This window comes from Pseudomonas panipatensis, from assembly GCF_900099785.1.
GTDB classification, from domain to species: domain Bacteria; phylum Pseudomonadota; class Gammaproteobacteria; order Pseudomonadales; family Pseudomonadaceae; genus Pseudomonas; species Pseudomonas panipatensis.
The window spans coordinates 1-57,366 of the sequence record NZ_FNDS01000004.1 but is presented as its reverse complement, the minus strand read 5'-3'; the positions used below and the strand labels follow the sequence as shown (position 1 = coordinate 57,366).

The window sequence follows — 57,366 nt, the reverse complement described above, 5'->3', positions numbered from 1 at the left end:
GGTGGCTGCCGTGTGGGGCGTGGAGAGCGACTTCGGCCGCATCACCGGCAAGCGCCCGCTGCTCACTTCGCTGTCCACGCTGTCCTGCTACGGGCGCCGCCAGGACTTCTTCCGTGGCGAGCTGTTCGCCACCCTCAAGCTGCTGCAGGACGGCGACCTGCGCGACACCGGCATCACCGGCTCCTGGGCCGGCGCCTTCGGCCAGACGCAATTCATGCCCAGCACCTATGCCCGCATCGCCGTGGATTTCGATGGCGACGGCCACCGTGATCTGGTCAACAGCGTGCCCGACGCCCTGGCGTCCACCGCTAACTATCTGCGCAAGGCCGGCTGGGTCGCGGGCCAGGCCTGGGGCTATGAAGTGCAGCTGCCGGCCAGCTTCCCGGCCGCGCAGGCCGGACGCGGCAAGCGGCGTTCGCTCAGCGAGTGGCAGGCGTTGGGCGTGCGCCGCATCGACGGCGGCGCGCTGCCGGACGGCGCGCTGAAGGCCGCCGTGCTGCTGCCCACCGGCCCCCAGGGCCCGGCCTTCCTGGTGCTGCGCAACTACGACGCGATCTACTCCTACAACGCCGCCGAGAGCTATGCCCTGGCCATCGCCTTGCTCTCCGACCGCCTGCGCGGCGGCAGCGGCCTGCGCACGCCCTGGCCGACCGACGATCCCGGCCTGAGCCGCGCCGAGCGCAAGCAACTGCAGGAGCTGCTGATCGCCCGCGGGCATGACCTCGGCACGCCCGACGGGCTGATCGGCAACAGCACGCGGCGGGCGATCCAGGCCGAGCAGCAGCGGCTTGGCCTGAGCCCCGTCGATGGCCGCGCCGGACAGAAAATCCTCAAGGCGCTGCGCGGCCAATAAGGCCCGCGCGGCGACCTGTCCGCTCGTTCAGGCGAGGTTCAGCGAGCGGACAGGTTGGGTTCAGTCGCCCGCCATTAACCTGCATCCCGTCAACTACTTACAGACACACACGACGGGAGAAACATCATGCTGACCCTGAAAAAACTCGCCATCGCCAGTGCCATCCTCTGCGCCAGTGTCGGCGTCGCCCAGGCCAACGAAAACTTCATCGGCCTGACCTGGGGCGAAACCAGCGACAACATCCAGAAGTCCGCCGAGCTGAACCGCAACCTGAACAATCCGAAGCTCGACAGCGCGATCAACAACAGCGGCACCTGGGGCGTGCGCGCCGGCCAGCAGAACGAGCGCGGCCGCTACTACGCCACCTACGAATACACCTCGGGCAGCCACGATGGCCTGAAGCTGCGCCAGCAGAATCTGCTCGGCAGCTATGACGCCTTCCTGCCGCTGGGCGACCGCGGCACCAAGCTGTTCGGCGGCGGCAGCGCCGGCCTGGTCAAGCTGGAACAGGACTCCCCCGGCTACAGCCGCGACAGCGATATCGGCTACGCCATTGGCGTGCAGGCCGGTATCCTCCAGGACATCGGCAAGAATGCCTCCCTGGAAGGCGGCTATCGTTACCTGCGGACCAACGCCAGCACGGAAATGAGCCCGCACGGCGGCAGCAAGGTAGGCTCCCTCGACCTGCACAGCAGCTCGCAGATCTACCTGGGCGCCAACTATCGGTTCTGACGGCTCGGCAGCCGGGCCCGGTGCCCGGCTGCTCTATTAAGGAGGAGATGCCATGAAGTTACTGGTGGTGGAGGACGAGGCGCTGTTGCGCCATCACCTGTTCACCCGCCTCGGCGAACAGGGACACGTGGTCGACGCCGTGGGCGATGCCGAAGAGGCCCTGTACCGGGCCAGCGAATACCATCACGACCTGGCGGTGGTGGACCTGGGCTTGCCGGGCATGAGCGGCCTGGACCTGATCCGCGAATTCCGCAGCCAGGGCAAGACCTTCCCGATCCTCATCCTCACCGCGCGCGGCAACTGGCAGGACAAGGTCGAGGGCCTGGCCGCCGGCGCCGACGATTACGTGGTCAAGCCGTTCCAGTTCGAGGAACTGGAGGCACGCCTGAACGCCCTGCTGCGGCGCTCCAGCGGATTCGTCCAGGCGACCATCGAGGCCGGTCCCTTGCTGCTCGACCTGAACCGCAAGCAGGCGGCCATCGGCGACGAGTCGCTGGGGCTGACCGCCTTCGAATACCGCATTCTCGAATACCTCATGCGCCACCATCAGCAGGTGGTGACCAAGGAGCGCCTGATCGAGCAGCTCTACCCGGACGACGAAGAGCGCGACCCGAACGTCATCGAGGTGCTGGTCGGCCGCCTGCGGCGCAAGCTGGAGGCCCATGACGGCTTCCGCCCGATCGACACCGTGCGTGGCCAGGGCTACCTGTTCACCGAGCGCTGCCGATGATCCGCTCGCTGCGGGTACGCCTGATGATCGGCGCGGCGACCCTCGCCGTGCTGTTCATGCTGGCCCTGCTGCCGGCTCTGCAGCGAGCCTTCAGCATCGCCCTGGAAAACGCTATCCAGCAGCGCCTGGGGGCGGACGTGGCGACCCTGGTGTCGTCGGCGAGCATCGACGGCGACCGCCTGAGCATGCCCGAGCACCTGGCGGTGGAAGACTTCAACCTGCCCGAGTCGAAGCTGCTCGGTTTCATCTACGACCGGCACGGCAAGCTGGTCTGGCGTTCCTCCTCGACCCTCGACGAAAGCGTCCATTACCAGCCGCGCTTCGACGGCCACCCCGACCTGCTCACCCGCACCCGCGACGACAACGGCAACGAGTTCTTCGTCTACGACGTGGAAATCTCCCTGCTCGGCGGCAAGCAGGCGGCCTACAGCATCGTCACCATGCAGCCGGTCAGCGAGTTCCGCGAGCTGGTCCACGGCTTCCGCGAACAGCTCTACCTGTGGTTGGGCGGCGCTCTGCTGGTGCTGCTGGGGCTGCTCTGGCTCGGCCTCGGCTGGGGCTTCCGCTCCATGCGCGGACTGCGCGTCGAACTGGACCAGATCGAGGCCGGCGAGCGTGAGCGGCTGAGCGACGAGCATCCGCAGGAAATGCTGCGCCTGACCGATTCGCTGAACCGCTTGCTGGACAGCGAGCGCAGCCAGCGCGAGCGCTACCGCAATTCCCTGGCCGACCTGGCGCACAGCCTGAAGACCCCGCTGGCGGTGTTGCAGGGCGTCAGCGAGAACCTTGCCGGACAAGCGCAGAACCGCGAGCAGGTGCAGGTGCTGCAGAGTCAGATCGAACGCATGAGCCAGCAGATCAGTTACCAGCTGCAGCGCGCCAGCCTGCGCAAGAGCGGCCTGGTGCGCCACCGCGCGCCGCTGGCGCCGCTGCTGGATACCCTCAGCGGCGCGCTGGACAAGGTCTACCGCGACAAGCGGGTGATTCTCGAGCGCGACTTCCCGGCCAAGCTGAGCCTGCCGCTGGAGCAGGGCGCCTTGCTCGAACTGCTCGGCAATCTGCTGGAGAACGCCTACCGCCTGTGCCTGACCCGCGTGCGCGTCAGCGCCCGCCAACAGGGCGGCGGCTACGAACTGGTGGTGGAAGACGACGGCCCCGGCGTGCCGCCGCACCAGCGCCAGCGCATTCTCCAGCGCGGCGAGCGGCTCGATACCCAGCACCCCGGCCAGGGCATTGGCACCGCGGTGGTCAAGGACATCATCGACAGCTACGGCGGCAAGCTGGAGCTGGACGACTCCGCGCTGGGCGGCGCGCGTTTCCGCATCTGCCTGCCGGGCTAGCCGCGCACTGGCGGCGCGACCTGCCGATCAGCCGGTGCGGGCGCACGGCGCCGGTGCTCGCCTTATTCCCCCTGCCGCGCCCGATAGGCTCCCGGGGTCAGTCCGGTCCATTTCTTGAACGCCCGGTGGAACGCCGAAGGCTCGGAGAAGCCGAGCTGTTCGGCGAGGTCCTGGATCGACAGTTCGTCGCGGCCCAGGTGGTAAATGGCCAGGTCGCGGCGCAGCTGGTCCTTGAGTTCCTGGAAGTTCGGCCCTTCCTCGCGCAGGTGGCGGCGCAGGGTCTGCGGACTCATGTGCAACTGCTGGGCGACGCTTTCCAGGTCCGGCCAGCGCCGGCAGTCGCGGCCGAGCAGGCGGCGGATCTGGCTGGTCAGGCTGTCGCCGCCATCCGGGCGGGCCAGCAGGTCGGCGGGGGAGTCCTTGAGGAAGTGCTTGAGGCTGCGTTCGTCCTGCAACAGCGGCATGTTCAGGTAGCGCGCCTGGAAGCTCAGCCCGGTGCTGTCGGCGGCGAATCGCCGGGGACAGGGGAAGAGCAGGTCGTACTCGGCCTGATGGGCCGGTTCCGGGTAGGCGAAGCGCGCCTCCTCCAGGCGGATGCGCTGGCCGATCAGCCAACTGCCGAGGCGGTGCCAGATCACCAGCAGGCTTTCGGTGAGGAAGTGCTCCGGGTCGCGCAGCCGGCTGTGGTCGAGGATCAACCGGGCGCGCTCGCCGTCGCGGCACAGTTCGATGTGCGGTGCGTCGGGGAACAGGTCGTAGAACAGCGAACCGCGGCTCAGGGCCTTTTCCAGGGTGCGGCACTGGATGATGGCGTGGCACATCATGGCGAAGGTGCCGCGCTTGCTGCGCACCTCGCCGAAGCCCATGTATTCGTCGTCGAGAACCTCCCAGATCCGTTGGATCAGGCGGCCGAACTGCTCCGGCGAGACCCGCGCGCGCGGTTCGTCGAGCAGCGCCGGCTGGATGCCGGCGGCGCTTAGCAGGGGCTGCGGGTCCTGCTGCTGGCTCATGGCGCCGCGCAGGGCGGCGCGAACGAAATGGCTGGCGATGGTGCGTTCACGCATGGCTTGTCCTTGTTCTGCTGCGTGTCTTGGCGCAGCCGCTGCAAGGGCGCGCGCGGCACACAATCTACGACACCCGTCCCCTGGCGGATACCCGCCAAGGGGCGGGAAACCCGCCGCGCGCTTGGCGGGTATCCGCCATTTCCGTTGCCATTCGGCGTCTTGGTATTTCTATTAAGTAATTGAATTTAAAGGATAAAATTAATTCGCTCCAGGGTGGCACGGGGCTTGCGATAGGGGCTCAAGGCCTGCCGACGGGCAGGACGAAAAACAAATTCTCCCACTGAAGGGAGATAACGCTTCGGGTATCGCGTCGCCATTTGGAAGGTGACGGCGCTTGCCCAAGAGGACCCTGCCGCCATGACCAAGCAACCCTTCTACAAGAGCCTCTATGTGCAGGTGCTGATCGCTATCGCCGTCGGCATCGCCCTGGGCCACTTCTACCCGCAGACCGCCGTGCTGATGAAGCCCCTGGGCGACGGCTTCGTCAAACTGATCAAGATGGCCATCGCGCCGATCATCTTCTGCACCGTGGTCACCGGCATCGCCGGCATGCAGAGCATGAAGGCCGTGGGCAAGACCGGCGGCATGGCGCTGCTGTACTTCGAGGTGGTCTCGACCCTGGCCCTGATCATCGGCCTGGTGGTGGTCAACGTGGTGCAGCCGGGCGCCGGCATGCATGTCGATCCGGCCAGCCTGGACACCAGCAAGATCGCTGCCTACGCCGCCGCCGGCGAGAAGCAGAGCACCATCGACTTCCTGATGAACATCATCCCCAGCACCGTGGTCGGCGCCTTCGCCAACGGTGACATCCTGCAGGTGCTGTTCTTCTCCGTGCTGTTCGGCTACGCCCTGCACCGCATGGGCAGCTATGGCCAGCCGATCTTCCAGTTCATCGAGCGCTTCACCCAGGTGATGTTCAACATCATCAACGTGATCATGAAGGTCGCGCCCATCGGTGCCTTCGGCGCCATGGCCTTCACCATCGGCGCCTACGGTGTCGGTTCGCTGGTGCAGCTGGGCCAGTTGATGCTGTGCTTCTACATCACCTGCATCCTCTTCGTACTGGTCGTTCTTGGCGCCATCGCCCGTGGCCATGGCTTCAGCATCCTGAAGTTCATCAAGTACATCCGTGAAGAACTGCTGATCGTCCTCGGCACCTCGTCGTCCGAATCGGCGCTGCCGCGCATGATCGCCAAGATGGAGAAGCTCGGCTGCGACAAGAGCGTGGTCGGCCTGGTGATTCCCACCGGCTACTCCTTCAACCTCGACGGCACCTCGATCTACCTGACCATGGCCGCGGTGTTCATCGCCCAGGCCACCGACACGCCGATGGACATCATCCACCAGGTGACCCTGCTGGCGGTGCTGCTGATCGCGTCCAAGGGCGCCGCCGGCGTCACTGGCAGCGGCTTCATCGTGCTCGCCGCGACCCTCTCGGCCGTTGGCCACCTGCCGGTCGCCGGCCTGGCGCTGATCCTCGGCATCGACCGCTTCATGTCCGAAGCCCGCGCGCTGACCAACCTGGTCGGCAATGGCGTGGCCACCGTGGTGGTCGCCAAGTGGTGCAAGCAGCTCGACCAGGATGTCCTGGATCGCGAACTGGCCGCCGGCCCGTCCAACGATGGGCTGGTCGCCGACGCCAAGGCCCACTGAGCGCCTGATCCGTTTTGGCGCGGCGACGTGAAGCGTCGCGCCGCTCTAAGGCCCGCTCGCTTGAGCGGGTTTTTTTTGCCTGGTCGATCGCCGCGCGCCCGCCGATGAATCCCTGGCGTCACGAAAGCGCTGGCGGGCAGCGCCGCCCGCCGTTGCCGTGGGTTGGCGGATAACGCTGGGGTGTTATGCGCCCTACGGCGGGTATCGGGTGGTTTGGCTAGCGCTGTTGCCTTGGCGGTGGGTTGGCGGATGGCGCCGGGAGCGTTATCCGCCTTGCGGCGGGTATCGAGTCGCTTGGCGGAGCAGCGGATGGCGAGGGGCGTGCTGTGCCGGGCTCAGAGGATGATCTTGTCCTTGAGCTTTTCCACCGCCTGTTGCAGCGCCTGGATGACCCGGTCCTTGTCGAAGTTCTGCACGTTGTTGGTGTCCAGGTACATGGAGAAGCCCGGCAGCTCGTGCTCGATGAAGCTGGGACTGGCGCCCAGGTCGCGGCGGAAGTCCACCACCTGGTAGATCTGTACCGGCTTGCTGAAGCCCTTGACGGTGATCTGGCCCTTGTCGCGGCACATGATCACGTCCTTCACCAGCGAGTAGGTCTCGTGGCTGAGGAGAATCTCGCCGGCCTCGGCGGCGTTTTCCAGGCGGCTGGCGAGGTTCACTTCGCGGCCGATGATGGTGTAGTCCATGCGCGTGTCGGCACCGAAGTTGCCCACGGTGCAGTAGCCGGTGTTGATGCCCATGCGTACTTCCAGCGGCTTGGTGATGCCCTGGGCGCGCCACTGCTGGCGCAGCACCTTCATGTGCTTGCGCATGGCCACGGCCATGGACACGGCGGCCACGGCGTCTTTCTTGGCGCCCTGGGTGGTGGGGTCGCCGAAGAACACCATGACGCAGTCGCCGACGAACTTGTCGATGGTGCCGCCGTACTTGAGGGCGATCTTCGACATTTCGTTGAGGTAGTTGTTGAGCATGTCGGTGAGGGCTTCGGCTTCCAGCTCTTCGGACAGCTCGGTGAAGCCCTTGATGTCGGAGAAGAACACCGTGAGCTTCTTGCGCTGGGTTTCCAGGCGCACGCTTTTCTTGCCGCTGAAAATCGATTCCCAGACCTGCGGCGACAGGTACTTGGCCAGGTTGTGCGCCAGCCGCGCGGCCTTTTCCTGCTCGCGGGCGATCTCCCCACGGGCCAGCGCCAGGCGCAGGCCCTGCTTGTGCACGAAGTAGGCGGTGATGCAGATGTACAGGGTCGAGAGCAGGATGCTGGCGACATTGACCAGCAGCGGCGAATTGCCCTTGAAGGTGGGGCCGATCACCGCGCCGCTCAGCACCGCGGCGCTGAGCGCCACCAGCAGGGCCAGGCCGAGAGAGCGCAGGCCGCCGATGAGCAGCGCGGCGAAGGCAAGGATCAGCAGCAGCATCAGCGCGGGCACCGCGGCGAAGCCGAGCAGCGCGGCGGCGGCGCCGGCATGTACGGCGTCGACGAACAGCAACACCAGTTCCGTGCGTTGCGGGTGGTCGGGTTTGAAGCGGCGGCTGAGGTGTTGCGCCAGGTGCGGATAGAGCAGGGCGTACGGGACCATCCACAGCAGCTGGTAGCTGAAGTACTGGCTGGCGCAGCCCGCGGCCAGGGTAGCGGCGACCGTGATATAGGCCAGCACGCGGGAATGGTATTCGCGCAGGTGTGCGGCAAGTCCCTGTCGGGACGGCTGCTCGGAGAAGTTAGGCTTCATGCGCTGGATATTTCCCTGATCGGTTGCGGCGCTTTCGCATAGGCGCCTTCCGCCATTTTGGCTGAAGGGAATCTTAACCAAGCGCTTGCGCGGGAGCCAGCGGCGCATCCGTGGGAGGCATCAGCGGTTGCCCGGCGGCGCCGCGCCTTGGCGCAGCGCTACCGGGCGGGACGGCGGCGTCAGGCCGTGCTGCCGTCGGCTTTCAGGTAGATCGACTGGCGCGGTTTGGCGAAGACCCGGCGCAGCATGGGTTCGAAGAACGCCAGCGGCAGGGTTTCCGCCTGCGGATCGAAGGCCGCGGCATCGTAGCGCGCGCAGAATTCGATGGTGCGGGCGTACTGCGGGTGATCCTTGAATTGCTCGCGCAGGTGCCGGTCCAGGCCCAGGTGGTGGAAGAAGTAGTAGCCCTGGAAGATCGCGTGCTGTTCGATCATCCAGTGGTTTTCCGCGCTGACGAAGGGCTTGAGGATGGCCGCGGCGATATCGGCGTGGTTGTAGGTGCCGAGGGTGTCGCCGATGTCGTGGAGCAGGGCGCAGATCACGTACTCCTCATCGCGGCCGTCGCGGTGGGCGAGGGTGGCGCTCTGCAGCGAGTGGGTCAGGCGGTCCACCGGGAAGCCGCCGAAGTCGCCGTCGAGCAGGCGCAGGTGGTCCAGGATGCGGTCGGGCAGGTGGGCGGCATAGCGGGCGGCGTGCTGGGCGATGATCGACCAGTCCTCGGCGGTGCCGTCGTCCATGTGGGTGAAGCGAGCGCGGGCATTCATCGGTTTGTCCTCTGCTGGTTGTCGGGTGGGACAGGCCGAGTCTAGGGCGCGCGCCGGGCGCTGCCAGTGTCCCGCGCGGCCAGCCGAGTGTCCGCCGGGCCAGGTGAATGAGCGCCCATGCGCACGGCGGATTGCGGCGTCGGTTCAGGGGTTCTGCGGATCGTGCCCCAGCGCCTGGAGGAACAGCGAGAACAGCTCCGGCTGCGAGGAAATGTCCAGCTTGGCGTAGAGGTGCCGGCGATGCACCTTGATGGTTTCCGGCGAGATGGCCAGGCGCTCGGCCATGGCCTTGGAGGAATAGCCGCGCAGGATCAGCCGGGCGATCTCCATCTCCCGCTCGGAAAGCACACTGGCGCCGAAGTGGCTGAGGGCATCGCGCACCTGGGTGGCCACGCCATCCTGGTCGGCCGGCAGCAGGCGCTGGCTGCGCAGTTGCCAGTGCTGCTGCATCAGCGCCAGGACCCAGGGGCAGACCAGGCCGAGCTGCCCGCACTCGGCGACGGTGAAGGGCCGGCGCATGCCCAGGGACAGCGACAGCGCGCCGCGACCGGGCATCTGGAGGATGAACTGCACCTCGTCCTCCAGCACGTTGTCATGGAAGTAGCTGAGGTAGTACTCGCTCTGGCGGAACTGGTCCGGGGCGATTTCCTCCAGGCGATGCAGGCCGCTGGCCAGGCCCTCGCGGCAGGCCTGGTAGAAGGGATCGAGCTGGAACAGGCCGTTGAGGTAGGCGACCATCGAGGCCGGCCCGGCGTGGGGTTCGGCGTCGTACTCCTCCAGTGCCTCCGGCGCCGCCTGCAGCGGGTAGAAGATCGCCAGGGCATTGTCGAACGGCAGCCACTGGCGCAGCAGCAGGATTAACTGCTTCCAGAAACGCGGCGCGCCGATCTGCTCGATGGCGCGAGCGAGGTTGGCGTGCATGGCGACTTCGCGGAACACCTGTTCCATCGCATCCTTCCTTCGGATCATTCAGGCGCCAGTACCGGTTCTTTCACCCCCTGCCGTCAAGGGGCGTAACCCCAAATGGTGATTGGCGTGTCATGCCGCTCTGCCTAGAGTCCGGGCCATTCAAGCGTCCCGTGCGAGGGCGCCGAGTCGAGTCTTCGTTCCTGCCTCAACCTCCAATAACAATCCGAGGAAAACGATATGAGCTCTTCCACCCCGCAAGCGGGCGCGCTCAAGCCCAGCCTGGGCGTGTTCGACGTGGTCGCCATCACGGTGTCGGCGGTCACCCCGGCCAGTTCGGTATTCGTCATCGCCCCCTTCGCCATCCAGCAGGCCGGCAGCGGCGCCTTCCTGGCCTTCGTCATGGCCGCGGTGCTGGCACTGATGTTCGCCTGGTGCTATGCCGAGCTGGGTCGCGCGCACAGTTCCGCTGGCGGCGAGTATGTCTACGCCAAGCGCGTGTTCGGCGGCATGGCCGGCTATGCCACCTTCCTCACCGTGCTGGTTTCCCTGTTGTTCATCCCGCCGGTGCTGGCCACGGGGGCGGCCACCTACCTCAATGGCGCCCTCGGTACTCATTTCGATACGCCGACGGTGGCCCTGGCCATCGTCGCCGCCAGTTATGCCCTGGGCATCCTCAATATCAAGCTGAACGCCTGGATCACCGGCTGCTGCCTGCTCCTGGAGGTCGCCGCGCTGCTGGTCATCGTGGTGCTCGGCTTCGGCCACGCCACGCAGCCGGTCAGCACGCTACTGCACCCGCAATTCCTCGCTGGCGGCGTGCTCGCTGCCGCGCCCTGGGCCCTGGTGATCGGCGCGGTGGGCACCGCGCTGTTCTCCTACAACGGATTCGGTGGCGCCGTGCTGCTTGCCGAAGACATGCACGACGGCGGCCGCAGCGTGCACCGCGCGGTGCTCTGGTCGCTGGTGCTGGTCGTGGTGATCGAACTGGTGCCGCTGACCGCGCTGCTGATCGGCGCGCCCTCGCTGCAGGACATGCTGGCCAGCCCCGACCCCATCGGCTACCTGCTCACCGCCCACGGCAACGCCACCCTGTCGCGGCTGGTCAGCGCCGGTATCTTCCTCTCGGTGTTCAACGCCATCGTCGCCATCGTCATCCAGGTCGGCCGGGTGATCTTCAGCAGCGGTCGCGACGCGCTCTGGACGCCGGCGCTGAACCGCGCCTTCACGCGCATCCACCCGCGCTGGGAATCGCCCTGGCTGGCCACGCTATTCCTCGGCGTGCCCTCGGCGGCGCTGAGTTTCAGCTCGAACCTGGCCGACCTGACCTCCTTCACCGTGCTGCTGCTGGTCATGGTGTACCTGGCGGTGGCCCTCTGCGCGCTGTTCAGTCGCGTGCTGCGGCGTGACCGCGAGCACCCGTACCGCATGCCGCTGTGGCCGCTGCCGGCGATGCTGGCGGTACTCGGCGCCGGCTACCTGCTGCTCAACCAGTTGCTTGGCGCCTCGACCCGGGACGTCATGATCATCCTCGGGATTCTTGCGCTATCGGTGATTCTCTACGGCACCTACGGCAAGCTCAGCCCGGCTTTCCAGAAACTCTGACTACAGGAGTCCGCATGCGCGCTCGTCAACTCGGCATCACCCTTGGCCTGGGTACGCCCGGCGAATTCAACGCCATCACCGATGTACCTGGTGTCCGCGTCGGCCACAGCACCCTGCTCGACGAGGGCGCCGCGCGGCCGCTGCGCAGCGGCGTCACGCTGATCCAGCCGCGCCCTGGCGCCGCGCGGCAGCAGCCGTGCTTCGCCGGTTGCCACGTGCTCAACGGCAATGGTGACGCCACCGGCCTGGAGTGGATTCGCGAGGCCGGCTTGCTGACCACGCCCATCGCCATCACCAACACCCACAGTGTCGGCGTGGTGCGCGATGCGCTGATCGCCGCCGAGCGCGACGAACTGGCCGACCCTGCGGTGTACTGGTGCATGCCAGTGGTGATGGAAACCTACGATGGCCTGCTCAACGACATCTGGGGCCAGCACGTCGGCCCTGCCCAGGTGCGCGAAGCACTGACCAGGGCCGCCTCCGGCCCGGTGGCGGAGGGCCCGGTGGGCGGCGGCACCGGGATGATCTGCCACGAATTCAAGGGTGGTATCGGCACGGCCTCGCGCAAACTGCCAGCGGCGCAGGGCGGCTGGACGGTCGGCGCCCTGGTCCAGGCCAATCATGGTCAGCGCCGTGAGCTGCGTGTCGATGGCTACCCGGTGGGGCGCCTGCTCGGCGACATTCCCTCGCCGTTCGCCGAGCAAGGCACGCCGGGCATGGGCTCGATCGTGGTGATCATCGCCACCGATGCACCCTTGCTGCCGCACCAGTGCCAGCGCCTGGCGCAGCGCGCGTCGATCGGCATCGCCCGCACCGGCGGCGGCACCGATGACTCCAGCGGCGACCTCTTCCTCGCCTTCGCCACCGGTAACCGCGACCTGCCGCCGGCCGATTACGGGCGCAAGGACCTGCCGTTCAGCACGCCGCTGTGGATGCTCAACAATGACCACATTTCCCCCTTGTTCGCCGCGGCGGCCGAGGCGGTCGAGGAGGCCATCGTCAACGTCCTGCTGGCCGGGCGCGCGATGCGCACGGCGGATGGCGTGCTGGTGCCGGCGCTGGATGGCGAGACCTTGCTGAAGGCTTTGCGTGAGGTGGGCTGGCGCGGTTGAGGGTGTGTGCTCAGCCGAAAATCGCCACGCCTGCGGCATGGTGAGAGAGGCGGCTGCGGGATTGGCGGAGAGAGGGGGACGATGTGTGGGCAGGCTCCGCGGCGGCATGAAAAAGCCGGGAGCGCTCCCGGCTTTTTCGTCACCCCGGCGGCGTTCAGTTGCCGCTGTAGATCTGGTCGAACACACCGCCGTCGGCGAAGTGGGTCTTCTGCACCGTGCGCCAGTCGCCGAAGGTCTTCTCCACCGAGAAGAACTCCACCGCCGGGAAGCGATCGGCGTATTTGGCGAGGATCGCCGGGTTGCGCGGGCGCAGGTAATTGTTCGCGGCGATGGTCTGGCCTTCGTCGGACCACAGGTACTTCAGGTAGGCCTCGGCCTGGGCGCGGGTGCCTTTCTTGTCGACCACCTTGTCGACCACCGCCACTGGCGGTTCGGCTTCGGCGGAAACGCTCGGGTAGACCACTTCGAAGCCGCCACGGCCGAACTCGCGGGCGATCATCTCCGCTTCGTTCTCGAAGGTCACCAGCACGTCGCCGATCTGGTTCTGCATGAAGGTGGTGGTCGCCGCGCGGCCGCCGGTGTCGAGGACCGGCACGTGCTTGAACAGCTGGCCGACGAACGCCTTGGCCTTGGCTTCATCGCCGCCGTGCTTGAGCGCGTAGCCCCAGGCGGAGAGGTAGGTGTAGCGGCCGTTGCCCGAGGTCTTGGGGTTGGGCACCACCACCTGTACGCCGTCCTTGAGCAGGTCCGGCCAGTCGTGCAGGCCCTTGGGGTTGCCCTTACGCACGATGAACACGGTGGCCGAGGTGAAGGGCGCGCTGTGGTCCGGCAGGCGGGTGGACCAGTCCTTGGGCAGCAGGCCGCCGTTGTCGGCGAGGGCGTCGATGTCGGTGGCCTGGTTCATGGTGATGACGTCGGCCGGCAAGCCATCGATCACCGCGCGCGCCTGTTTGCTGGAGCCACCGTGGGACATCTGGATGACGATGTTCTCGCCTTTCTCGGCTTGCCAGTGCTTCTGGAAGGCCGGGTTGTACTCCTTGTAGAAGTCCCGCATGACGTCGTAGGAGACATTCAGCAGGGGTTGCGCGGCGTGGGCGGTGCCGCCCAGGGCCAGCCCGGCGGCCAGCAGCGGGGCGCTGAACAGTCGTTTCACAAGCAGTTCCTTTTGGCAGTGTCGTAACGACGGATTATGCCGCTCGGTTATATGCGGCATAAATACCTAAAGGCTATTTGCTTATGCGGCGCCCGCGCCGGGGAGCCTTGCCCTGGCTCCCCGGCGCTGGCTCAGCGTTGCTCGCCGAGCGCGCCCTGGTCTTCCTCGGCGAGGCAGGCGGCAGCGGTGAAGAGCACGTCGGTGGAGGAGTTCAGCGCGGTTTCCGCCGAGTCCTGCAGGATGCTGATGACGAAGCCGACCGCCACCACCTGCATGGCCACCTCGCCGGAGATGCCGAACAGGCCGCAGGCCAGCGGGATCAGCAGCAGCGAACCGCCGGCCACGCCCGAGGCGCCACAGGCGCAGAGCGCCGAGACCACGCAGAGCAGCAGGGCGCTGGGCAGGTCGACGGCGATCCCCAGGGTGTGCGCCGCGGCCAGGGTCAGCACGCTGATGGTGATGGCCGCGCCGGCCATGTTGATGGTGGCGCCGAGCGGGATGGACACCGAGTAGGTGTCCTCGTGCAGGCCCAGGCGTTCGCAGAGTTGCAGGTTGACCGGGATGTTGGCCGCCGAGCTGCGGGTGAAGAAGGCGGTGACGCCGCTTTCGCGCAGGCAGGTGAACACCAGCGGGTAGGGGTTGCGGCGCAGCTTGCAGAAGACGATCAGCGGGTTGACCAGCAGGGCCACGAAGAGCATGCAGCCGAGCAGCACGGCGAGCAGTTGCAGGTAGCCGAGCAGGGTGCCGAAGCCGGACTCGGCCAGGGTGCTGGCGACCAGGCCGAAGATGCCCAGCGGCGCGCAGGCGATCACCACGCGGACGATCAGGGTCACGCCGCCGGCCAGGTCGTCGAGCAGGTCGCGGGTGCTCTGGCGGGCGTGGCGCAGGGCCAGGCCGAGGCCCACGGCCCAGGCCAGGATGCCGATGAAGTTGGCCTCTTGCAGCGCCTGTATCGGGTTGCTGGTGACGCTGAACAGCAGGCTGCGCAGCACCTCGCCGATACCTCCGGGCGGCGCCGCCGCGGCCGCCGGGGCGTTGAGCACCAGGGTCGACGGGAAGGCGAAGCTGGCCGCGACCGCCACCACCGCGGCGGAGAAGGTGCCGAGCAGGTAGAGCAGCAGGATCGGCCGGATATGCGTGCGCTGGCCCTGCTTGTGGTTGGCGATGGAGGCGCAGACCAGCGCCAGCACCAGGACCGGCGCCACGGCCTTGAGCGCGGCGATGAACAGTTTGCCGAGCAGGCCGACGGCGCGTGCGGCGTCCGGGGCGAGCAGGGCGAGGGCGATGCCGGCCAGCATGCCGATGAAAATGCGTAGCACCAGGCTGCTGCGCTGGAGTCGCTGGAGGAGGGTGGGAGTCGGGAGCGTCATGACTGTACCGCGGTTGGAAAAGGGCAACGCATGCCTCAAGGGCGCGAAAGGGCGCGGATTATGCCGTTCTCGACCGGCGGCTGCAGGACGGTCGTCGGAAAATCCGCGCTTCCGGTCGATCGGGTGCGCGGCCAGTATGCGCGCCCGGCGCCGTCAGGCACCTTGATCCATGCCGCCCCGACGGCGATCAGGCGGGCCTTTGCCGCTCGTTTCAGACCGCCGCGCGTAGCGGCAGCGGGCGCAGCAGGCGTTCGCTGGCGATCAGCAGCAGGCAGGCGAGCACGAAGGGCGCGGTCAGCGCCGGCAGCCCGGCCGCGGCGAAGCCCAGTTGCAGCAGCAGGGCCAGGGCGCTGCCGAGGGCCGGCCAGCAGGGCGCCGGCTGGCGCTGCGCCAGGGCCAGCGCGGCGAGGGCGCTGTTCATGCCGAGCAGGCCGCTGTACAGAGGGGCCGGGGGCAGGCCGGCGAGCAGCGCCACCGGCAGCGCCACGACGGCACCGAACAGCGCCCAACAGGCCACCCGTGGCGAACCCAGCAGCAGGCCGAACCAGAGCAGCGCGCCGGCCAGCGGTGCATCGAGGAACATGACTTGGCCGAAGGCGCGCAGGCTGGCGCCGAGCAGATCGGGCTGGGCGCCAGCCAGGGCAGCGGCCGTGGCCGGCGTGGCGGGCGCCAACTGGAGCAGCTCGCCCAGCGGCGGCAGCGCCCAGCCGAGCAGGATGAACGCCAGGGTATAGGGCGGCAGGCCACGGCGCGCGCGCGCCAGCCGCAGCAGCAGGCGTTGCAGCGCGACGCTGGCCAGGCTGGCGGCGAGGATCAGCAGGGCCAGCGCGGGCGACCAGGCGAAGTGGCAGGGCAGCAGCAGGCCGAGCAGGACTGCGTTGTAGCCGTAGAAGCCGGCGTCGATATCCGCCGGCTCGGCGCGCAGCAGACGCGCCAGCAGCGGCCCGGCGCTGGCGCCGAGCAGGGCGCCGGGCAGCAGGGATGGCGCGCCGGCGCCGATCGCGGCCAGGCAGAGCAGGCCGAACGGGGCATTGGATTGCAGGAATATCTGGCTGAAGCCGCGCAGCCAGCAGGACAGCATCAGGGTTGGGCGCATCTGGAGTCTGGGCAGTGGTCAAGGGGCTCCGGGCTTTCTCCGTCTCCGCGTCGGCGGGCGTGTCGTCCTCGCAGGGACGCCATCCTGGGAAAGCCTGTGAGGGCTAAGCCGGTGCATTCTGCCATGCACTCTTTTGGGGCGCTGATAAAAAAGGAGGCCGTCCATGGGATCGCCATGGGGTGGCCTCGAATTCCTATCGCCTGCGTGGGGTCGTGCGCTGGCGATGGCCGACAAAGGCGCAGGCCAATCCCGGACGGACGGGGGCGCGGCCCCGTTTTCCCGCCCCCGTCCATCCGGGAGTGACGCGGTGTGGAGCCTCGCCTGGCTCCGGAACACTGTTGCCGTGCTCTCCCGCCTGCGGGAGGCGGCGGGCTGCGCGGCCCTTCAGGGCGACAAGGCGGGCGCCACGCTCTCGATGCGCAGCATGTTGGTACTTCCCGGTTGGCCGAACGGCAGGCCGGCCGTCACCACCACGGTGTCGCCGCGATGCGCCATGCGCTGGGCCAGGGCGATTTCCAGGGCGGTGGCACAGATTTCCTCGACGTGCGCGAGCTGCGCGTTGACCACTGAGTGCACGCCCCAGGCCAGGCTCAGGCGGCGCGCGGCCCTGAGGCTGGGCGTCAAGCTGAGGATCGGTGCGGTTGGCCGTTCGCGTGCGGCGCGCAGGGTCGAGGCGCCGGACTGGGTGTAGTTGACCAGCACCGCCACCGGCAGGATGCGGCTGATGCGGCGGATCGCGCAGCTGATGGCATCGGACACCGTGGCCTCCGGCTGCGGGCGGTTCAGTTCCAGTTGCGCCGGGTAGTCCGCCTCGTTTTCCACCTGGCGGATGATCTTCGCCATCATTTCCACCGCCTCGCACGGGTACTGCCCGGAGGCGGTCTCGGCACTGAGCATCAGGCAGTCGGCGCCTTCGCTGACCGCGGTGGCCACGTCGGTGACTTCGGCGCGGGTCGGCGCCGGGGCGAAACGCATGGATTCGAGCATCTGCGTGGCCACCACCACGGGGCGGCCGAGCTGGCGGCAGACCTGGATGATGCGCTTCTGGATACCCGGCACCTGCTGCGCCGGCACCTCCACGCCGAGGTCGCCACGGGCGACCATGATGGCGTCGGCCAAGCGCGCGATGGCGTCGATGGACTGCACCGCCAACGGCTTCTCGATCTTGGCCATGAGGAAGGCGCGGTCGCCGATCAGCGCGCGGGCTTCTTCTATATCTTCCGGGCGCTGGACGAAGGACAGCGCCACCCAGTCCACCCCCAGTTCCAGGCCGAATGCCAGGTCGCGGCGGTCCTTGGGCGTCAGCGGGCTGAGCTTGAGCAGCGCCTCGGGCACGTTGACGCCCTTGCGGTCGGACAGCTCGCCGCTGTTCAGCACGCGGGTCTCGATGGCGTCGCCATGGTTGTTCAGTACCTGCAGGCGGATGCGCCCGTCGTCCAGCAGCAAGCCCATGCCCGGTTCCAGCGCCTGGATGATCTCCGGGTGCGGCAGCATCACGCGGCGCTCGTCGCCGGGCGCGTCGTTGAGGTCGAGGGTGAAGCTCTGGCCCTTGCTCAGTTGCACCGCGCCGCCGTCGAAGCGGCCGACGCGCAGCTTGGGGCCCTGCAGGTCCATGAGGATGCCGATGGGCTGGTTCAGTTCGGCTTCCACCTCGCGCACCCAGGCATAGCGTTGCGCGTGATCGGCATGCTCGCCGTGGCTGAAGTTCAGGCGGAACAGGTTGGCGCCGGCGTCGACCAGGGCGCGCACGTCGTCGCGCGAGCCGATCGCCGGGCCGAGGGTGGCGAGGATCTTGACCTTCTTGGCGTTGTTCATTGCTCGTCACTCTGGAGAATCAGGATGGCGCGGAAGTCGTTGACGTTGGTGCGGGTCGGGCCGGTGACCAGCAGATCGCCCAGTTCGGCGAAGAAGCCGTAGCCGTTGTTGTCGTCCAGCTCGTGCAGCGGATTCAGCCCCGCGGCCAGTGCGCGGCGGTAGCTGCACGGGCTCATCAGCGCGCCGGCGTTGTTCTCCATGCCGTCGATGCCGTCGCTGTCGCCGGCCAGTGCCCAGATGCCCGGTTCGCCCTTGAGCGCGGCGGTGAGGCTGAGCAGGAATTCGCCGTTGCGCCCGCCACGGCCCTTGCCGCGCACGCTCACCGTGGTTTCGCCGCCAGAGAGCAGCAGGCAGGGCGCGGCCAGCGGCTGGCCGTGTTTGCGCACCTGGCGGGCGATGCCGGCGTGGACCTTGGCCACCTCGCGCGACTCGCCCTCCAGGTCGCCGAGGATCAGTACGTTCAGGCCGGCGGCGCGGGCCTTGGCGGCGGCCGCGTCGAGCGCCTGCTGCGGTGTGGCGATGAGGGTGAAGTAGCTGCGCGACAGGCAGTCGTCGCCGGGCTTCACGGTCTCCGAGCGCGGGTCTTCCAGCCAGGCGCGGATGTGCGCCGGGGTTTCGATGGCGTAGCGCTTGAGGATCGCCAGGGCCTCGGCGGAAGTGCTCGGGTCGCCCACCGTGGGGCCGGAGGCGATCACCGTGGCCTGGTCGCCGGGCACGTCGGAGATCGCGTAGGTGTAGACGCTGGCCGGCCAACAGGCGCGGGCCAGGCGGCCACCCTTGATCGCCGAGAGGTGCTTGCGCACGCAGTTCATCTCGTCGATGGCGGCGCCGGACTTGAGCAGCGCCTTGTTCAGCACGCGCTTGTCGTCCAGCGAGATTCCCTCGGCGGGCAGCGCGAGCAGGGCCGAGCCGCCGCCGGACAGCAGGAAGATCACCCGGTCGTCCTCGCTGAGGTCGCTGACCAGCGCCAGCACGCGGCGGGCGACGCGCTCGCCGGCGTCGTCCGGCAGCGGGTGCGCGGCTTCCACCACTTCGATGCGCCGGCAGTTGGCGCCGTAGCCGTAGGGCGCGACCACCAGGCCGTCGACCTCGCCGTTCCAGTGCGCTTCGACCACCTCGGCCATGGCTCCGGCGGCCTTGCCGGCGCCGATGACGATGGTGCGTCCGCCATGCACGCGCGGCAGGTGCCGGGCCAGCACCTGGGCCGGATGCGCGGCGGCGATGGCGGTGTCGAACAGGTCGCGCAGCAAGGCGCGTGGGTCGAGGTCCATGACAGGCTCCCGTGAGTCTCGTGGTTGGAAGAACGCTACCGCCATTGCCCGGGGGCGGGCGGCGTCACTCCTTGCGGATGGAGAAGTTGGCCATGTGCTCCAGGCCCTTGATCAGCGCGGAGTGGTCCCAGTCGCTGCCACCCAGGGCCGCGCAGGTGCTGAACACTTGCTGGGCGTTGGCGGTGTTGGGCAGGTTCAGGCCCAATTCGCGGGCGCCGGCCAGGGCCAGGCTGAGGTCCTTCTGGTGCAGGGCGATGCGGAAGCCCGGATCGAAGCTGCCTTTGACCATGCGCTCGCCGTGCACTTCGAGGATGCGCGAGGAGGCGAAGCCGCCCATCAGCGCCTCGCGCACCTTGGCCGGGTCGGCGCCGTTGCGCGCGGCGAACAGCAGGGCCTCGGCCACCGCCTGGATGTTCAGCGCGACGATGATCTGGTTGGCCACCTTGGCGGTCTGGCCGTCGCCGTTGCCGCCGACGCGGGTGATGTTCTTGCCCAACGCCTGGAACAGCGGCAGGGCGCGCTCGAAGGTGTTCGGGCAGCCGCCGACCATGATGCTCAGGGTCGCCGCCTTGGCGCCGACTTCACCACCGGAGACCGGGGCGTCCAGGTACTGCGCGCCGCAGGCCTTGATCTTCTCGGCGAAGGCCTTGGTCGCGCTGGGCGAGATCGAACTCATGTCGATCACCACCTTGTTCGGGCCGACGCCAGCGGCGATGCCGTCCTGGCGGAACAGCACGTCCTCGACCTGCGGGGTGTCCGGCACCATGACGATGATGAACTCGGCCTCCTGGGCGACTTCCTTTGGGTTGGCCAGGGCGATGGCGCCGCCTTCCAGCAGCGCGGCCGGGGCCTGGTCGTGGTGGCTCGAGAGGAACAGTTGGTGCCCGGCTTTTTGCAGGTTCTGCGCCATGGGCAGGCCCATGATGCCGGTGCCGATGAATCCGATCTTGGCCATGCGAGTGTCTCCTGGTTCGGTTTGTCCATTGGCCGCTTGAGGGGGCGGCGAGCGTTCATTCATGTGGGGGGATGGCTTCGGCTCACACGGCGTTGTGGCTCTTCAGCCAGCCCAGCCCAGCCTCGGTGCTGGTGGCGGGCTTGTATTCGCAGCCGATCCAGCCCTGGTAGCCGATGCGGTCGAGGTGGCTGAACAGGAAGCGGTAGTTGATCTCGCCGCTGCCCGGTTCGTGGCGGCCGGGGTTGTCGGCCAACTGGATGTGGTTGATCGCCGCCAGGTTCTTTTCCAGGGTCCGCGCCAGGTCACCTTCCATGATTTGCATGTGGTAGATGTCGTACTGCAGGAACAGGTTGGGACTGCCGACTTTCTCGCGAAGCGCCAGCGCCTGCCGCGTGTTGCTCAGGTAGAAGCCGGGGATGTCGAGGGTGTTGATCATCTCCATGACCAGCCGGATGCCCGCGGCGCCGAGCTTCTCGGCGGCGTATTCCAGGTTGTTCAGCAGGGTGTTCTCGACGCTGGCGTCGTCGTGGCCCTGCGGGCGGATGCCGGCCAGGCAGTTGACCTGGGTGTTGCCGAGGACCTTGGCATAGGCGATGGCCTGGTCGACGCCGGCGCGGAACTCCTCGACCCGGTCCGGGTGGCAGGCGATGCCGCGCTCGCCGTTCGACCAGTCGCCGGCGGGCAGGTTGAACAGCACCTGTTGGAGCCCGTTGGCGTCCAGGCGGGCCTTGAGCGCCGCGGCCTCGACGTCATACGGGAAGAGGTACTCGACCCCACCGAAGCCGGCCTTGGCGGCGGCCTCGAAGCGGTCGAGGAAGTCCACCTCGGTGAACAGCATGGACAGGTTGGCGCAGAAACGGGGCATATCGGGGCCTCCTAAGGCGGGGTCTTTGCATCGATTCGCCGGGCCCGGCGACGCAGGGCCCGGCGTGCGCAGTCAATCCAGCAGCGAGATCGCGGTCGGCGCATCGGCGCGGCTCTGCGCCAGTTCCTCGAACTCGGTGACGGCATTGATCTCGGTGCCCATGGCGATGTTGGTGACCCGTTCGAGGATCACTTCCACCACCACCGGCACGCGGTGCCGCTGCATCAGTTCACGGGCCTGGGCGAAGGCTGCCTGCAGGTCGTTGGCGTCGAATACGCGGATCGCCTTGCAACCGAGGCCCTCGACCACCGCCACGTGGTCCACACCGTAGCCGTCCAGCTCCGGGGTGTTGACGTTGTCGAACGCCAGTTGCACGCAGTAATCGATGTCGAAGCCGCGCTGCGCCTGGCGGATCAGCCCGAGGTAGGCGTTGTTCACCAGGACGTGGATGTAGGGCAGCTTGAACTGCGCGCCGGCGGCCAGCTCCTCGATCATGAACTGGAAGTCGTAGTCGCCGGACAGCGCCACCACCTGGCGCTGCGGATCGGCCTTGACCACGCCGAGCGCGGCCGGGATGGTCCAGCCGAGCGGACCGGCCTGGCCACAGTTGATCCAGTGGCGCGGCTTGTAGACGTGGAGGAACTGCGCGCCGGCGATCTGCGACAGGCCGATGGTGCTGACGTAGCAGGTGTCCTTGCCGAAGAACTCGTTCATCTCCTCGTAGACCCGCTGCGGCTTGACCGGCACGTTGTCGAAGTGGGTCTTGCGCTGCAGCGTGCGCTTGCGCTCGCGGCAGGCTTCGACCCAGACGCTGCGGTCTTTCAGGCGTCCGGCGGCCTGCCACTCGCGCGCCACGTCGAGGAAGGCGTCGAGCGCCGCGCCGGCGTCGGAAACGATGCCCAGGTCCGGGGTGAACACCCGGCCGATCTGGGTCGGCTCGATGTCCACGTGGATGAACCTGCGGCCCTCGGTGTAGACGTCCACCGAGCCGGTGTGGCGGTTGGCCCAGCGGTTGCCGATGCCGAGCACCAGGTCGGCGTTCAGCAGGGTGGCGTTGCCGTAGCGGTGCGAGGTCTGCAGGCCGCACATGCCGGCCATCAGGCGGTGGTCGTCGGGAATCGCGCCCCAGCCCATCAGCGTCGGGATCACTGGCACGCCGGTCAGTTCGGCGAATTGCACCAGCTTGTCCGCGGCGTCGGCGTTGATGATGCCGCCGCCGGCGACGATCAGCGGCCGCTCGGCGGCGTTGAGCATCGTCAGGGCCTTCTCGGCCTGGGTGCGGCTGGCGCTCGGGCGCCGCACCGGCAAGGGTTCGTAGGTGTCGATGTCGAACTCTATCTCGGCCATCTGCACGTCGAACGGCAGGTCGATCAGCACCGGACCGGGCCGGCCGCTGCGCATTTCGTAGAAGGCTTTCTGGAACGCATAGGGCACCTGGCCCGGCTCCAGCACGGTGGTCGCCCACTTGGTCACCGGCTTGACGATGCTGGTGATATCCACGGCCTGGAAATCTTCCTTGTGCAGACGGGCGCGCGGCGCCTGGCCGGTGATGCAGAGAATCGGGATGGAGTCGGCCGAGGCCGAATAGAGGCCGGTGACCATGTCGGTGCCGGCCGGGCCCGAGGTGCCGATGCACAGGCCGATGTTGCCGGCACGGGTGCGGGTGTAACCCTCGGCCATGTGCGAGGCGCCCTCGACGTGGCGCGCCAGCACGTGGTCGATGCCGCCGATCTTCTTCATCGCCGCATACATCGGGTTGATCGCCGCGCCGGGTACGCCGAAGGCGGTATTCACGCCTTCGCGGCGCAAGACCAGCACCGCCGCCTCGATGGCTCGCATTTTCGCCATGACCTTTTCCTCTCGCTGGAGTCGTTGTTTTTCGCGTTGGAGGCAAGGATGCCGGCTGGGCAAAAGGGGCGGAATTGACGAATACTTCAGTTCTGTCGATATCAGGAGTATCGAATGGACCGTTACACCATCGTCCGTAGCTTCGTTCTGGTCGCCGATCACGGCAGCTTCGCCTCGGCCGCGCTCAGCGAGGGCGTCACCCCGGTGGTCATGGGCCGCCGCCTGGACGCACTGGAGCAACACCTCGGGGTGAAGCTGATGCACCGCTCGACCCGCGGCCTGCAACTGACCGACCTCGGCGAGCAGTACCTGGAGCGCGCGCGCGGGCTGCTGAAAGACTTCGACGAAGCCGACGCCAGCGTCGCCCGTGGCGGCACCTCGGTGCGCGGGCACCTGGTGGTCTCGGCCCCGGCGGCGTTCGGCCGGCGGCACATCGCGCCCCATGCGCCGGCGTTCCTGGCGCGCTTCCCCGATCTCAAGCTGTCGTTCAACTTCACCGACAGCCTGGTCGACCTGGTGCGCCAGGGCTACGACATGGGCATCCGCATCGGCGAGGTCACCGACCCCAACTACGTGGCGGTCAAGCTGTTCCCCAACCGTCGGGTGGTCTGCGGTGCGCCCGACTACTTCGAGCGTCACGGCGTGCCGCGTACCCTGGAGGACCTGGCCCGGCACAACTGCCTGGCGTTCAACCTGCAGGGCGGCCAGCAGCGCGGCTGGACCTTCATGCGCGATGGCAGGCAGGTGGCGGTGCGGGTTTCCGGCAACCTCGATTGCAACGACGGCGAACTGCTCTACGACTGGGTCAAGCAGGGCCTGGGCATCGGCTGGCGCTCGACCTGGGAGATCCAGGCCGAACTCAAGGCCGGCGAGCTGGTGACGGTACTCGATGCGTTCGAGATGCCGGTCTACGACATCCAGGCGGTGTATCCGCAGCAGCGTTACCTGCCGGCCAAGGTACGTTTTTTCATCGACTACCTGAAGGAGATCTACAACACCCCGGGCTACTGGGAGACCCGCCATGCCTGAGGCTTCAGTCGATACTTGGCTTGTCTTCCACTGGATTTGTTTTTGTGTACAAAGGAATTGATTTTTGTATTTATTCGTTGCGCCGGGCGATCCGATCCGCTAGTAGATAAGGGCCTTCAGGATTCCGCTGCGCTGTTTCCGGCTGCCGCGGGCAAACCCTTTCCACTTCGAGAGAAACCCTCCCATGAACGAAATCAGCCTCGATACGGCCCTGGACATCACCCGCAAGGCCCTGGCCGCGGGCCGCGATCTGGCGGCGGCACCGCTGACGGTGGCGGTGCTGGATGCCGGCGGCCACCTGGTCGCCCTGCAACGCGAGGACGGCGCCAGCCTGCTGCGCCCCCAGGTGGCCATCGGCAAGGCGTGGGGCGCGGTGGCCCTGGGTAAGTCGTCGCGCGCCCTGGCCGCCGACGCCCAGCAGCGGCCGTCGTTCATTGCCGCGCTGAACGCCCTGGCCGAGGGTAAGGTGGTGCCGGCAGCGGGTGGCGTGCTGATCCGCGACCGGGACAACCGGGTGATAGGGGCCATCGGCATCAGCGGCGATGTCTCGGACGTCGACGAACAATGCGCGATTCGCGGGGTCCAGGCCGCCGGCCTGCAGGCCGACGCCGGTTGATCGACACTGGACGCCGCGCCAACCCCACGCTCGACCTGGACGAACTTTGCCCGCCCCCGGATCCCCCGAGCAGCCGTTCGAGCGCGGCCAGGCGGCGGATGACGCCGGCGGCATTGCGGGGAGCTGGACGCTTTAGAGCGGCAGTGGTCGCAGGCGCGCCTCGCCCTTGGGCATATCCTTGGCGTCCGGGGCGGTGCCGCGCAGCACCAGGCGGATGATGGTTTCGGCGGCGTCGTTGAAATCGGCGTCGCTGAGGCTGCCCTTGCCGGTGACCATGGAGATCTGCCAGTCGAAATCGGCGTAGGTCTGGGTCGCCGCCCAAATGGTGAACAGCAGGTGGTGCGGGTCCACCGGGGCCAACAGGCCGCGGTCGATCCAGCTCTGCAGGCAGGCGATATTGCGCTGGGCCTGGGCGTTCAGCTCGTCGAGGTATTCCTTCGGCAGGTGCGGCGCGCCGTGCATCAGCTCGCTGGCGAACACCTTGGAGGCGTGCGGCAGTTCCTGGGAGATACGGATTTTCGAGCGGATATAGGCTTTCAGCGCCTCGGCCGGTTCGTCGTCTTCGCGGAACGGCGCCGAGGCTTGCAGCAAGGGCTCGACCACGCTTTCCAGCACGCTGCGGTAGAGGTTTTCCTTGGACTGGAAGTAGTAGTAGACGTTGGGCTTGGGCAATCCGGCGCGGGCCGCGATGTCGCTGGTCTTGGTGGCGGCGAAGCCCTTTTCGGCGAACTCTTCGCTGGCGGCGCGGAGAATCAGGCGTCGATTGCGTTCGCGAATGCTGGTCATGGTGCTGGTCTTCTCGTGCGCGGACGGCCGCGGAAGCGGGCGGGGATGGTAGCACCGGGCCCGCAACCCGCTCAAGCCAAGGCCTGGAGAGGCGAAGCTGACCCAGAGGTTCAGTTTTTGTATACATTTTTCCGGGCCTGAGGTATTCCTAGGCACCCCGAGTTTCATCCCCACTCGCCACCATGTCAGACAGCCAATTGATCGATCCTTTCGGTCGCCGCATCACCTACCTGCGCCTGTCGGTCACCGACCGTTGCGACTTCCGCTGCACCTATTGCATGAGCGAAGACATGCAGTTCCTGCCGCGCGACCAAGTGCTGAGCCTGGAGGAGCTCTACGCGCTGGCCGATGCCTTCATCGGCCTTGGGGTGCGGCGTATCAGAATCACCGGCGGCGAGCCCCTGGTGCGCAAAGGCCTGACCTCCTTGCTGGCGCGGCTCGGCGCGCGCGCGGAGTTGGACGACCTGGCGATCACCACCAATGGCTCGCAACTCACTGAGCGTGCCGCCGAACTGCGTGCCGCCGGCGTGCGCCGGCTGAACATCAGTCTGGATTCGCTGCGTCGCGAGCGCTTCGCCGCCTTTACCCGCAGCGACCGCTTACCCCAGGTGCTGGCAGGTATCGACGCGGCGCGGGCGGCGGGCTTCGAGCGCATCAAGCTGAATTGCGTGGTGCAGAAGGGGCGCAACGACGACGAGGTCTGCGAACTGGCGGCCTTCGCCCTGGCGCGCGGGCTGGACATCAGCTTCATCGAGGAAATGCCGCTGGGGAGCGTGACGAGCCACAGCCGTGCGCAGACCCTGTGCAGCAGCGACGAGGTGCGCGCGCAATTGGCCGGGCGCTGGCCACTGACGCCGAGCCTGGAGCGCAGCGGCGGCCCTTCACGCTATTACCGGGTGGACGGCTTTGCCAGCCGCATCGGTTTCATATCCCCGCACAGCCACAACTTCTGCGGCGACTGCAATCGTGTGCGGGTCACCGCCGAAGGCAAGCTGGTGCTCTGCCTCGGCCACGAGGGGGCGCTCGACCTGCGGGCCCTGTTGCGCCGCCATCCGGGCGACAGCGCGCGTCTGCGCGCGGCGCTGGTCGAGGCGCTGCAACTCAAGCCGCAGCGCCATCATTTCGACGCCAGCGAGCAGGTACAGGTGCTGCGCTTCATGAGCATGACCGGCGGCTGACGCTGCCTGCCTTGAGTGGCAGCCGCCTGCTTGCCTAGAATCGCGCCGCGGGTCGCCGGGAGGCTGGACCCGTATCCCGCGTCGAGAGGCTCAAGTGAGCGATAGCCAACTGCGAATTCCCCTGACGGATACCTGCCTGGTCTGTAGCGGCTTTCGCCTGCAGGTGGCCGGCCGGCCGTCCCTGGAAGTCGATGGCGACCTGCTCTGGGCGGTCGAGCAACGCATTTGGCGGCCCTTGGCCGTGGAACTGCTCGCGCGCAGTCACGGCGTGCAGGTAACGCCGCTGTCGCCCGATCGGCAGCCGGCCTTCGAGGCGCAACAGTTGCTGGCGTGGTGCGGCGAGGCGGTGCTCGTTCGCCAACTGGCGCAGGTCGAGGATATTCCCGGTGCGTTGGCCTGGTGGCAGGCGCAGGCGGGGATCGCCAGTCTGCCCGCGCAGGCTTGGGATAGCGTTTCCTATGCCTGGGGTTGCCTGCTGCGTGTCGATCGCGGCTGCCTGGGGCTGGCCCCCGCGGTTTTCGAATACCTGCTGCTGCCGACTGATCGGGCCGCTGTCTACCTCGGCCACCTGGCGCTGGATTGGCGCAGCCTGCGCTTTATTCCGCGGTAATGAAAACGGCGCCCTGGGGCGCCGTTGTGCATGGCTGGCCGTGCTTACACGCCCAGCTTGTCGCGCAGGTTGTAGTACCAGGCGCCCATGGCCGTGAAGGGCACGCGGAACAGCCGGCCACCCGGGAAGGGGTAGTGCGGCAGGTCGGCGAAGGCGTCGAAGCGCTCGGCCTGGCCGCGCAGGGCTTCGGCGAGGACTTTGCCCGCCAGGTGGGTGTAGGTCACCCCGTGGCCGCTGCAACCCTGCGAGTAGTAGATGTTGTCGCCGATCCGGCCGACCTGCGGCAGGCGCGACAGGGTCAGCAGGAAGTTGCCGGTCCAGGCGAAGTCGATCTTGACGTTCTTCAGCTGCGGGAAGGCCTTGAGCATCTTCGGCCGGATGATGGCTTCGATGTCCGCCGGGTCGCGCGCACCGTAGATCACGCCACCACCGAAGATCAGGCGCTTGTCGCCGGAGAGGCGGTAGTAGTCCAGCAGGTAATTGCAGTCCTCGACGCAGTAGTCCTGCGGCAGCAGGCTGTGCGCCAGTTCCTCGCCCAGCGGCTCGGTGGTGATCACCTGGGTGCCGCAGGGCATCGACTTGGCGGCCAGCTCCGGCATCAGGTTGCCCAGGTAGGCGTTGCCGGCGACCACCACGAACTTGGCCTTCACTCGGCCTTGCGGGGTGTGCACCACCGGGTTGGCGCCGCGGTCGATGCGGGTGGCCGGGCTCTGCTCGTGGATCACGCCGCCGAGGGACTCGACCGCCGCGGCTTCGCCCAGGGCAAGGTTCAGCGGATGGACGTGGCCACCGCTCATGTCGAGCATGCCGCCGATATAGCTGTCGGTGGCGACCACTTCACGGATGCGCTTGGCGTCCATCAGCTCCAGCTGGGTGTGGCCGAAGCGCTCCCAGAGCTTTTTCTGCGCTTCCAGGTGGCCCATCTGCTTGGCGCTGAGGGCGGCGAACACGCCACCGTCCTTCAGGTCGCACTGGATGTTGTACTTGGCGATGCGTTCGCGAATGATGCGGCCGCCTTCGAAGGCCATGTGGCCGAGCAGTTGCGCCTGCTTCGGGCCAACGGTGCGCTCGATGACATCGATGTCGCGGCTATAGCTGTTGACGATCTGGCCGCCATTGCGGCCGGACGCGCCGAAGCCGACCTTGGCCGCTTCCAGCACCGTGACCTTGAAACCGTTTTCCAGCAGGAACAGTGCAGTGGACAGGCCGGTATAGCCAGCGCCGATGATGCAGACGTCGGTTTCGGTCTCGCCCTTGAGTTCGGGGCGCGGAGGGACCGGATTGGCCGACGCTGCGTAATAGGAAGTGGGGTAGGGAGTGTGCGGCATATTGCACCTGTGTTTTTTATTTTTTACGGGATGCGTTGATGCTACCCGAGTCGAATTCGGTCGGCTAGTGGCTGTGCAAAATTTTTTACGCGAGAGCGAACATAAAAAAATTCATTTTTTCAGTGGTTTAGCGAAAAAAGTGCTTGACGGTGGAAAAGCATCGCGTAGAATGCGCCCACATCGACAGGCACATAGCTCAGTTGGTTAGAGCACCACCTTGACATGGTGGGGGTCGTTGGTTCGAGTCCAATTGTGCCTACCAAATCGAACCCGTCTAGTGCGGGACTCAAAGGGCGATCCGAAAGGATCGCCCTTTTTGTTTTTCTGCTTTTATTTCTTCGCGCAGTCTCGCCGTTATTCAGCGATCGCCTGGTTTTGCGCGGTGGGTGGGGTGGATGTCTACTGGGTTGGTCTGGCTCTCTCGTGTCGATATTCGTGCCTGCGCTGATAACCGGAATGCCTGGCGATTGGTCGATGCCAAAGAGGGTGTTGATGTCGGCGTCCTCTGTCAGTTGAGTTCGCTTTCGCCTCCCTGGGGGTTCTTGGGGTTTGGCTCTCTTCCTTTTATTGCGAGGTGTGCTCTCTGGTGCTGTCCTGAGGGTCTGCTGTGTGCTGAGTGGAAGGTGTCTTGGGTTGGCGTGGCGTTTGCGTAGAGGCTGTGAAGGCTTTTGACGGTCAGGCGGGCTGGGGTGTCGATCCCGTCGGGAGGGGCTTATGCGGTGTGTGGGTTTTGCGCGGCTGGCTGTGCTGTGGTTCTGCTTTGCTGCGGGGTCGGCGGCGGCTGATGCCTTGCTGGCTTGGCCTAGTGCTTGGCAAGTCTCGCGCGTTCCGGAGGTATGGGATGGCAATACCGAGGTGGTGCGTGAGCGCGGTATCAAATTGGCGGCGGATGGTTCCCAGGCGTTGGTGATGGAGTTGACGCGCAGTCGGCTGGGGCGCCAGGGGGAGGTCGATGCTCTGCGTGTCATTCTGCAGATGCGCAAGTCGCTGCAGATCGATTTCCTGCAGCAGGGCTTCCAGGCTGCTTGTAGCAAGCCTCGGGAGGCGCGACTGGGTGGTCTGGAGGGGGTGATGCTGGTTTGTTCGATCAGCCAGAACGGCAATGAGGTGATGAAGCAGGTGCTGCAGGTGGCTCTGGGCGAGCAGGCGGCATATTCACTGACTTACGCCGCGCCGGTGGCGCGATATCCTGAGCTGGCTGGCGAGGTCGAAGCGCTGAAGGCGGGTTTGCAACTGCGTTAGTTCGGCTGTTGGCTAAATGAAAAGCCCCGCGTTGGCGGGGCTTTTGCTTTTTGAGTTGTTCATGCTGCGAGCGAGCTCTGTACGCGCTTGATGACGGCCTTCAGCGGCTCCGGGGTCTGGTACTGCTGCGGGTAGAGGCGTTCGCTGTGACGAGCGATGCCGTGTTCATTGACCAGGGTGAAGCTGAAGCTGTCTTTGCGGGCGGCCAGGATGATGCAGTTGAGCGGTGCGAACGCGGACTTGAGGGTATGGATCGCGTCCTGGATCTGGGTAGTGGTTTTCATATTGTCTTGGTTTTCCAAAATGTGACGGTGCGATAGACCGCCTGAAATGTAAAAAGCTCCGGAGAAGGCAGAATGCGATAAGCCTGTGACCGGAATATGGCAGCGAATGGAAACTTGAGGTTGTTTTTCAGAGGGTGTGTCGATCGGTTGGATCGCGTGCCTGATGAATATGGCTTGCCAGTGATGGCGGCTGTTCATCGCTCTCGTCGTGGAGCGTGCTGAGTCCGCTATCTTGAATGGCTGCTGGCCGAGGCCCTGTGTAACCCAGTTGCATGTCCCGAGAGGGGCAATTCTGGGAGGGGCGACCTTAGTTTGTTACTCGCGGCACGGATGCTACGCGATGTCGGTAGCGCTTTGCAAGCTGAATCGATAGGGGTGGCCCGGGATTTGCTTGGTGAGGTGTGTTTCCCGCGAAGGCCGCTGGCCCTCGCGGGATTGGCGCTGACTTACTTCTGCAGCCAGGACTCTACGGTTTCTGCACCGTATTGCTGTTTCCAGGCTTTCAGGGTCTTGTGATTGCCGCCCTTGGTCTCGATGGTCTCGCCGTTGTGCGGGTTCTTGTAGACCTTGAGTTGGCGGCTGCGGCGTTGTGGGGCTGGGCTGGCAGCTGCGCCGGTCGGGGTCTGCGGATCGAGGACTTCGATCACGTTGCGCAGATTCATGCCGTATTCGTCCATCAGCGCCTGGAGCTGGTCTTTGAATTCCAGTTCTTTCTTCAGGCCGCCGTCGCTTTTCAGCTTTTCCAGCAGTGCCAGTTGTTCTTTGAGCAGGCGTTCGGCTTCACGGAATTCCGCGAGTTTAGACATGGTTACACTCCAGGGCGGTCTTTCCGAAGCATGTATCGAATCTGCCGCAAGGGCGATGGTTGCGTTCGGAAGTTGTTATGGGCGTGCGGATTATTAATTTAAAAGAAGCGCTTAGGCAATATTTAAACGGAAGCCATGCGCGCTTTGTGGGTATGTCCCGGTCCTTATTGGCTTTCGGGCTTTTTCTGTTCTCTGGTGCGTGGATAATTGTTTTGGCCGAATTAAAGGTCGGTCGTTTTCGGTGAAAATCGGTTTTGTCTTGCGTGTGCTGCAAATATTTAAGGATGGGTCATGGTTTCGCGCGTTGTGTCGTATCGGGTGAATGGTCGAGACATCGCCTGTCTGAGTGGCGGGGATGGTGTGCCGCTGGTGCTGGTGCATGGCTCCTTGTGCGATTACCGCTACTGGCACTGGCAGATGCCTGGTTTGGCGCGGTATTTCCATTTGCTGGCGCCCAGTTTGCGGCATTACTACCCGGATGCATGGGATGGGTTGAGTGGCGACTTCACTACTCAGCAGCATGTGGATGATCTTCTGGCTCTGCTGGAACAGTTGGGTGAGCCGGTGCATCTGCTCGGGCATTCCCGTGGGGGCAACCTTTGCTTGCGTGTGGCGCTGGCGGCTCCGGAGCGGCTGCGCTCGCTGTCCCTGGCCGACCCGGGTGGGGATTTCGCCGCCGAGGTATTTCGAGCCGCGGGGCTGGAAGTGCCCGTAGCCCCGGTCGAGCGCAACCGTTTTCGCGAGCAGGCGCTGCAGTTGATCCGCCAGGGGGAAACGGAGGCGGGGCTCGAGCTGTTCGTCGATACCGTCAGTGGTGCAGGGGTCTGGCGGCGTTCGTCGAAGCATTTTCGGGAGATGGCTTCGGCTAATGCAATGACCCTGGTCGGCCAGGTGGCCGATCACCCGGAGCCGCTGAGTCTGTCGGCGTTGCGTGGCTTGCACCTGCCTGTGCTGCTACTCAGTGGCGAGCTGAGCCCGGAGCCGTTTCCGCGGATAGTCTCCGCCTTGAGCGCAGTGCTGCCCGATGTGAGGGTGAGCATCATCAAGGGGGCGTCCCATGGCATGAATGCGACTCGCCCGGCGGCATTCAATCGGGCGCTTCTGGAGTTTCTCGATGCGGTCTAGTTGTTACTCGTCAGCCGGGCCGACATGAAGTACCATGCCGGCTCGCTGCGGGCATTATTGCGCCGTGGCGCTTGAATCGATTCTTTCCAGTGATCTCCGTCCGCGCGCGATTGCGCAGGGTGCCGACAAGGCGCCTGCCACTGTGAGGCAGGCATTCCCGGCGGGCGACGCTTACTGGCACATCCCAACCCATGTGGCCTTTCGTAGGGGTCACCACTAGGAGAGGAGGCGCCATGCCCATCATTACTCTTCCCGACGGTAGTCAGCGTTCCTTCGATCACTCGGTCAGCGTGGCTGAGGTGGCTCAATCCATTGGTGCGGGGCTGGCCAAGGCCACTCTGGCCGGTAAGGTCAATGGCCGTCTGGTCGATGCCTGCGACCTGATTGACAGTGACGCCACCCTGCAGATCATTACCCCGAAGGACGAGGAGGGGCTGGAGATCATCCGTCACTCCTGTGCGCACCTGGTCGGTCATGCGGTCAAACAGCTGTATCCCACCGCGAAGATGGTCATCGGCCCGGTAATCGATGAAGGCTTCTACTACGACATTTCCTACGAGCGTCCCTTCACGCCGGAAGATATGGCGGCGATCGAAGCTCGCATGCAGGAACTGATCGACAAGGATTACGACGTCATCAAGAAGATGACCCCGCGTGCCGAGGTCGTCGAGCTGTTCAAGGCTCGTGGCGAAGACTACAAGCTGCGCCTGATCGACGATATGCCGGACGAGAAGGCCATGGGCCTGTACTTCCATGAGGAGTACGTGGACATGTGTCGTGGCCCGCACGTGCCGAATACGCGCTTCCTCAAATCCTTCAAGTTGACCAAGATCTCTGGCGCCTACTGGCGCGGCGACTCGAAGAACGAGCAGCTGCAGCGCATCTATGGCACCGCCTGGGCCGATAAGAAGCAACTGGCTGCCTATATTCAGCGTATCGAGGAAGCCGAGAAGCGCGACCATCGCAAGCTGGGCAAGCGCTTGGATCTGTTCCATACCCAGGAAGAAGCGCCGGGCATGGTGTTCTGGCACCCGAACGGCTGGACCGTCTATCAAGTGCTCGAGCAGTACATGCGCAAGCTCCAGCGCGACAATGGCTACCTGGAGATCAAGACCCCGCAAGTGGTCGACCGCAGCCTCTGGGAGAAGTCCGGGCACTGGGCGAACTACGCCGAGAACATGTTTACCACCGAGTCGGAAAGCCGCGACTACGCGATCAAGCCGATGAACTGCCCGTGCCATGTGCAGGTGTTCAATCAGGGTTTGAAGAGCTACCGCGAGCTGCCGATGCGTCTCGCCGAGTTCGGCGCTTGCCACCGCAACGAGCCGTCCGGTGCGCTGCACGGCATCATGCGTGTACGTGCCTTCACTCAGGATGACGCGCACATCTTCTGCACCGAGGAGCAGATGCAGGCCGAAGCTGCGGCCTTCATCAAGCTGACCCTGGATGTGTATTCCGACTTCGGTTTCACCGATATCGAGCTGAAGCTGTCCACTCGTCCGGAAAAACGTGTGGGCTCCGAAGAACTTTGGGATCAGGCGGAGGCGGCTTTGGCCGCGGCCCTGGATCATGCGGGGCTGAAGTGGGATCTGCAGCCGGGCGAAGGTGCCTTCTATGGGCCCAAGATCGAGTTTTCCCTCAAGGATTGTCTGGGTCGCGTCTGGCAGTGCGGTACGCTGCAGCTGGACTTCAACCTGCCGACCCGCCTGGGGGCGGAGTACGTCAGCGAGGACAACAATCGTAAGCATCCGGTGATGCTGCATCGTGCCATCCTCGGCTCCTTCGAGCGCTTCATCGGCATGCTCATCGAGCATTACGAAGGGGCCTTCCCGGCATGGCTGGCGCCAGTTCAGGCGGTGGTCATGAATATCACCGACAAGCAAGCCGAGTTTGCCGACGAGGTGGTCCGCACACTCGATCAAAGCGGATTCCGTGCCAAGTCCGACTTGAGAAACGAGAAGATCGGCTTTAAAATCCGCGAGCATACTTTGCTCAAGGTTCCCTATCTCCTGGTTATTGGAGACAGGGAGGTTGAATCGAAGGCCGTCGCCGTACGTACGCGCGAAGGGGAAGACCTAGGCTCTATGCCGCTTTCCCAGTTCGTCGAGCTGTTGACTCGGGCGGTATCCCGGCGTGGTCGCCAAGACTCGGAGTAATCATTATTAAGCGTGAAATGAGGCAGGATAAGCGGGCTCTCCCGAAACCACCGATCAACGAAAACATCTCTGCTCGTGAGGTTCGCCTGATTGGCGCCGACGGTCAGCAGATCGGCGTTGTTTCGATCGATGAGGCCCTCCGCCACGCCGAAGAAGCCAAGCTGGACCTGGTAGAAATCTCTGCTGATGCGGTGCCTCCTGTCTGCCGCATCATGGACTACGGCAAGCACCTGTTCGAGAAAAAGAAGCAGGCGGCTGCAGCCAAGAAGAACCAGCACCAGCAACAGATCAAAGAAATCAAGTTTCGTCCAGGGACGGAAGAAGGGGATTACCAGGTAAAACTACGCAACCTGGTACGTTTCCTTAGTGATGGGGACAAGGCCAAGGTATCCTTGCGATTCCGCGGCCGTGAGATGGCCCACCAGGAGCTGGGAATGGAGCTGTTGAAGCGGGTCGAACAAGATCTCGCGGAATACGGCTCCGTTGAACAGCATCCTAAGCTGGAAGGACGCCAGCTGATGATGGTCATCGCTCCCAAGAAGCGTAAATAACCTCCCGGGCACTGGCAGGCCTGATGGTTATCGGTTGTTAACGAATGCGGAGTACTAAACATGCCAAAGATGAAAACCAAGAGTGGCGCTGCTAAGCGCTTCAAAGTGACTGCTGGTGGCATCAAGCACAAGCACGCTTTCAAGAGCCACATCCTGACCAAAATGACCACCAAGCGTAAGCGTCAGCTGCGAGGCTGCTCGCTGCTCGCCGCTTCTGATGTGCGTCGTGTAGCACGCTCCCTGCGTCTGCGTTGATTTCTGGTAGAGGATAGATAAATGGCTCGTGTTAAGCGTGGCGTCATTGCCCGTCGTCGTCACAAGAAAATTCTGAAGCTCGCCAAAGGCTACTACGGCGCACGCTCGCGCGTGTTCCGCGTTGCCAAGCAGGCGGTAATCAAGGCTGGCCAATACGCCTACCGTGACCGCCGTCAGCGCAAGCGCCAGTTCCGCGCTCTGTGGATCGCTCGTATCAACGCTGGTGCTCGTCAGAACGGTCTGTCTTACAGCCGTCTGATCGCTGGCCTGAAAAAGGCGGCCATCGAGATCGACCGTAAGGTACTGGCCGATCTGGCTGTGAACGAAAAAGCGGCGTTTACCGCGATTGTCGAAAAAGCGAAGGCAAGCTTGGCTTAAGCCCTACGACAATCACCGGGTTTCGATCCGGCAGTAACGTCACCGATAGGGGAAGAGCCTTACCGCTCTTCCCCTATTTTGTATCTGGAGTTGGTACATGGAAAACCTGGACGCGCTGGTCTCCCAAGCCCTGGAGGCTGTGCGACACACCGAAGACGTCAATGCCCTGGAGCAGATCCGGGTCCACTATCTTGGCAAGAAAGGCGAGCTGACCCAGGTGATGAAGACCCTGGGCGACCTGCCGGCCGAGGAGCGCCCCAAGGTTGGAGCGCTGATCAACGTTGCCAAGGAGAAGGTGCAGGATGCCCTGAATGCCCGCAAGACAGCCCTTGAGGGGGCAGCCTTGGCGGAGAAGCTGGCGGCTGAACGTATCGACGTGACTTTGCCGGGCCGTGGCCAGTCTTCCGGTGGCCTGCATCCGGTCACCCGTACCAAGGAGCGCATCGAACAATGCTTCACCCGCATCGGCTATGAAGTCGCCGAGGGGCCGGAAGTCGAAGATGACTACCATAATTTCGAAGCGCTCAACATTCCCGGCCACCATCCGGCGCGGGCGATGCACGATACCTTCTATTTCAACGCCAACATGCTGCTGCGTACCCATACCTCGCCGGTTCAGGTGCGCACCATGGAAAACCAGCGTCCGCCGATCCGCATCGTCTGCCCGGGGCGTGTGTATCGCTGCGATTCCGACCTGACTCACTCGCCAATGTTCCACCAGGTCGAAGGGCTGCTGGTCGACGAGGATGTCAGCTTCGCCGACCTCAAGGGCACCATCGAAGAGTTCCTCCGTGCCTTCTTCGAGAAGGAGTTCGCGGTACGCTTCCGTCCGTCCTTCTTCCCCTTTACCGAGCCTTCGGCAGAAGTCGATATCCAATGCGTGATCTGCAGCGGCAAAGGTTGCCGTGTGTGCAAGCAGACTGGCTGGCTGGAGGTCATGGGTTGCGGCATGGTGCATCCGAGTGTGTTGCGCATGTCCGGCATCGATCCGGAAAAATACCAAGGCTTTGCCTTCGGCATGGGCGTCGAGCGCCTGGCCATGTTGCGCTACGGCGTGAACGACTTGCGCCTGTTCTTCGACAACGATCTGCGGTTCCTTGGGCAATTCCGCTAGGCCGCACGAACGTCAACGAATTCTTAGGAGAGCAGGATGAAATTCAGTGAACAGTGGCTGCGGAGCTGGGTAAATCCGCAGGTTTCCCGTGACGAGCTGGTGGCTCGTCTGTCCATGGCCGGCCTCGAGGTCGATGCCGTGATCCCGGTTGCCGGTGCTTTCAGCGGTATTGTGGTCGGTGAAGTTCTGAGCACCGAGCAACATCCGGACGCCGACAAGCTGCGCGTCTGCCAGGTCAGCAATGGTACCGAGACTTTCCAGGTGGTGTGCGGTGCGCCCAACGTGCGCCCCGGCCTGAAGATTCCCTTTGCCATGATCGGTGCCGAGCTACCGGGCGACTTCAAGATCAAGAAGGCCAAGCTGCGTGGCGTCGAGTCCAACGGCATGCTCTGCTCCGCGAAGGAGCTGGAAATCAGCGACGACAACTCTGGACTGATGGAGTTGGCTGTCGACGCACCCGTTGGCCAGGATATTCGTCAGTATCTGTGCTTGGATGACGCCTCTATCGAGTTGGGGTTGACCCCCAACCGAGGAGACTGTCTTTCCCTTAGCGGTTTGGCTCGCGAAGTCGGTGCTCTCTATGCCGCTTCGGTCAGTCCGGTCGAGGTCAAGGAAGTCCCGGCGAGCATCGACGAGGTTCGTCAGATCGAGCTGCTAGCGCCCAAGGCCTGTCCGCGCTATCTGGGGCGTGTGGTCCGCAATGTCGACCTGAGCCGTCCGACTCCGTTGTGGATGGTCGAGCGCCTGCGCCGTTCGGATATCCGCAGCATCGATGCGGCTGTGGATATCACTAACTATGTGATGCTCGAACTGGGCCAGCCGATGCATGCCTTTGATCTCGATGAGATCAAGGGTGGCATTCGTGTGCGTATGGCCGAAGAGGGCGAGAAGCTGGTCCTGCTCGACGGCCAGGAAATTGCCTTGCGTGCCGACACGCTGGTGATTGCTGATCATGGGCGCGCTCTGGCTATCGCTGGCGTCATGGGGGGCGAGCATAGTGGCGTGAGTGCCAAGACCCGTGACCTGTTCCTGGAAAGTGCTTTCTTCGACAGCATCGCCGTAGCCGGCAAAGCTCGCTCCTATGGCCTGCATACTGATGCTTCGCATCGCTATGAGCGAGGTGTCGATTGGCAGCTGGCGCGCCGTGCCATGGAGCGCGCCACCGAGTTGCTGCTGGAGATCGTCGGTGGCGAAGCCGGGCCGGTGGTCGAGCAGGTCAGTGCCGATGACTTGCCCAAGGTCGAACCAGTGGTCCTGCGAGCCGAGCGCGTCAAGCAAATGCTCGGTATGGAAATGGATTACGCGGAAATCGAACGCTTGCTCTCTGCTTTGCAGTTTGGCGTGCAGGCTGATGGAGATGGTCGCTGGAAGGTCGTAGTGCCTAGCCATCGTTTCGATGTCTCCCTGGAGGTCGATCTGATTGAGGAGTTGGCTCGGCTGTACGGCTACAACCGCCTGCCGGTTCGCTATCCTCAGGCTCGCCTGGCGCCCAATACCAAATCCGAGACCCAGGCTGAGCTGCCAGGGCTGCGCCGCCTGCTGGTAGCTCGTGACTATCAGGAAGCCATCACCTACAGCTTCATCGATCCCAAACTGTTCGAGGCATTCCATCCCGGCGTCAAGCCGCTGACCCTGGCCAATCCGATTTCTGCGGACATGGCTGCTATGCGTGCATCTCTCTGGCCTGGATTGGTCATGGCGCTGCAGCACAACCTCAACCGCCAGCAGACCCGTGTTCGGCTGTTCGAAAGCGGTTTGCGTTTTGTTGGTCAGCTTGAAGGCTTGAAGCAGGAAAACATGCTGGCTGGTGTTGTCTGTGGTAGTCGTGAGCCGGAAGGTTGGGCCAATGTTCGCGACGGTGTCGACTTCTTCGACGTGAAGGCTGACATCGAAGCGCTTCTGGCAAACACCGGTGCGCTGAATGATTTTGCTTTTGTACCTGGCGAGCATCCTGCTCTGCATCCGGGGCAGACTGCCCGGGTCGAGCGTGATGGTGTGCTGGTAGGCTATGTCGGTGCGCTACATCCTGAGCTTGCCAAGTCGCTGGGGCTGGATCGCCCGGTCTATCTCTTTGAGCTAGTGCTGGCCGAGGTGGTGCGTGGCCGGTTGCCGAAGTTCAGTGAGTTGTCGCGTTTCCCGGAGGTACGCCGTGATCTGGCGTTGATCGTCGATCGTGAGACGCCAGCGGACTTCGTGTTGGCGGCCATCCGCGAAGCGGCAGGGGAGTGGCTGACAGACCTCAGGCTGTTTGATGTCTATCAAGGTAAAGGCATTGATCCGCTTAGAAAAAGCTTGGCAGTCGGCTTGACCTGGCAGCATCCATCACGCACTCTTAATGATGACGAAGTGAACGCGACTACGCAAAATATCGTCGCCTCGCTGGAGCAAAGGTTCAACGCCACGTTAAGGAAGTAGCGTATGGGGGCTCTGACGAAAGCTGAAATTGCCGAACGTCTGTATGAAGAGCTGGGCCTGAATAAACGGGAAGCCAAGGAACTGGTGGAGCTCTTCTTTGAAGAGATCCGCCAGGCGCTGGAGCACAACGAGCAGGTTAAATTGTCCGGTTTTGGCAATTTTGATTTGCGCGACAAGCGTCAGCGCCCAGGGCGGAATCCCAAGACGGGAGAGGAGATCCCGATTACGGCTCGCCGCGTCGTCACCTTTCGTCCAGGGCAGAAACTGAAAGCCAGGGTTGAGGCCTATGCTGGAACCAAGTCATAACGACGAACTTCCACCCATTCCGGGCAAGCGTTACTTCACCATTGGTGAAGTCAGCGATCTCTGCGCGGTGAAGCCGCACGTTCTGCGGTACTGGGAGCAGGAATTTCCACAACTCAACCCGGTCAAGCGCCGGGGGAACCGTCGCTATTATCAGCGTCAGGATGTGCTGATGATCAGGCAGATCCGGGCGCTGCTGTACGACCAAGGTTTCACCATCGGTGGGGCGCGCCAGCGTCTCTCCGGCGACGAGGCTCGCGAAGACATTACGCAGTACAAGCAACTCATCCGGCAGATGATTGCGGAATTGGAAGATGTTCTTCACGTGTTGCGCAAGTAGCTGAAAAAAATGAAAAAAGCGCTTTGCTGAAAGAATAGCTTGAGGTATAGTGCGATCCGCTAACCGGGAAGCCGGAAGCGAAGTCGGGGCGTAGCGCAGCCTGGTAGCGCACTTGCATGGGGTGCAAGGGGTCGAGTGTTCGAATCACTCCGTCCCGACCAAAAATCCCTAGAAAATCCAGTCACTTAGCGGTGACTGGATTTTTTTATGGGCGGAATTCCTTGTGCTCGGGAAATATAGGGCACACATAGGGCACAACGACCTTGGGGTTCTTTTCTTGTGCCCTTCATCTTATCGTTGCTCATGGGGCTTATGGCTGGACTTGCCCCTATCAGCCCGGACACTGGTACCTCGTTAAGTTGATGCCTCAGCCAAGCTGTGGAATTGCACTCCACCCGGCCATCCGTTTGCATTCGACCTGACCTGTCATTTTCATGCGTTCTGACCACCGATTGCATCGGATATGACCAGCTCGCTTTACAAACATGATGGGTAGAGAATGGCCAATAGCGGCCAGTGAATACGCTGACGCCCCCCTTCCACAAAATCTCATCCAACAGTGGTGAGCCATCCCGATACTGCACGACTCATCAACCGCCACAGCACTATGAGCCGAAGGGAACGGCCAGGAGTCGCTGTGCCAGCGGCCCCCTGGCTACCTGCTATCGCCTACTTCTGCTGTTTGCCTCTGATATTGCCGACAACTTCGTCAGCGACGGCGCCAACCGCTGCGCCAATCCATCCACTGCCGCCAGCGATTGCGGCAATGCTGGGACCAATGGCCGCACCGCCTACCGTTCCCTGCTGCTCAGGTGTCATCGAGATACAACCGACCACACTGGCCAGGTAGCTGCCCCTCACCAGGGGCAGCAATCGCCAAAGAAGACATTTATAAACAGCTTTGACAGAGCCAGGAGCCGGTCCTTTGGCTTCTGCCGGACGCGCCTAGTCTCGACATTGCGTGCCACAATTCTTGACGAGTTTTCTCGTGCATTTGGTGCGGGAAATTTTGTAGCTTTGGGAGTCGGACCTGCTGGAGCCCCCACACTCATCATTGAAATGTGAGAGGACGTCCAGAATGGACAAGACCAGAGGCACAGCAGCAGTACTCCATGCAACCCGGTTCTATGAAGGGCTTGTAGGCGAATATGGCCCAGATGCCGCGGATGGTTTGATGGCAGTGGCCATCCGTAAGGCAAGACCGGACGCGGAAATTACCCCCAGAGATGTCAAAGGATTCAGTAAGGTCGTTCAGGTGCTAAGAACTGGGGATGTCGATCTCCAGGCCACCGTGAGCGAAGGCGGCGTGAAAGCGGAGAAGGCCACTCAGGAAATGCTGGCTCGCTTGCAGAGCCCCGCGAAGAGAGAACCCGCTGACGAAGAGGATAAAGTCAGCTAAGACTTGAGCCTGATTACCCTGATCGCTACAGCAGGTCCGAAACCTCCAGCAAGATATAGGGTACCCAGAAACGATGAAGCCTCGCCGAAGCGGGGCTTTTCATTTTCAGAGTCAGCAGTCGTGAGAACTACTACATAGTGCTCACTGGTCGTCCCCAGGTAACAAGGGCGAGTGCGCAATCGGGCGATCTACACCTCTTACTTTAGGGCCGCTGCCTCCATGGCCTTCTTGTCCAGCATCCGTTGTAGTGCGCAGAACTGGTTGAGGGAATCGGCCAACTCGGAAGCAGGAACCACCGCTTCACTAGCACTGACCGCCGAGACTCTGTCGTCCTTGCAGAGCTTGCGCCTATGGAGCAGGTGGTTGGGATTGAGGTTGTTGCACCGGGCTACAACCGAGACGCTACGCTCTGGATCTTGGATCCTGCGCACGATGGCGCGCTTCTCCTCGACGCTCCAGGCAAAGATTCTCGTGTGTTGGTACTCCAAACAAGGCTGCTGTCTATCCCTTATGGTACGAGGCGGCTTGCTGTGTTCCAAGGGCTGAGTTGATCAGTCGTCTCGAGAGGCTCTTGTCGGAGAGGGGCGCTGGTCATAAATCGAAAAATTACAGAAAATATGGCTGCATGAAGGCACTTTGCCTTTACCCCTATTCCTCTGAGTGGATAATGTCATGAAGCCAACAAAAGGATATGGGCTCGGGATGAAAATTCTCACGCTACTAGAAAATTCAAGTGTTCTCACTTTCTCTTTCCCTCCAAATCATCGTACAGGTATAGCACGTACACCGGAGCTATAGCCTAAACTGCTTTGAGTGCAATTTTCTAAAGTAAAAGAAATTAAGCGTCAAAAAATATTAGTGAAGGGATTTCGTAAATGACGACAATGACTCTTAGAACGGCTCTCAGTGTGCTAGCAAAGTCATCACCATTCTCGGTGAAAACTGTCAGCCGTAGAGAAATAGATGAGTTTGATGAGCTGAAAGATCAGCTATACGTAGCGCAAGAAATCGAACACGACTTCTCTAAGATACTTGAGTCTCTCCAGAGTGGAGAAATCGTATTTCTCTGCGGTAGCAGTGGCGACGGAAAATCTGAAATTCTGGCGCGCAGCTATGATAAATATAAAGATAAATATAAATTTCATTTGGACGCTACACACAGTTTTGCGCCGCATCAGTCTGCGATAGAAGCGCTAGACGAGCTTTTTGATGGACGTCAGATAGACGATAAGCCTCTGGTCATTGGCATAAATGTGGGGATGTTGGCGAATTTTTCTAAAGAAGGTTCTGTTCGTCACAATAAAATTATCGAAAAAATAGATAGCTTTTTGACGCAGGGGAATTGCTCAAAAGGTAATGTTCATTTTATAGACTTTGAGGGATATCCTAAGTTTCAGCTTTCCAAGGATGGTCAGGGGCAGTCAGAGTTTGCAAAGAAGCTGATGCATAATTTGACGCGACAAGATTCTGATAATTTATTCTATCAATATGCCTGCAAAGCTGAATCAGCTGGTGAGGACTTGCAGCTTGTTGCAAACTTCAAATTGCTTAGTCTTAATAGCGTGCAGGATGTCATCGTCACTCAGCTGCTGAAAGCTAGGCTAATTAAAGATCAATTTATAACTACTCGTGCACTACTGGATCTACTCCATCATATTCTTCTTGGGCCAGGATATATTTTTGATAATCTGTATGTCGGTGACGGAAATGAACTGGTGCAACGCCTGTCCGATTTTGATCCGGCCCGGAAGCATACTAGAGGATTAGATCAATTTGTGTTGCGCGCCGAATTATCACTTCCTGATCCAGATCTCGATATATTTATCAGCTCGCTCGCAGCGAATTATGTATTTCTTGATCGACAAAACGTTCACAGAAGCACTGCGGCGTCATTAGTGCGTCTCTTTAGCTTAATTCGTGATGAGCCGATGGGTAACAACTACCATCAGCGATATCGGCATGAGTTTGATGAAGAGCTACTTCTGAGCTATTCCCGTATATGGGCTTTACATAAAGAATACGATGGAAGCACCGAGATGAAAATGGAACTGAGGCGATTCTACACTGGCGAGCTAATAGCAGCGATACTGCGTTACGCTAATCGCAATGCTCCCGAGCTTATATTGGTCAAAGATGAGATTTTCTTGGGTGAGTTTGGTGCTGTCAGGCTAACTGCTCCGGTAGATCTGAAGTGTGACTATGAAGCTATTAAAGAGTCTCCCTGCGTTAAAAGTTCGCAATTCCTAGCTCATGTCAAGGTGTTTGAAAAAGAGATAGGAGCTATCTCGATGTCCTTCAATTTATATGAGCTTATTTATAAGCTAAATCGAGGGTATCGCCCAAATAAATATGATAAAAACTCAATAGTTCTACTTGATGAAGTTGTTGATCAGATCAAGGGGGTAGTAAAGCTCCAGTCGTCGCTTAAGTTTTATGACGATAACCATGCTTATGTTGCTAAGCTGGATGACGATATGATCACGGTCAGTGGGGTGGCTTGAATGTATCCGATTCCTAAGGGATTAAACCCGTCAGATGTAAATAAATTAGATAGCTACCTTCCCCTGAGAAACAAAGGTAATGATTTCGATTGGGGGATTATTACCGGGTTGGTGCTGAGTCATGCATTGAAAAAGAAAATAAAAAAATACGAGTTTGACGAATTTCGACAGTCTTGCAGGTCCCGGCTCATGTCTCGTATTGATGAGCCAGAATTTTGGAACGTTCTTGATAAAATGTACTTTGCAAATCAAGACGTATTTAAGGTCTCGCCACTTTTTTTATTGTTTAAAGCTCAGTTTGATGGCAGCGGCAGAAGTGAGTTGGGGCCGGCAAATTGGCGCATGGGGACATTATTTTCAAGTTTGTTGGGCGATTACCGATTTTCAGGTGAAATTCAGGAGAGCCTGAACTTTATTGAAAGAGAGTTTTTGGCAGTTCTGGAGAGTAAACTGCTGCCGTCAGAGCAGAATGCCTTTAATCGAGAGCAGCCTTACCTGCCTTATATTTCTCAGGCTTTTAAAAAAGATATTTCATTTTTAACCATGCATCCCCAGTACTTGCTTCAAGAGCTAGGGAATATGCTAAAGCTTTATGCGTTTACCTATTGTGCTCAGCTCGCTTTGAATGTTCGAAATTGGAGGGACGGAGAGCCAAAAAGTAGGGCGCTTTTCTTTATTCTTGATACTGAAAAGGCTAGCTCTGAGCGCGCGATGGTTCAGCATCATGGATATAAGATGTTCGCAAAGTCTTGCGAATGGCTTTTCCCAATTCTTTCATCGTTGGAAGCTCTTCAGCAGGGAGAGGAAAAGCGCCCGCTTTGGCAGGTTTACGCCGAAGCCCAATTATATCCGGACCATGTGGATTTGTTGAGAGAGCTGAACAGTTATATACAGGCGTTTATAGAAAGGCGTAAATTACCTGAGCGGTCCGCTGCCGAAAACCTAGAGGCGGCTTTTGTGCAGCTACAAGATGTTGCGATTGAACAGTTTCGAGATGAGAAAACCGACCGATTTATGGTCAACAAAAAATATATGGCTGCACTTGAAAGTCAGATATGTAGCGAGTTCATTCAATCTAGAGGGCGCGCGGGGCGAGTGCTGGTTATTACACAGGACCAACTTTTGCTGCTGACAAATCTGGCGATAGGAAAAAATGAAAAGCTGAGGCTTCATGAGTTAATGCGAGAATTTGAACAGCGAGGCTTCTATCTGGATAGCCAATCTCAGCAGGTTCTTGTGGCTTTCTATGAGCGTATGGGAAATGTTGATCGAATGAGCGATAGTGGAGACGCCGTTTATGTCCGCAAAACAGTATGAAGATTACTTGGTTCAATGCTTCATTGACTGGGTGGAGCAAGAAATTCAACCAGGGTTTCGCTATCACTTTAAGTCGCCGGACTCCCAAAATGCGTTGAAACTATACCGGGCATTTTTGGCGCGCATTGGTGGAGATCAAATTAGTTTTAGTGGTCACCAACTACCGTGCATTGACTGTGGGGGTGTTCAGTTAATTCCAGTCCTCCATGGTACGGAAGAGGTTGCATATTCCGAAAACTATATTTCTCACTTGCGCGATAAGGTTGCTAGTCGTAGCGCTGAGTTCTCACGAAGCGCAATGCTGTTCATACATAACAGTATGCTTGACACTTTGATAAATAGTGCAATGGACGTCGCTGCTCCGGGTGGAGCTTGGCACCCATCGAGTATTGAGAGGAAACTAAGCGAGTTGATATGTACTGGTAGCGACAACGAGGAGGTTTCTCGCTCTTTGCTACAGGATCAGTTGGCAATAATAACAGAGGAGGGTGCGACCGTTTTTGGTTTTGGTCCACTATTTTACGCTCTCGCGGACGGTGTACTCGACTTTCCAGAGCTAGGGCTTTTTAATGACCCCTTAATATTAAATATGAAGGGGCAGTCCTCCCAGATTAGACACCGACTAGATGAAAATCGCGCCTTACGCCGAGAGATGGAATTTAGCGTAGAGCATTATAGTGATCAGCTTGATAGTGTTTTGACGAAATTCAGTCAGAAATTCATCCGTGAGCATTTTGAAGACAAAAAAGACTGGCAGAATCTTGATTTAGAGGTTTTTCTTGATGAAATTAAAGCCAATAAATCGCAAAAGCTAATACTTGAGAGCATAAATATTATAGGGGCAGATTGGCATCAGCGCACCAAAAGTAACACTAAAGCAGGGCAGAAAGAGATAAGCTTGGCGATACAAGTTGCAGCTGGTACTGCTTCGGTTGAGATTGAACTAGTTTTTCTTGGGAATGACCTTGAGCAGTCTCAGCTGAAGTTGCTTCATAACAAAACACTAGCTAAAGACTCCGAGATATCAGTGAATCGCGCTGGAGGTAAATACTCCCGCGCTAAATTGAAGGTACCTTATACTGATAACCCGAGCTTCTTTAGTGTCGAGCTGCGCCGCGATAATAGAGCGGAGGAGTATAAACTTCGCTGCTTAATCATCGAGAAGGATCTTTTTTATTTCGATGATATAAAGACTTGCTTCAGAGTCGAGCCTCAAAGAGAGCAGCTGACTCTTCAACTGGAAGAGAATCAATTTAAAGTTTCTGCGAGCGGAGATGCGATTTACCGTCTCGACGAAGATGGGGTTGATGTTGACTGCCGAGCTTATGCTTATGTTGACTTTGAGCCGCTCGCAAATCAAAGTGAAATGATCAGATTTAAGCTCTGTAATGGAGTTCAAGTTCTTCCGATTAACGTGGAGGGGCCTGGGGCCGAAGAAGGAGTTATAATACCCCTTCTATTTGATCTAGAGCGAGTTGGAAAGCTATTAAGCGATGAAGGCAACGCCGAGTATAACCGAGCGAAGCGGAAAATTATTGTTGATAACTCTGAGCACAGCGCTGTGGGTGTGCGTCAACAACTCTTGGAGTTTGAAGCACTGATGGTGGATCAGAGGGCTCTTTGCGTAGATGATTCCTCAGAAAGCTACTATATCCATCAGATGTCTCAGGATTTTCCAGAGTTATATAAAGCTTATTATAATCTCTTTGACTATTTGGAGAGATATCGGACATTGCCTAGTCTGGCTGCTTGGGGAGAGAACTACTGCTCTCTAGTTCAATCCGTTTTAGATGCGTTTGAGCACGAGCTTAAAGCTATCCCATTAAGCCAAGTACTCACAAGGCAGCAAAAAGACCTGTTGAAAGTCGGTATGTATAAAAATGATGGTCGTGAATGGGTTAGCCCAATTCACCCATTGGTTCTATCATATCATCAACATTTGGTTTCGGAGGTAAGATCAGAGCATAAGAAAGGCTCTGTATCCTACTATGACCTCCCAACAGTGACTCTAGATCGCCTTGTCGCATCTGGCTTGTTGCCGTTTGTTTATCATCGCGACTCCGATTTCGCCCAATTAGTCCCTGTTAAGGAGAATAGCTTCTGGCTGGAGATTATTCCCCAACGTAAGGTTAGTCATAGTTTTGTCAGGCGACTAGTCAAGGATAAACTCATAGAGTTTACTAAGGCTTATTCACGTCTTTTCCCCAGAGGGGAGAGTAGCGCTTTAATAGTGAATGCCATCAATCAAGGGCGAGCGGAAGAGCTTTTCTTAGGACTAGTTGATTACTTTAAACTGTATAGAGAAAATGCGTTAGCCATCCACGTAAATTTCTATGACGATCAGTTGCAGCAGAATGATTTCGACAAGTTTGCTGAAATGGGTGGGTATGAGAAATTAAAAGATTGGTTAGGATTAAATAGCGGTGCATTGCGGGCCGATGCGGATGTATTAATCGATCAACTCCGGAGCTTCCTAACGTACAGTAAGTTCGTCTCTCCGAGTTCGGATGAAGCTTTAGCCTATGCGCACCTATCATTTTTCAGTAATAACGCGCCTGTCGAATATCATCAAATAGACATCGACCAAGCATTGAGCGGAGTGCTGTGTGATGGCCTGATCGCAGGGGAAGCTGCCGAAACTAAAGGGGAAGCTTATTTCACATCTTTTGGTTTGCGCAACGTAGAGACCTCAAGCCATCAATCATTACGCTTGGCCAGGCTTTTAGGGAGCTTATGGCAGCCCGCGCATTTAAATAATTCCCATTATTTGGGGTATGGTATGGGGCTAGCCGTGAGCACCGACTTTAAGCGGCTTCTGACCCAGTCGTATGATAGTGCATTATGGACAACGATTATTGATCCAAAAGTAACTTTAGATTTTTTCACGTCTCAAAAGGATGTAGTTCTAATCCACTATTCGGATCAGTACACAAGTAGCGCTGGGTACGATGCAATCACGGTTACAAAGCAAATAGATCTTTTTCAACGACTATTGCTCAAGGAGAGTAATGTTAAGTCTGATCGTTTATTAGCTGAATTTAATTCCTTCAATGGTGAGTGGTTGCTAAAAATGCTTACTGCTACGCCAAAAGATCGTAAGGAAAAGCATGGCATTATTGGTGCCTATAAATTCGTTAGTGCGATGCTCGCCCAATCAGATATTTGTTGGGTTCCACTTTCTGTTGCGGAGATGATTCGAGTCTCTGGTAATGTGGGCCTAAAAATGAGCGATAGCGACTTCTCTCGGCACCTACATGGTTATCGCAAAGGGGCAATTTCTGATGATGTGCTATTTGTGGGATTTAAAGATCAGACCCTCTATCTGCTTCCATTAGAAGTAAAAACCGGTGCGCGCCCAGACTTTAAATACGCCGGGCAGCAGGCTAAGGAGTTGAAGCGCTATCTACACGATGATGTGCTCGGTCCTGATACTCTGGAGGCACGCTTGTATCGCGCCCTATTTATTCGTCAGGTGCTGATACAGGTGGAGAAGTTTAGGCTTTATCACGTATTAACCGATGACAAGCTGGAAACCCTGATCAATAATCGTGAGTGGTGGCAGAGAGGGGTTTATCAGGTCGATTCTGTTCCAGGATATGTAGATGGAATCATTCTGGCTCATGTGGAAGGGGATACTTTTTTCGAGCCGAATTATCAGACAACTGACGATAATATATTACAAATTGAACTTCCGTATGCGCTGCTGCCTACCCTGATTGGTGCGGAAGGAAGTGTTGCGTTGGGGCAGGTGGTTGATGCTTGTAAGCTGCCAAGTGAGTACTTTCTGAAACCGAATTCATCCTCGGCTCAGCATGATACTTTTGATAAAGAGAAAGGTGGCGTAATTAAAGTTATAGAAACTGTTAGTTTGAAAAATTCTGAGTATCAGGTGTCTATAACAGATAATAAAAATATCTTACCTTCGGATATCAAGAATAATCTAAAGGTATTAATAGGTCATGATGCAATTCGTCAGACTCCCTTTTACTGGGAACCAACAAATACTGCGCGATTTATGAATACTAATACGGGTATTATAGGTACTATGGGTACTGGTAAAACCCAGTTCACCAAGTCTTTGGTTACTCAGCTTATTCAGAATCAAGCTCACAATGTTAATTGTGGGGCGATAGGTATGTTGATTTTTGATTATAAGTCTGATTATGTAGATAACGATTTTATTCGGGTTAATAGTGCTAATCGTCTAAGACTATATCGGCTGCCTTATAATCCACTCAGCTTATATGGCGACATGCCTTTATTGCCAGTGCATACTGCCACGAGTTTTGCTGAGACAATGGCTAAAGCTTTTGGCCTTGGTCAAAAGCAACAGCTGCGCCTGCGAAAGCTTATCCTTGATGCCTATGATTTAGCTGGAATTAATAAAGCTGATGCTACAACGTGGTCCAGGCCAGCTCCCACAATAGCTCAGCTTTGGGACCTTTTCTTGGACCAAGAAAAGGTAGAGGAAGACTCTCTTTATGCGGCGCTTGATAGCTTGGCAGCCTACGAAATTTTCGAGTCCAATCCACAACGAGTAAGCTCACTTTATGATTTGATCCAAGGCGTAACAGTCATTGAGCTTGCAGGATACTCGCCACAGATTCAAAACCTCATAGTGGCGCTAACTCTTGATCTCTTCTATTCACAAATGCAGAAGCGGGGAAAGCCTCTAGTAGAAGGGGATTATCGCCAGTTGACGAAAATGATACTGGTTGACGAGGCGGATAATTTCATGAAAGAGGATTTTGATAGTCTGCGCAAAATTCTTAAAGAAGGACGCGAGTATGGCGTAGGGGTAATCCTGTCCACACAGGAAATTACGCATTTTAAAACTGGTGAAAATAATTATGCATCTTATATTCTGACATGGATAGTTCATCGGGTCGCCGAGATACGGAATGCCGACATTAAGGCTATCTTCAACAAGGATGATAAGGGAGAACAAGATCAGCTAATGGAAAGCATACGTAAGCTGGATAAACACTTTAGCCTTTATATTGATGGGGAAAAGCGTGTTCAGAAAATGAGGGATAGAGCTTTCTGGGAGCTTTTGAGTGCTCAAGGGAAGTAGAGTTTAGTTTCTGTGTTCTATAATTAAATGGCAGAAGTAGTAATTAAAAAAGCCATGTAATTATTTCGATAAGAATGAGCTGCCAATGTTATATAGGCAGCTCATCTTTTTGACTTCGACGTGGTTACAGGGCGAGCGAGAAGTCCTTAAGGTTCCTGTGGTTGCGTAGCGGGGCGATACCATCTTCGACATGTGCGGCCCACGCTTTAACTAGGTCCTTTGGGCTTAAGCCAGGATAGTTAAGTCTTAGTAGAAGCTCCGTAGTTAGCGCCGTCTCTCCTAGCCATGTAACCTTATCCAAGACGAGCGCCCCATCTAGTTTACGGTTGTCTAGCTGATATCGGAAATTTGACTCTATAGATCGAAAAAAGGCTAGTCTGGCGGCAATGTTCGGCGTCACTCCTGTATAACCTTTTAGCTTCTTCAGTTGTTCCTCTGTCTGGCTAGTAAGCTGCATTCTGTTTGGTAGCATTTATATAGCCCCTACTTGGTTTTCACTCCAGAAGTAGCCTTTCTTTAGAGCGGCTGACTTTGTGTTGCTGTTGAAGAGGATCTGGTATGAGTGAGATGTTGAGGGAACCAATTTCTTGAAGAAGTAGTGCTCATTAATTTCGGTATCAGTTGAGAGAAGGATTACCTGATGACTTGCAGAAGGGAAGTAATTCTCAATCAATTTGTCTCTATGATGCGAATCAAGGCGACCCAGTGGTGTATCAATAATCACAGGGAGTTGACGACCTGACGTTTTTGCTAATGCCTCTAAAATAGCAATAGCGTAAATCTGCTTCTCGCCAGCGGAGAGAAGCTTTCGATTTATTGCGATACCTTGATCGTCAACTAACTCTACATCAAAAGTTTGAGGGTTTATCTGTGCGTTGATCTGTAGATCGTCTTTGCGTGCAAGGCGATGATAAGCTTCTTCAAAGAAGCGCTCGAGTTTATGCACACGTGCAATGGTGAGAGCCTCAGAGTATTTCTCTAACATGGCTAACGAGGCTTGAGCGTTACTTATTGCGGTAGTCGATCCGTGTTGGGATCGCTTCTTGTCATGAAGCCTTTGAAGTTGGCGTGCACATTCAAGTTGTTGGTGCAAAGCATCTCGCGCTTTGTCTAATAAGCTCTTGTATTCTGCTAAAGCCTCTTGGTGCTTGGAGTCTAGTTCTCGAATCTTCTGGAATATATCCAATAATTGCTCGTCGTCTGGTGCGCGATCTATGTTGGCAGCTGCTTGATCTAGCGAGTTTTCAACTTCAATTAAGGCAGCGCGCGCTTTCTCAAAGCGGAGGCGAGATGAACGGCTTTCCGAATCAAGGGCATGATGAAGTATTCCTAGTTCTCTTTCTGAGATATCTAAGATAACCTCTCCGGTGGGTTGTTTAGAGAGATATTGATTCAACTGACTATTGATACTGTTTATTGCGGATGCCTTAACTTCTTCTGAGTCGAAAATTCCATTTTTGGAAAGATCATCCATAAAAGAGATGAGGCCTTCGGAAAAGTTTTGGCTAGTTCTGATTGCTGACTCAGTCTCAAGTCGTTGGAGCAGTGCGCGCAAGGCTTTTGGCGCAAGAGAAAAGGGAAATGCGCCTTCTAGTTCATGACGAATGGTTTTCTCTAGTTGTGCCCGCTCTTTGAGTAGATGATCTACGCGGCTCTGTTCTTGTGCTTTGGTTCGAGCAAAGGCCCCACCTTGGGCTGAAAGTAATCCCTCGTGCTTGCGAATTTCGTTGGCGATAAGGTCTATTGAGATCTTCTGTAGATCAGCCGCATAGCGGAAGTTCTCCGCACTCTTGCCGAGTCGTGTCCCTTTCTCATCAAGGTCTTGAATTTGGTTTTGCAATTGGGAGCCAAGCGAATCGACGCTTTGGCGCTTTAGATAAATGGTAAGGTCATTTCGTAGTTTTGCTATAAGATCAAGGCCGAGGAGACGGCGAACGGCAGTTTGCAGAATCTTCCCGGACTCATCCTCAGCCAGGGATGCGATTTTCTCTCCGTCAAAAAAGAATAGGTCAGCAATTCCGTGCGGGATCAGCTCATTCAGGAACCCCTGACATTGTTCGTAATTAAGTTCAGATAGCGGTGCTTTGTTCTGTAAAAGCACCAATGTATCTTTCTTACCCCTTTCCCAGCTTCGTATTACGCAAAACTCTGACTCTTCACCTTCTTTGTTATAGGTGAATGTAAGGCTTATAGATGCCTCATTAGGCTGATGGCTAAGGCTCACCCCGTTATGGATTAGCGAACTCAATTGTTCGATGTAGTCTTGACTCTGGTTCAGTTCATCGAACGCAAGGCGACCATAAAGAGCGAGTCGGATAGCCGTCAAGATAGACGTTTTGCCAGCGCCATTGAGTCCGCCAAATAGGATTATTGGCTTAGAGCCGTTCTTGCTACCACGAGGCGTTAAGTCGATTTCGTGAGTTCCTTGGAAGACACGGAAATTATTCAGAACCAATTTCTTAATTATCATTGACTAGCGCCTTTGTATCGCTCGATATCTGCAATTCTGCTTTCAAAATCTGATCTTGTACCTTTTTTAGTTCAGCTTCTATCTGGCAGATGTCAAGTGCATGAATATCGCGCTCATGTCGCTTCTGCAAGTCCGCCTGACTTTGCTCAATAGACTCAAGAGAACCCCAATCCTGCTTAAGAATATTTCCTATCTTGTCAAATACTCCATGGCGTCTGCTGATGCCCTCCAGTGAGACTTCAAGCTCTATGAGCTTCATAATCATCTCCGGGCTAGCGCCATATTCTTCTGCAATCTCTGTTAGCAAGGAGGCATCATAAACATCAAACTGGGACTGATCGTCTATAATCCAATTGAGGTCTTCGTTATAAACCTCACGATAGATGTCTGGAAGCTCATCAGCCCAGTCGGGTTCGTTGGGGTCTCGAAGCCATTGTTGTCGAATGGCATGAAGCTCGGGTTCGGTAATTAAAGAGATACTGTGCCCTTGTGAACGTAGCTCCTTATCTAGCTCAAGAAGCTTTCTAAGCCACTCTTTGCGATACTTAAGCAAATAGGGGCCGGGGATATGTTTGCGTTCGGCAGCAATGTCTTCCCCCTCTTTTGCGTACTGGTAGGTAACCTTGCCATTCCTTCGTTTGAAGTTACGATATATGTCCTTTTGCTCAGGCTCTGTAGTTTTTGCCAGTAAGTCGCGAAATTGCAACAATGGTAACATCCAGTCCTCTCCATTTTGGATGAGACCCTCCATTGCTTTGTCCTTTGTTACTACGGTACAGGTCCAGCAGCCGAAACGAGAATTCCCACAAGAAGGAGTGCTTTCGTCGATAACGAGGGGGCACTCTCCTTGCGTTGATGAGTTCATGTAGAGTGTCCACAAGGGCCGGTTACTACCACCCCACGGGTTTTCCCATTCTTCGATGTCGTGGGGAGAATGCCGGAATGCTCCACGTAATAATTTCCAAACCTCCTCAGTATCCCAAGAGTCGATTGGTGTATATATAAAGGCGTTTGATAGCGTTGTATGTCGAGATAGGCGAGATCCATCAATTCGATGTTTTGCAATTACCTGAGCACGCGAAGCGCTCTCGCTGCTGCGGGCTCCTAAGAGGATTACAACTTCATTGTAATGGCTTATCTTCTCCCGTATGAAGTCGCTTACCGGATCGATCTTCATTCGCTCGGTACACCAGCGAAAGCTCCGAGTCGGTGCTGGATATCCTTTTCCTAACAGGTTTACCCAAAACGTATCATTTGTTTTAGGTGTTACTGAATGCTGGGTAATTGGCAGCTTGTCTCTTTTTGCCGACTTCTCAATAAGCTGCATGCTATTTTTGATTAAGTCGACGACAACGGGGGTTTCGACAAGGGTGTCAGAGGTGATTAAGAATATCTCTTTTTTGCGAAGCTCTGGTGGAAGACCAAGCAAAGAGAGGTAGACCAGTGTAGTAACTGCGGTAGAGTCCTTTCCGCCGCTATAGCCAATGATCCAGGGGCGCGAGTCCATGCAGTAGATGCGTTGAACCTCGGCAACATATTCTGCGAGTGGTTTTCCCGAAAATTGCTCGAGGTTGATAAAGCTTTCATAATCCGCCAGATCATGAGCGAGAAGTAATTTATTCATTCGTTAAAGTCTGCTCTGCTTCGAGCGCGCGCTCTTCTGGAGTTAGCGGAAGGCCGAGTGCGATTTTTAGGGCGTTGCACGTCAATCTTATAGCGGAAGTTGCTTTGCTCAGTTTTCCATGGGACATCGTTCTGCGTAACCATTCTGGATTGGTTTTGCGCCAATCGATTGCCCTAAGCTTTGCAATCTCTTCCTTCCAAGTATCTGGGCGTTCTTTAATCAAGCTTCTTCCTAGCAACCCTATTGCGTGAAGCCCGACGGCATGAGCATGAACATAATCTTGCCTCAACTGAGCTGGAGCGATATTTTTCTGCATCGCCATTTGCCAGTCAGGCATGTGCTTGTAAACAGTTTGCCAATACATCTCAGAGATCTGAGTATCTTCATCATCAAAGCCATCTTTAGCACCTTTACCTAGTAAGGCACGAGTGGCCTGCTTGATGCTACTTAGAGTAAATAGCTTGCTCGAAAGAACGGATATGCTTGAGCTTTCCATTTCTGTTAGGCCGATGAATGGCTCACTAGTTTTCGCTAGATGACGGGCAAGCTCTGATGCGGGGTCTCGATGATCATAGAGAGTTGCTAAAGAAGGACTGGGCTTAATCGCGTGTTTGTTAAGATCCGCGAACATCTGTTGGCTGCGCTTTAAGCCTTCATCGACGAAGAACAGTACAGGGATGTTGTCTTGCCCTAGTTCTGGTCTTTCTTGAAGAGCCTCTTCGATGGCTTTCCGCCGGTGCTGTCCGTCATTGATTAAAATTTGAGCATCCATTGGGACGCGCAAGGTTCCTAGGTTGTGCGATTGAGGGTGCTCATCAAATGCAATGTCGACCGCGATTGAGGCCGTCAATGCCGAAAAGACATAATCATCGGGATTGTCGAGTAGATAGCGAACCATCTCAGGAATCCGCGTCTTATTTAGAGTACGCTGCGCGCGCAGCTCAGGCGGCACTTCCGTTTCGTCGAAGCTGAAGATTTTGGGGATGATGCGCATGGGGCAGGTCGCTATGTAAAACGGCCTGCCTGCTTGTATCCCCCTGACCGCGGGGAAGGCGTAGCAGTAGTCAGCGTCGAGGTGGCTCATCTGGTGCGGCATCTGCTAGTTGACGTAAGGGAGATATGAAATGTCTATCATAGCTGCTTTTACGTTAATTTTTAACGTAGCTACGTCAAAAAATCACCTCCCTGTTCAGCGCTTGCTAAGGAAGCTCCGAATAAGTGGGCCACGGATAACGGGTAGAAATGATTCCGATGCCCATGGCCTCCGACGGTTACGCTGTGCGGGCGGTTAGTGTCTCCAGCATCTGTCTGATCTGCTGCACGCAACCGCTACTCCGTCCCTTGTGAGCGAGTCGAGCGGTGGGTCAGTGAGCATCCGGCTCTATCTTTCCTAGATAGTCCTAATCGCCGAAGACGGTGTGAGCGCCAGCCACGAGCGTCTGCACGATCGAGATTGGGCCGGCTACGACCGGCGCAAGCGAAGGGGCATCACACCTTGCTGGCGGTTCGCCAACTGAATCGGTTGGGTATCGGGATTCTCGGTAGTCAGCCCAAGGGGCAAGGGACCAAGGGGTGAAGCGGGGGCTACGCAAGCGTTCGATTCGCTTTATCACGCTCCGACACTTGCTAGTGCTCTTCGTTAGGTTGGAGTTGCTCTAAGGTCTGTCTGATCTCATCTAGGAACTGACTCGGGTCGCTGAGGCAGTCCATGTCGTGAGCCACGTGGTCCTTGTGGGGGCAGGAAACCATTGGAAGGCTTTCCAGTTCCGATGGTGGAGGTTCTCTTGTAAGCGCTGGAGGTAGGTAGTCTTGGGGCTTTCGATCGTGCTCGGAATACCATCCTTTACGGATACCCCTAAAATGAAGCGCTTCGGTTGAGGGATATGGGAATGGATTGAAGACACTGGCTCTGTTGCCCAGCCCATTCAAAGGGCTCGAAGCGCCAGAGCGGATCACAGAGTTTATGAGTGCTGGACTAACGTGCCAAGATTAAAGAGCAGGCCTTAGATAGCGCCGAGCGCAGTTGCTGAAGAGAGGTCATCTAAGGGAGGACGCCTTTGGCGAAGCTGACTACCCTTGGAGCCAGCTCTCTACCTCAGCTGCACCGTGTTCTTCTTTCCACGCTTTCAGCTGCTTGTGGTTACCGCCCCTGGTCTCAACAGTCTCGTCCGTATGAGGGTTCAGATAAACCTTCATCTTGCGCTCGCGACGTTGACCTTGACCTTCTTTGGCGGCTGAGTTAGAGGGAGTAGCCAGCGGAGCGAGCTGGGTTTTGATATTACCCAGGTCCATGCCGTACTCAGCCATGAGGACACGTAGTTTGCGTTCGAACTCGATTTCTTTTTTCAGTCTGTCATCATTTTTCAGGGCGTCCAACCGCCTTAACTGCTCAGCCAACTGAGCTTCGAGCGCTTTAAATTCTGCAAGTTTGCTCATATTTCTCCCAAATTTATTTGTCGTGGCTGGTGAGTTCGAGTGCGTCGAAGGCCTGGATTTTCTTTGCTACCGAGTTCCGACGCAAATCTAGCTGGCTGTTGCTTAGTGTAATGAAGTTTTCTTGAAAATCATTGAGTAAACGGGCCTCAGTGCTGATCTGCTCCTCGATGACGGCTAGGTCATTTTTGAGCGCGATGAGGGTAGGGCCGAGAGCGGTTTTGATTTGAAGGCGCATACGTGTAGCACGGTCACGGAGGCGCTTGAGGTAGCGTAGCTGAAGGTGAACGAGATTGAGCTTGCTTTCGCCCTCTGCGATCGCGGAGCGGCAGTGATCGATGATCCTTGTGTAGTATGCGTATCTCTCTTTATATGACTTTTTGGGGCGACCCATGCCCGACCCTGAAACTGACTCTTGGTTAGCGGGCGGTGGGAGGTCACGGCGCTTGTAAAAGGCTGTGTACATCTCTTTGTCTAGGGCCCCCAGAATGTCCTTGCCTGGGCGCCCAATCTGCGTATTACCGTGCTGAGCGCGCAGTGACTCGATGTCAGCGGGTGCTTCGCCGAATTCCGCTTCCATCTCTCTAAGCTTGCCAAGCTCCAGAATGCACGCGATCTCGATGCGAGCTAACTCTAGCTCTTTAGGCATTTTGGGTTTGCCTGGAGCGTGCCGCTTTTGGCCGTCGGGAAGGGCGTTCCACGTCTCTTCAGTAAGCCCCAAAGGCCGAAAAAGGTTGAGCTTTTGGCGAATGGCCTTTGCTTCATTCTTCTCGCCGGCCTGCTCATGTTTAGCGACTTCACGGGCGAAACTGATTCGCTGCTGAAGCGTGCTGAGCAGTAGGTGGTACTCCGGCTCATCGGGTGGAAACTCAAAATGACCGGCATCATCTTCGAGCGCCATAAGCAGTTCATCAGCATTCTCGTGAAGGCGCGCAACCAGCCTGCGCTGTTTCTCTATCAGACTCAGCGCAGGGCGGCCATGAGATTTTTTTCTTGACGATACGTCTTCCATGTGGATCAGTCTTGACAATTCATATAATTTCTAATATAATATTAAAAAAATAGCAAATTGTCAATGCGGCTGACGGCTGACGGCTGACGGCTGACGGCTGACGGCTGACGGCTGACGGCTGACGGCTGACGGCTGACGGCTGACGGCTGACGGCTGACGGC

At 59.3% G+C, this 57,366-nt stretch carries 48 protein-coding genes, 2 tRNA genes and 1 pseudogene (1 of these 51 only partly in view); 28 read left to right on the top strand and 23 right to left on the bottom strand.

The annotated features are described in order from the left end of the window. From BLQ74_RS10375 to BLQ74_RS10360, 4 genes are all read left to right on the top strand, one after another. A protein-coding gene (locus BLQ74_RS10375; RefSeq protein WP_090262487.1) for a lytic murein transglycosylase crosses the window boundary here: on the top strand, positions 1-853 show its 3' portion. It extends 344 nt beyond the left edge of the window; only the last 853 of its 1,197 coding nucleotides appear in the window; its start codon lies beyond the left edge, outside the window; the stop codon is at positions 851-853. A 126-nt stretch (positions 854-979) separates the two neighbouring features. Beyond that, positions 980-1,585, top strand: a complete 606-nt coding sequence (locus BLQ74_RS10370) for an outer membrane beta-barrel protein (RefSeq protein WP_090262486.1) — start codon at positions 980-982, stop codon at positions 1,583-1,585. Between the two features lie 52 nt (positions 1,586-1,637). Then, positions 1,638-2,315: a response regulator gene (locus BLQ74_RS10365; protein WP_090262485.1), complete on the top strand. Its 678-nt coding sequence runs from the start codon at positions 1,638-1,640 to the stop codon at positions 2,313-2,315. Then, positions 2,312-3,655: an ATP-binding protein gene (locus tag BLQ74_RS10360; RefSeq protein ID WP_090262484.1), complete on the top strand. Its 1,344-nt coding sequence runs from the start codon at positions 2,312-2,314 to the stop codon at positions 3,653-3,655. The genes BLQ74_RS10365 and BLQ74_RS10360 overlap by 4 nt, the downstream gene beginning before the upstream one ends. Before the next feature lie 62 nt (positions 3,656-3,717). Here BLQ74_RS10360 and BLQ74_RS10355 read toward each other — a convergent pair whose 3' ends face one another. Then, positions 3,718-4,719 carry an AraC family transcriptional regulator gene (locus tag BLQ74_RS10355; protein WP_090262483.1) on the bottom strand — a complete coding sequence of 334 codons (1,002 nt, stop codon included), beginning with the start codon at positions 4,717-4,719 and terminating at the stop codon, positions 3,718-3,720. A gap of 357 nt (positions 4,720-5,076) precedes the next feature. On the opposite strand from BLQ74_RS10355, the gene BLQ74_RS10350 reads away from it, so the two are divergent. Next, a complete protein-coding gene (locus tag BLQ74_RS10350) occupies positions 5,077-6,372 on the top strand; it encodes a dicarboxylate/amino acid:cation symporter (protein ID WP_090262482.1) in 1,296 nt (431 codons plus the stop codon). Between the two features lie 335 nt (positions 6,373-6,707). Here the strand turns inward: BLQ74_RS10350 and BLQ74_RS10345 are convergent, their stop codons facing one another. The 3 genes from BLQ74_RS10345 to BLQ74_RS10335 all read right to left on the bottom strand — a co-directional run bounded on the left by BLQ74_RS10345 (position 6,708) and on the right by BLQ74_RS10335 (position 9,811). Further along, a complete protein-coding gene (locus BLQ74_RS10345; RefSeq protein ID WP_090262481.1) occupies positions 6,708-8,099 on the bottom strand; it encodes an adenylate/guanylate cyclase domain-containing protein in 1,392 nt (463 codons plus the stop codon). 179 nt (positions 8,100-8,278) lie between these two features. Then, positions 8,279-8,863 (bottom strand): HD domain-containing protein, encoded by a 585-nt coding sequence (locus BLQ74_RS10340; RefSeq protein ID WP_090262480.1) that lies wholly within the window; start codon positions 8,861-8,863, stop codon positions 8,279-8,281. Between the two features lie 144 nt (positions 8,864-9,007). Beyond that, a complete protein-coding gene (locus BLQ74_RS10335) occupies positions 9,008-9,811 on the bottom strand; it encodes a helix-turn-helix transcriptional regulator (RefSeq protein ID WP_090262479.1) in 804 nt (267 codons plus the stop codon). A 198-nt stretch (positions 9,812-10,009) separates the two neighbouring features. Here BLQ74_RS10335 and BLQ74_RS10330 point away from each other — a divergent pair, with 198 nt between their 5' ends. Together BLQ74_RS10330 and BLQ74_RS10325 are read left to right on the top strand one after the other, a co-directional pair. After that, a complete protein-coding gene (locus BLQ74_RS10330; protein ID WP_090262478.1) occupies positions 10,010-11,374 on the top strand; it encodes an APC family permease in 1,365 nt (454 codons plus the stop codon). Between the two features lie 14 nt (positions 11,375-11,388). Further along, a complete protein-coding gene (locus BLQ74_RS10325; protein ID WP_090262477.1) occupies positions 11,389-12,486 on the top strand; it encodes a DmpA family aminopeptidase in 1,098 nt (365 codons plus the stop codon). A gap of 154 nt (positions 12,487-12,640) precedes the next feature. Here BLQ74_RS10325 and BLQ74_RS10320 read toward each other — a convergent pair whose 3' ends face one another. The 8 genes from BLQ74_RS10320 to gcl form a co-directional block, all read right to left on the bottom strand. Then, on the bottom strand, positions 12,641-13,639 hold the full coding sequence (locus BLQ74_RS10320) for a sulfate ABC transporter substrate-binding protein (protein WP_090262476.1): 999 nt from the start codon (positions 13,637-13,639) through the stop codon (positions 12,641-12,643). Between the two features lie 131 nt (positions 13,640-13,770). Further along, a complete protein-coding gene (gene sstT / locus BLQ74_RS10315; RefSeq protein WP_090262475.1) occupies positions 13,771-15,009 on the bottom strand; it encodes a serine/threonine transporter SstT in 1,239 nt (412 codons plus the stop codon). Positions 15,010-15,220: 211 nt separating this feature from the next. Further along, complete coding sequence (locus BLQ74_RS10310; RefSeq protein WP_090262474.1) at positions 15,221-16,105, bottom strand: urea transporter; 885 nt, start codon at positions 16,103-16,105, stop codon at positions 15,221-15,223. 384 nt (positions 16,106-16,489) lie between these two features. Next, positions 16,490-17,920: a pyruvate kinase gene (pyk, locus tag BLQ74_RS10305; RefSeq protein ID WP_090262473.1), complete on the bottom strand. Its 1,431-nt coding sequence runs from the start codon at positions 17,918-17,920 to the stop codon at positions 16,490-16,492. Next, a complete protein-coding gene (locus BLQ74_RS10300) occupies positions 17,917-19,191 on the bottom strand; it encodes a glycerate kinase type-2 family protein (RefSeq protein WP_090262472.1) in 1,275 nt (424 codons plus the stop codon). Before BLQ74_RS10300 ends, pyk begins: the two co-directional genes overlap by 4 nt. Before the next feature lie 64 nt (positions 19,192-19,255). After that, the gene (locus BLQ74_RS10295; protein ID WP_090262471.1) at positions 19,256-20,146 is read right to left on the bottom strand and encodes a 2-hydroxy-3-oxopropionate reductase; all 891 of its coding nucleotides are present in this window, start codon (positions 20,144-20,146) and stop codon (positions 19,256-19,258) included. Between the two features lie 82 nt (positions 20,147-20,228). Then, on the bottom strand, positions 20,229-21,011 hold the full coding sequence (hyi, locus tag BLQ74_RS10290) for a hydroxypyruvate isomerase (RefSeq protein WP_090262470.1): 783 nt from the start codon (positions 21,009-21,011) through the stop codon (positions 20,229-20,231). 72 nt (positions 21,012-21,083) lie between these two features. Beyond that, on the bottom strand, positions 21,084-22,859 hold the full coding sequence (gcl, locus tag BLQ74_RS10285; RefSeq protein WP_090262469.1) for a glyoxylate carboligase: 1,776 nt from the start codon (positions 22,857-22,859) through the stop codon (positions 21,084-21,086). Positions 22,860-22,973: 114 nt separating this feature from the next. Between gcl and BLQ74_RS10280 the strand changes: the two genes are divergently transcribed. Beyond that, a complete protein-coding gene (locus BLQ74_RS10280; protein ID WP_090262468.1) occupies positions 22,974-23,888 on the top strand; it encodes a LysR family transcriptional regulator in 915 nt (304 codons plus the stop codon). Between the two features lie 184 nt (positions 23,889-24,072). Further along, the gene (locus BLQ74_RS10275) at positions 24,073-24,504 is read left to right on the top strand and encodes a GlcG/HbpS family heme-binding protein (RefSeq protein ID WP_090262467.1); all 432 of its coding nucleotides are present in this window, start codon (positions 24,073-24,075) and stop codon (positions 24,502-24,504) included. Positions 24,505-24,636: 132 nt separating this feature from the next. On the opposite strand, the gene BLQ74_RS10270 is transcribed toward BLQ74_RS10275, so the two are convergent. Then, a complete protein-coding gene (locus BLQ74_RS10270) occupies positions 24,637-25,290 on the bottom strand; it encodes a TetR/AcrR family transcriptional regulator (protein ID WP_090262466.1) in 654 nt (217 codons plus the stop codon). A gap of 182 nt (positions 25,291-25,472) precedes the next feature. Between BLQ74_RS10270 and moaA the strand changes: the two genes are divergently transcribed. Continuing rightward, positions 25,473-26,468 carry a GTP 3',8-cyclase MoaA gene (gene moaA / locus BLQ74_RS10265; RefSeq protein WP_090262465.1) on the top strand — a complete coding sequence of 332 codons (996 nt, stop codon included), beginning with the start codon at positions 25,473-25,475 and terminating at the stop codon, positions 26,466-26,468. Between the two features lie 94 nt (positions 26,469-26,562). Further along, positions 26,563-27,078: a hypothetical protein gene (locus BLQ74_RS10260; RefSeq protein WP_090262464.1), complete on the top strand. Its 516-nt coding sequence runs from the start codon at positions 26,563-26,565 to the stop codon at positions 27,076-27,078. A gap of 44 nt (positions 27,079-27,122) precedes the next feature. On the opposite strand, the gene BLQ74_RS10255 is transcribed toward BLQ74_RS10260, so the two are convergent. Next, positions 27,123-28,406 (bottom strand): NAD(P)/FAD-dependent oxidoreductase, encoded by a 1,284-nt coding sequence (locus tag BLQ74_RS10255; protein WP_090262463.1) that lies wholly within the window; start codon positions 28,404-28,406, stop codon positions 27,123-27,125. 185 nt (positions 28,407-28,591) lie between these two features. On the opposite strand from BLQ74_RS10255, the gene BLQ74_RS10250 reads away from it, so the two are divergent. Further along, positions 28,592-28,668, top strand: a tRNA-Val gene (locus tag BLQ74_RS10250). Between the two features lie 452 nt (positions 28,669-29,120). Next, positions 29,121-29,648, top strand: coding sequence for a DUF4946 domain-containing protein (locus BLQ74_RS10245; RefSeq protein WP_090262462.1), 528 nt, complete (start codon positions 29,121-29,123; stop codon positions 29,646-29,648). Positions 29,649-29,707: 59 nt separating this feature from the next. On the opposite strand, the gene BLQ74_RS10240 is transcribed toward BLQ74_RS10245, so the two are convergent. Next, positions 29,708-29,932, bottom strand: coding sequence for a hypothetical protein (locus BLQ74_RS10240; protein ID WP_090262461.1), 225 nt, complete (start codon positions 29,930-29,932; stop codon positions 29,708-29,710). A 446-nt stretch (positions 29,933-30,378) separates the two neighbouring features. Further along, positions 30,379-30,738 (bottom strand): histone-like nucleoid-structuring protein, MvaT/MvaU family, encoded by a 360-nt coding sequence (locus BLQ74_RS10235; protein WP_090262460.1) that lies wholly within the window; start codon positions 30,736-30,738, stop codon positions 30,379-30,381. 291 nt (positions 30,739-31,029) lie between these two features. Between BLQ74_RS10235 and BLQ74_RS10230 the strand changes: the two genes are divergently transcribed. The 11 genes from BLQ74_RS10230 (at position 31,030) to BLQ74_RS10170 (ending at position 40,774) form a co-directional block, all read left to right on the top strand. Then, positions 31,030-31,863 (top strand): alpha/beta fold hydrolase, encoded by an 834-nt coding sequence (locus tag BLQ74_RS10230; RefSeq protein WP_090262459.1) that lies wholly within the window; start codon positions 31,030-31,032, stop codon positions 31,861-31,863. A gap of 233 nt (positions 31,864-32,096) precedes the next feature. After that, the gene (thrS, locus tag BLQ74_RS10220) at positions 32,097-34,019 is read left to right on the top strand and encodes a threonine--tRNA ligase (protein WP_090262457.1); all 1,923 of its coding nucleotides are present in this window, start codon (positions 32,097-32,099) and stop codon (positions 34,017-34,019) included. Next, entirely contained in the window at positions 34,019-34,570 is a 552-nt protein-coding gene (gene infC / locus BLQ74_RS10215) for a translation initiation factor IF-3 (protein WP_170842795.1), read from the top strand. The genes thrS and infC overlap by 1 nt, the downstream gene beginning before the upstream one ends. A 60-nt stretch (positions 34,571-34,630) precedes the next feature. Continuing rightward, positions 34,631-34,825: a 50S ribosomal protein L35 gene (rpmI, locus tag BLQ74_RS10210; RefSeq protein ID WP_090262455.1), complete on the top strand. Its 195-nt coding sequence runs from the start codon at positions 34,631-34,633 to the stop codon at positions 34,823-34,825. Between the two features lie 21 nt (positions 34,826-34,846). Next, positions 34,847-35,203, top strand: a complete 357-nt coding sequence (gene rplT / locus BLQ74_RS10205) for a 50S ribosomal protein L20 (RefSeq protein WP_003099086.1) — start codon at positions 34,847-34,849, stop codon at positions 35,201-35,203. Positions 35,204-35,300: 97 nt separating this feature from the next. Further along, positions 35,301-36,317, top strand: a complete 1,017-nt coding sequence (gene pheS, locus BLQ74_RS10200) for a phenylalanine--tRNA ligase subunit alpha (RefSeq protein WP_090262454.1) — start codon at positions 35,301-35,303, stop codon at positions 36,315-36,317. A 36-nt stretch (positions 36,318-36,353) separates the two neighbouring features. Further along, the gene (pheT, locus tag BLQ74_RS10195; protein ID WP_090262453.1) at positions 36,354-38,732 is read left to right on the top strand and encodes a phenylalanine--tRNA ligase subunit beta; all 2,379 of its coding nucleotides are present in this window, start codon (positions 36,354-36,356) and stop codon (positions 38,730-38,732) included. A gap of 3 nt (positions 38,733-38,735) precedes the next feature. Next, positions 38,736-39,038 (top strand): integration host factor subunit alpha, encoded by a 303-nt coding sequence (gene ihfA, locus BLQ74_RS10190; protein ID WP_003090661.1) that lies wholly within the window; start codon positions 38,736-38,738, stop codon positions 39,036-39,038. Further along, the gene (locus BLQ74_RS10185) at positions 39,019-39,375 is read left to right on the top strand and encodes a MerR family transcriptional regulator (RefSeq protein WP_009617038.1); all 357 of its coding nucleotides are present in this window, start codon (positions 39,019-39,021) and stop codon (positions 39,373-39,375) included. The genes ihfA and BLQ74_RS10185 overlap by 20 nt, the downstream gene beginning before the upstream one ends. Before the next feature lie 84 nt (positions 39,376-39,459). Further along, positions 39,460-39,536, top strand: a tRNA-Pro gene (locus BLQ74_RS10180). 917 nt (positions 39,537-40,453) lie between these two features. Beyond that, positions 40,454-40,774: a hypothetical protein gene (locus BLQ74_RS10170; RefSeq protein WP_139199055.1), complete on the top strand. Its 321-nt coding sequence runs from the start codon at positions 40,454-40,456 to the stop codon at positions 40,772-40,774. A 197-nt stretch (positions 40,775-40,971) separates the two neighbouring features. On the opposite strand, the gene BLQ74_RS10165 is transcribed toward BLQ74_RS10170, so the two are convergent. Continuing rightward, a complete protein-coding gene (locus BLQ74_RS10165) occupies positions 40,972-41,262 on the bottom strand; it encodes a transposase (RefSeq protein ID WP_170842791.1) in 291 nt (96 codons plus the stop codon). Between the two features lie 387 nt (positions 41,263-41,649). Here BLQ74_RS10165 and dptF point away from each other — a divergent pair, with 387 nt between their 5' ends. Genes dptF through dptH form a run of 3 tightly spaced genes read left to right on the top strand, consistent with a single transcriptional unit; the run spans position 41,650 to position 49,666 of the window. Then, on the top strand, positions 41,650-43,275 hold the full coding sequence (gene dptF, locus BLQ74_RS10160; protein ID WP_090262449.1) for a DNA phosphorothioation-dependent restriction protein DptF: 1,626 nt from the start codon (positions 41,650-41,652) through the stop codon (positions 43,273-43,275). Beyond that, positions 43,276-44,592, top strand: coding sequence for a DNA phosphorothioation-dependent restriction protein DptG (gene dptG, locus BLQ74_RS10155; protein WP_090262448.1), 1,317 nt, complete (start codon positions 43,276-43,278; stop codon positions 44,590-44,592). Continuing rightward, positions 44,573-49,666 (top strand): DNA phosphorothioation-dependent restriction protein DptH, encoded by a 5,094-nt coding sequence (dptH, locus tag BLQ74_RS10150; protein WP_090262447.1) that lies wholly within the window; start codon positions 44,573-44,575, stop codon positions 49,664-49,666. Before dptG ends, dptH begins: the two co-directional genes overlap by 20 nt. Positions 49,667-49,790: 124 nt before the next feature. Here dptH and dndE read toward each other — a convergent pair whose 3' ends face one another. From dndE to dndB, 4 genes are read right to left on the bottom strand one after another with little or no spacing between them, the layout of a single operon-like run. Further along, positions 49,791-50,123 carry a DNA sulfur modification protein DndE gene (gene dndE, locus BLQ74_RS28095; RefSeq protein WP_425287490.1) on the bottom strand — a complete coding sequence of 111 codons (333 nt, stop codon included), beginning with the start codon at positions 50,121-50,123 and terminating at the stop codon, positions 49,791-49,793. A gap of 15 nt (positions 50,124-50,138) precedes the next feature. Continuing rightward, positions 50,139-52,136, bottom strand: a complete 1,998-nt coding sequence (gene dndD / locus BLQ74_RS10140; protein ID WP_090262445.1) for a DNA sulfur modification protein DndD — start codon at positions 52,134-52,136, stop codon at positions 50,139-50,141. Further along, complete coding sequence (gene dndC, locus BLQ74_RS10135; protein WP_090262444.1) at positions 52,126-53,760, bottom strand: DNA phosphorothioation system sulfurtransferase DndC; 1,635 nt, start codon at positions 53,758-53,760, stop codon at positions 52,126-52,128. The genes dndD and dndC overlap by 11 nt, the downstream gene beginning before the upstream one ends. Further along, the gene (gene dndB, locus BLQ74_RS10130; RefSeq protein WP_090262893.1) at positions 53,753-54,844 is read right to left on the bottom strand and encodes a DNA sulfur modification protein DndB; all 1,092 of its coding nucleotides are present in this window, start codon (positions 54,842-54,844) and stop codon (positions 53,753-53,755) included. The genes dndC and dndB overlap by 8 nt, the downstream gene beginning before the upstream one ends. Positions 54,845-54,993: 149 nt before the next feature. On the opposite strand from dndB, the pseudogene BLQ74_RS27685 reads away from it, so the two are divergent. Further along, positions 54,994-55,229, top strand: a pseudogene (locus BLQ74_RS27685) (Mu transposase domain-containing protein); the annotation flags it as partial. 601 nt (positions 55,230-55,830) lie between these two features. On the opposite strand, the gene BLQ74_RS10125 reads toward BLQ74_RS27685, so the two are convergent. After that, positions 55,831-56,196 (bottom strand): histone-like nucleoid-structuring protein, MvaT/MvaU family, encoded by a 366-nt coding sequence (locus BLQ74_RS10125; RefSeq protein WP_090262443.1) that lies wholly within the window; start codon positions 56,194-56,196, stop codon positions 55,831-55,833. A gap of 13 nt (positions 56,197-56,209) precedes the next feature. Further along, on the bottom strand, positions 56,210-57,205 hold the full coding sequence (locus tag BLQ74_RS10120) for a hypothetical protein (protein ID WP_139199054.1): 996 nt from the start codon (positions 57,203-57,205) through the stop codon (positions 56,210-56,212). Positions 57,206-57,366: the final 161 nt, after the last annotated feature.

Bases quoted from the DNA above. Each gene is read 5' to 3' on its own strand.
- BLQ74_RS10325 (WP_090262477.1), top strand. From the start codon at position 11,389: ATGCGCGCTCGTCAACTCGGCATCACCCTTGGCCTGGGTACGCCCGGC.
- BLQ74_RS10335 (WP_090262479.1), bottom strand. From the start codon at position 9,811: ATGGAACAGGTGTTCCGCGAAGTCGCCATGCACGCCAACCTCGCTCGC.
- BLQ74_RS10360 (WP_090262484.1), top strand. From the start codon at position 2,312: ATGATCCGCTCGCTGCGGGTACGCCTGATGATCGGCGCGGCGACCCTC.
- BLQ74_RS10185 (WP_009617038.1), top strand. From the start codon at position 39,019: ATGCTGGAACCAAGTCATAACGACGAACTTCCACCCATTCCGGGCAAG.
- moaA (WP_090262465.1), top strand. From the start codon at position 25,473: ATGTCAGACAGCCAATTGATCGATCCTTTCGGTCGCCGCATCACCTAC.
- gcl (WP_090262469.1), bottom strand. From the start codon at position 22,859: ATGGCGAAAATGCGAGCCATCGAGGCGGCGGTGCTGGTCTTGCGCCGC.
- sstT (WP_090262475.1), bottom strand. From the start codon at position 15,009: ATGACGCTCCCGACTCCCACCCTCCTCCAGCGACTCCAGCGCAGCAGC.
- thrS (WP_090262457.1), top strand. From the start codon at position 32,097: ATGCCCATCATTACTCTTCCCGACGGTAGTCAGCGTTCCTTCGATCAC.
- dndB (WP_090262893.1), bottom strand. From the start codon at position 54,844: ATGAGCCACCTCGACGCTGACTACTGCTACGCCTTCCCCGCGGTCAGG.
- rpmI (WP_090262455.1), top strand. From the start codon at position 34,631: ATGCCAAAGATGAAAACCAAGAGTGGCGCTGCTAAGCGCTTCAAAGTG.
- BLQ74_RS10240 (WP_090262461.1), bottom strand. From the start codon at position 29,932: ATGAAAACCACTACCCAGATCCAGGACGCGATCCATACCCTCAAGTCC.
- BLQ74_RS10310 (WP_090262474.1), bottom strand. From the start codon at position 16,105: ATGCGCCCAACCCTGATGCTGTCCTGCTGGCTGCGCGGCTTCAGCCAG.
- BLQ74_RS10370 (WP_090262486.1), top strand. From the start codon at position 980: ATGCTGACCCTGAAAAAACTCGCCATCGCCAGTGCCATCCTCTGCGCC.
- pheT (WP_090262453.1), top strand. From the start codon at position 36,354: ATGAAATTCAGTGAACAGTGGCTGCGGAGCTGGGTAAATCCGCAGGTT.
- BLQ74_RS10300 (WP_090262472.1), bottom strand. From the start codon at position 19,191: ATGGACCTCGACCCACGCGCCTTGCTGCGCGACCTGTTCGACACCGCC.
- dptG (WP_090262448.1), top strand. From the start codon at position 43,276: ATGTATCCGATTCCTAAGGGATTAAACCCGTCAGATGTAAATAAATTA.
- BLQ74_RS10125 (WP_090262443.1), bottom strand. From the start codon at position 56,196: ATGAGCAAACTTGCAGAATTTAAAGCGCTCGAAGCTCAGTTGGCTGAG.
- BLQ74_RS10330 (WP_090262478.1), top strand. From the start codon at position 10,010: ATGAGCTCTTCCACCCCGCAAGCGGGCGCGCTCAAGCCCAGCCTGGGC.
- BLQ74_RS10340 (WP_090262480.1), bottom strand. From the start codon at position 8,863: ATGAATGCCCGCGCTCGCTTCACCCACATGGACGACGGCACCGCCGAG.
- BLQ74_RS10245 (WP_090262462.1), top strand. From the start codon at position 29,121: ATGCGGTGTGTGGGTTTTGCGCGGCTGGCTGTGCTGTGGTTCTGCTTT.
- dndC (WP_090262444.1), bottom strand. From the start codon at position 53,760: ATGAATAAATTACTTCTCGCTCATGATCTGGCGGATTATGAAAGCTTT.
- dndE (WP_425287490.1), bottom strand. From the start codon at position 50,123: ATGCAGCTTACTAGCCAGACAGAGGAACAACTGAAGAAGCTAAAAGGT.
- BLQ74_RS10350 (WP_090262482.1), top strand. From the start codon at position 5,077: ATGACCAAGCAACCCTTCTACAAGAGCCTCTATGTGCAGGTGCTGATC.
- BLQ74_RS10275 (WP_090262467.1), top strand. From the start codon at position 24,073: ATGAACGAAATCAGCCTCGATACGGCCCTGGACATCACCCGCAAGGCC.
- BLQ74_RS10120 (WP_139199054.1), bottom strand. From the start codon at position 57,205: ATGGAAGACGTATCGTCAAGAAAAAAATCTCATGGCCGCCCTGCGCTG.
- rplT (WP_003099086.1), top strand. From the start codon at position 34,847: ATGGCTCGTGTTAAGCGTGGCGTCATTGCCCGTCGTCGTCACAAGAAA.
- BLQ74_RS10295 (WP_090262471.1), bottom strand. From the start codon at position 20,146: ATGGCCAAGATCGGATTCATCGGCACCGGCATCATGGGCCTGCCCATG.
- BLQ74_RS10345 (WP_090262481.1), bottom strand. From the start codon at position 8,099: ATGAAGCCTAACTTCTCCGAGCAGCCGTCCCGACAGGGACTTGCCGCA.
- BLQ74_RS10270 (WP_090262466.1), bottom strand. From the start codon at position 25,290: ATGACCAGCATTCGCGAACGCAATCGACGCCTGATTCTCCGCGCCGCC.
- BLQ74_RS10235 (WP_090262460.1), bottom strand. From the start codon at position 30,738: ATGTCTAAACTCGCGGAATTCCGTGAAGCCGAACGCCTGCTCAAAGAA.
- pheS (WP_090262454.1), top strand. From the start codon at position 35,301: ATGGAAAACCTGGACGCGCTGGTCTCCCAAGCCCTGGAGGCTGTGCGA.
- BLQ74_RS10255 (WP_090262463.1), bottom strand. From the start codon at position 28,406: ATGCCGCACACTCCCTACCCCACTTCCTATTACGCAGCGTCGGCCAAT.
- pyk (WP_090262473.1), bottom strand. From the start codon at position 17,920: ATGAACAACGCCAAGAAGGTCAAGATCCTCGCCACCCTCGGCCCGGCG.
- BLQ74_RS10230 (WP_090262459.1), top strand. From the start codon at position 31,030: ATGGTTTCGCGCGTTGTGTCGTATCGGGTGAATGGTCGAGACATCGCC.
- BLQ74_RS10170 (WP_139199055.1), top strand. From the start codon at position 40,454: ATGGACAAGACCAGAGGCACAGCAGCAGTACTCCATGCAACCCGGTTC.
- BLQ74_RS10280 (WP_090262468.1), top strand. From the start codon at position 22,974: ATGGACCGTTACACCATCGTCCGTAGCTTCGTTCTGGTCGCCGATCAC.
- dptH (WP_090262447.1), top strand. From the start codon at position 44,573: ATGTCCGCAAAACAGTATGAAGATTACTTGGTTCAATGCTTCATTGAC.
- ihfA (WP_003090661.1), top strand. From the start codon at position 38,736: ATGGGGGCTCTGACGAAAGCTGAAATTGCCGAACGTCTGTATGAAGAG.
- hyi (WP_090262470.1), bottom strand. From the start codon at position 21,011: ATGCCCCGTTTCTGCGCCAACCTGTCCATGCTGTTCACCGAGGTGGAC.
- dndD (WP_090262445.1), bottom strand. From the start codon at position 52,136: ATGATAATTAAGAAATTGGTTCTGAATAATTTCCGTGTCTTCCAAGGA.
- dptF (WP_090262449.1), top strand. From the start codon at position 41,650: ATGACGACAATGACTCTTAGAACGGCTCTCAGTGTGCTAGCAAAGTCA.
- BLQ74_RS10355 (WP_090262483.1), bottom strand. From the start codon at position 4,719: ATGCGTGAACGCACCATCGCCAGCCATTTCGTTCGCGCCGCCCTGCGC.
- BLQ74_RS10365 (WP_090262485.1), top strand. From the start codon at position 1,638: ATGAAGTTACTGGTGGTGGAGGACGAGGCGCTGTTGCGCCATCACCTG.